This is a genomic window from Vibrio rarus, assembly GCF_024347075.1.
Lineage (GTDB): Bacteria > Pseudomonadota > Gammaproteobacteria > Enterobacterales > Vibrionaceae > Vibrio > Vibrio rarus.
The window spans coordinates 173,014-230,684 of the sequence record NZ_AP024901.1 but is presented as its reverse complement, the minus strand read 5'-3'; the positions used below and the strand labels follow the sequence as shown (position 1 = coordinate 230,684).

Annotated in this window: 49 protein-coding genes, 1 tRNA gene and 5 pseudogenes (1 of these 55 running past the window's edge); 22 read left to right on the top strand and 33 right to left on the bottom strand. The window is 43.6% G+C overall.

Going from position 1 to position 57,671, the window contains the following annotated elements; all coding sequences use genetic code 11:
- From fabV to OCU56_RS14090, 3 genes are all read left to right on the top strand, one after another.
- Positions 1–675: the 3' portion of an enoyl-ACP reductase FabV gene (gene fabV / locus OCU56_RS14100; protein ID WP_261875359.1), read on the top strand. 519 nt of this gene lie to the left of the window's left edge; the window shows 675 of its 1,194 coding nt (coding positions 520–1,194); the start codon falls outside the window, past its left edge; its stop codon occupies positions 673–675.
- A gap of 219 nt (positions 676–894) precedes the next feature.
- On the top strand, positions 895–2,817 hold the full coding sequence (locus OCU56_RS14095; RefSeq protein ID WP_261875358.1) for an EAL domain-containing protein: 1,923 nt from the start codon (positions 895–897) through the stop codon (positions 2,815–2,817).
- 88 nt (positions 2,818–2,905) lie between these two features.
- Positions 2,906–4,564: an ABC-ATPase domain-containing protein gene (locus OCU56_RS14090; protein WP_261875357.1), complete on the top strand. Its 1,659-nt coding sequence runs from the start codon at positions 2,906–2,908 to the stop codon at positions 4,562–4,564.
- A 105-nt stretch (positions 4,565–4,669) separates the two neighbouring features.
- Here OCU56_RS14090 and viaA read toward each other — a convergent pair whose 3' ends face one another.
- On the bottom strand, positions 4,670–6,115 hold the full coding sequence (gene viaA / locus OCU56_RS14085; RefSeq protein WP_261875356.1) for an ATPase RavA stimulator ViaA: 1,446 nt from the start codon (positions 6,113–6,115) through the stop codon (positions 4,670–4,672).
- Between the two features lie 8 nt (positions 6,116–6,123).
- Positions 6,124–7,794: an ATPase RavA domain-containing protein gene (locus OCU56_RS14080; protein ID WP_261875619.1), complete on the bottom strand. Its 1,671-nt coding sequence runs from the start codon at positions 7,792–7,794 to the stop codon at positions 6,124–6,126.
- A gap of 255 nt (positions 7,795–8,049) precedes the next feature.
- Between OCU56_RS14080 and OCU56_RS14075 the strand changes: the two genes are divergently transcribed.
- Both OCU56_RS14075 and ltaE read left to right on the top strand, forming a co-directional pair.
- Positions 8,050–8,568 carry an NUDIX hydrolase gene (locus tag OCU56_RS14075; protein WP_261875355.1) on the top strand — a complete coding sequence of 173 codons (519 nt, stop codon included), beginning with the start codon at positions 8,050–8,052 and terminating at the stop codon, positions 8,566–8,568.
- A 10-nt stretch (positions 8,569–8,578) separates the two neighbouring features.
- A complete protein-coding gene (gene ltaE / locus OCU56_RS14070; RefSeq protein ID WP_261875354.1) occupies positions 8,579–9,583 on the top strand; it encodes a low-specificity L-threonine aldolase in 1,005 nt (334 codons plus the stop codon).
- A gap of 131 nt (positions 9,584–9,714) precedes the next feature.
- Here the strand turns inward: ltaE and OCU56_RS14065 are convergent, their stop codons facing one another.
- The 3 genes from OCU56_RS14065 to OCU56_RS14055 form a co-directional block, all read right to left on the bottom strand.
- Positions 9,715–10,986, bottom strand: a complete 1,272-nt coding sequence (locus tag OCU56_RS14065; protein WP_261875353.1) for a DEAD/DEAH box helicase — start codon at positions 10,984–10,986, stop codon at positions 9,715–9,717.
- Between the two features lie 228 nt (positions 10,987–11,214).
- Positions 11,215–11,799 carry an acyl carrier protein phosphodiesterase gene (locus OCU56_RS14060; protein WP_261875352.1) on the bottom strand — a complete coding sequence of 195 codons (585 nt, stop codon included), beginning with the start codon at positions 11,797–11,799 and terminating at the stop codon, positions 11,215–11,217.
- A gap of 59 nt (positions 11,800–11,858) precedes the next feature.
- Complete coding sequence (locus OCU56_RS14055; RefSeq protein WP_261875351.1) at positions 11,859–12,416, bottom strand: DUF1439 domain-containing protein; 558 nt, start codon at positions 12,414–12,416, stop codon at positions 11,859–11,861.
- A 427-nt stretch (positions 12,417–12,843) separates the two neighbouring features.
- Between OCU56_RS14055 and OCU56_RS14050 the strand changes: the two genes are divergently transcribed.
- Both OCU56_RS14050 and OCU56_RS14045 read left to right on the top strand, forming a co-directional pair.
- The gene (locus tag OCU56_RS14050; RefSeq protein ID WP_390904876.1) at positions 12,844–13,575 is read left to right on the top strand and encodes a phosphatase PAP2 family protein; all 732 of its coding nucleotides are present in this window, start codon (positions 12,844–12,846) and stop codon (positions 13,573–13,575) included.
- A gap of 225 nt (positions 13,576–13,800) precedes the next feature.
- Positions 13,801–15,195, top strand: coding sequence for a DEAD/DEAH box helicase (locus OCU56_RS14045; protein ID WP_261875349.1), 1,395 nt, complete (start codon positions 13,801–13,803; stop codon positions 15,193–15,195).
- 58 nt (positions 15,196–15,253) lie between these two features.
- On the opposite strand, the gene OCU56_RS14040 is transcribed toward OCU56_RS14045, so the two are convergent.
- Together OCU56_RS14040 and OCU56_RS14035 are read right to left on the bottom strand one after the other, a co-directional pair.
- Complete coding sequence (locus OCU56_RS14040) at positions 15,254–15,589, bottom strand: nitrous oxide-stimulated promoter family protein (protein ID WP_261875618.1); 336 nt, start codon at positions 15,587–15,589, stop codon at positions 15,254–15,256.
- 296 nt (positions 15,590–15,885) lie between these two features.
- Positions 15,886–16,656, bottom strand: coding sequence for an ATP-binding protein (locus OCU56_RS14035; RefSeq protein ID WP_261875348.1), 771 nt, complete (start codon positions 16,654–16,656; stop codon positions 15,886–15,888).
- A gap of 52 nt (positions 16,657–16,708) precedes the next feature.
- On the opposite strand from OCU56_RS14035, the gene tnpA reads away from it, so the two are divergent.
- From tnpA to tnpC, 3 genes and pseudogenes are all read left to right on the top strand, one after another.
- Positions 16,709–17,008 (top strand): IS66 family insertion sequence element accessory protein TnpA, encoded by a 300-nt coding sequence (gene tnpA / locus OCU56_RS14030; protein WP_261875347.1) that lies wholly within the window; start codon positions 16,709–16,711, stop codon positions 17,006–17,008.
- Positions 17,005–17,349 carry an IS66 family insertion sequence element accessory protein TnpB gene (gene tnpB, locus OCU56_RS14025; RefSeq protein WP_016785055.1) on the top strand — a complete coding sequence of 115 codons (345 nt, stop codon included), beginning with the start codon at positions 17,005–17,007 and terminating at the stop codon, positions 17,347–17,349. Before tnpA ends, tnpB begins: the two co-directional genes overlap by 4 nt.
- Before the next feature lie 85 nt (positions 17,350–17,434).
- Positions 17,435–18,963: pseudogene (tnpC, locus tag OCU56_RS14020) on the top strand (IS66 family transposase).
- 365 nt (positions 18,964–19,328) lie between these two features.
- Here tnpC and OCU56_RS14015 read toward each other — a convergent pair.
- The 3 genes from OCU56_RS14015 to OCU56_RS14005 form a co-directional block, all read right to left on the bottom strand.
- Complete coding sequence (locus OCU56_RS14015) at positions 19,329–19,649, bottom strand: hypothetical protein (protein ID WP_261875346.1); 321 nt, start codon at positions 19,647–19,649, stop codon at positions 19,329–19,331.
- Between the two features lie 70 nt (positions 19,650–19,719).
- Positions 19,720–19,804: transfer RNA gene (locus OCU56_RS14010), tRNA-Leu, on the bottom strand.
- 454 nt (positions 19,805–20,258) lie between these two features.
- Positions 20,259–20,753: an ATP-binding protein gene (locus OCU56_RS14005; RefSeq protein WP_261875345.1), complete on the bottom strand. Its 495-nt coding sequence runs from the start codon at positions 20,751–20,753 to the stop codon at positions 20,259–20,261.
- A gap of 61 nt (positions 20,754–20,814) precedes the next feature.
- Between OCU56_RS14005 and OCU56_RS14000 the strand changes: the two are divergent.
- A pseudogene (locus OCU56_RS14000) lies at positions 20,815–21,942 on the top strand (IS3 family transposase).
- A 3-nt stretch (positions 21,943–21,945) separates the two neighbouring features.
- Here the strand turns inward: OCU56_RS14000 and OCU56_RS13995 are convergent.
- A complete protein-coding gene (locus OCU56_RS13995; RefSeq protein WP_261875344.1) occupies positions 21,946–22,719 on the bottom strand; it encodes a hypothetical protein in 774 nt (257 codons plus the stop codon).
- A gap of 789 nt (positions 22,720–23,508) precedes the next feature.
- Between OCU56_RS13995 and OCU56_RS13990 the strand changes: the two genes are divergently transcribed.
- Together OCU56_RS13990 and OCU56_RS13985 are read left to right on the top strand one after the other, a co-directional pair.
- Positions 23,509–23,991 (top strand): hypothetical protein, encoded by a 483-nt coding sequence (locus OCU56_RS13990; protein ID WP_261875343.1) that lies wholly within the window; start codon positions 23,509–23,511, stop codon positions 23,989–23,991.
- Between the two features lie 155 nt (positions 23,992–24,146).
- Positions 24,147–24,550 (top strand): annotated as a pseudogene (locus tag OCU56_RS13985) (IS110 family transposase); the annotation flags it as partial.
- An 82-nt stretch (positions 24,551–24,632) separates the two neighbouring features.
- Here the strand turns inward: OCU56_RS13985 and dhiA are convergent.
- From dhiA to OCU56_RS13960, 5 genes and pseudogenes are all read right to left on the bottom strand, one after another.
- A complete protein-coding gene (gene dhiA, locus OCU56_RS13980; RefSeq protein ID WP_261875342.1) occupies positions 24,633–25,157 on the bottom strand; it encodes a type II toxin-antitoxin system antitoxin DhiA in 525 nt (174 codons plus the stop codon).
- A pseudogene (dhiT, locus tag OCU56_RS13975) lies at positions 25,151–25,421 on the bottom strand (type II toxin-antitoxin system toxin DhiT). The gene dhiA and the pseudogene dhiT overlap by 7 nt, the downstream one beginning before the upstream one ends.
- A 387-nt stretch (positions 25,422–25,808) precedes the next feature.
- Entirely contained in the window at positions 25,809–26,558 is a 750-nt protein-coding gene (locus OCU56_RS13970; protein ID WP_261875341.1) for a glutamine amidotransferase-related protein, read from the bottom strand.
- A gap of 7 nt (positions 26,559–26,565) precedes the next feature.
- On the bottom strand, positions 26,566–28,062 hold the full coding sequence (locus tag OCU56_RS13965; protein WP_261875340.1) for a CoA-acylating methylmalonate-semialdehyde dehydrogenase: 1,497 nt from the start codon (positions 28,060–28,062) through the stop codon (positions 26,566–26,568).
- A 4-nt stretch (positions 28,063–28,066) separates the two neighbouring features.
- Positions 28,067–29,413 (bottom strand): aspartate aminotransferase family protein, encoded by a 1,347-nt coding sequence (locus OCU56_RS13960; RefSeq protein WP_261875339.1) that lies wholly within the window; start codon positions 29,411–29,413, stop codon positions 28,067–28,069.
- Positions 29,414–29,670: 257 nt separating this feature from the next.
- Here OCU56_RS13960 and OCU56_RS13955 point away from each other — a divergent pair, with 257 nt between their 5' ends.
- Positions 29,671–30,219, top strand: a complete 549-nt coding sequence (locus OCU56_RS13955) for a cupin domain-containing protein (RefSeq protein ID WP_261875338.1) — start codon at positions 29,671–29,673, stop codon at positions 30,217–30,219.
- 15 nt (positions 30,220–30,234) lie between these two features.
- Positions 30,235–31,722, top strand: coding sequence for an aldehyde dehydrogenase (locus OCU56_RS13950; RefSeq protein WP_261875337.1), 1,488 nt, complete (start codon positions 30,235–30,237; stop codon positions 31,720–31,722).
- A 63-nt stretch (positions 31,723–31,785) separates the two neighbouring features.
- Here OCU56_RS13950 and OCU56_RS13945 read toward each other — a convergent pair whose 3' ends face one another.
- From OCU56_RS13945 to OCU56_RS13915, 7 genes are read right to left on the bottom strand one after another with little or no spacing between them, the layout of a single operon-like run.
- Entirely contained in the window at positions 31,786–32,328 is a 543-nt protein-coding gene (locus tag OCU56_RS13945) for a cupin domain-containing protein (RefSeq protein WP_261875336.1), read from the bottom strand.
- 50 nt (positions 32,329–32,378) lie between these two features.
- A complete protein-coding gene (locus OCU56_RS13940) occupies positions 32,379–33,215 on the bottom strand; it encodes an ABC transporter permease subunit (protein ID WP_261875335.1) in 837 nt (278 codons plus the stop codon).
- Entirely contained in the window at positions 33,212–34,129 is a 918-nt protein-coding gene (gene potH, locus OCU56_RS13935; protein WP_261875334.1) for a putrescine ABC transporter permease PotH, read from the bottom strand. The genes OCU56_RS13940 and potH overlap by 4 nt, the downstream gene beginning before the upstream one ends.
- Positions 34,126–35,268: a putrescine ABC transporter ATP-binding subunit PotG gene (potG, locus tag OCU56_RS13930; RefSeq protein WP_261875333.1), complete on the bottom strand. Its 1,143-nt coding sequence runs from the start codon at positions 35,266–35,268 to the stop codon at positions 34,126–34,128. The genes potH and potG overlap by 4 nt, the downstream gene beginning before the upstream one ends.
- A gap of 55 nt (positions 35,269–35,323) precedes the next feature.
- Positions 35,324–36,433, bottom strand: coding sequence for an extracellular solute-binding protein (locus OCU56_RS13925; RefSeq protein WP_261875332.1), 1,110 nt, complete (start codon positions 36,431–36,433; stop codon positions 35,324–35,326).
- Positions 36,434–36,489: 56 nt separating this feature from the next.
- Positions 36,490–37,854: an aspartate aminotransferase family protein gene (locus OCU56_RS13920; protein WP_261875331.1), complete on the bottom strand. Its 1,365-nt coding sequence runs from the start codon at positions 37,852–37,854 to the stop codon at positions 36,490–36,492.
- A gap of 56 nt (positions 37,855–37,910) precedes the next feature.
- Positions 37,911–39,242 (bottom strand): glutamine synthetase family protein, encoded by a 1,332-nt coding sequence (locus tag OCU56_RS13915; RefSeq protein WP_261875330.1) that lies wholly within the window; start codon positions 39,240–39,242, stop codon positions 37,911–37,913.
- 288 nt (positions 39,243–39,530) lie between these two features.
- Between OCU56_RS13915 and OCU56_RS13910 the strand changes: the two genes are divergently transcribed.
- The 3 genes from OCU56_RS13910 (at position 39,531) to OCU56_RS13900 (ending at position 43,856) form a co-directional block, all read left to right on the top strand.
- The gene (locus tag OCU56_RS13910; protein ID WP_315973194.1) at positions 39,531–40,889 is read left to right on the top strand and encodes a glutamine synthetase family protein; all 1,359 of its coding nucleotides are present in this window, start codon (positions 39,531–39,533) and stop codon (positions 40,887–40,889) included.
- 13 nt (positions 40,890–40,902) lie between these two features.
- Positions 40,903–42,180, top strand: a complete 1,278-nt coding sequence (locus tag OCU56_RS13905) for an NAD(P)/FAD-dependent oxidoreductase (protein ID WP_261875328.1) — start codon at positions 40,903–40,905, stop codon at positions 42,178–42,180.
- A gap of 356 nt (positions 42,181–42,536) precedes the next feature.
- Complete coding sequence (locus OCU56_RS13900) at positions 42,537–43,856, top strand: anaerobic C4-dicarboxylate transporter (RefSeq protein ID WP_261875327.1); 1,320 nt, start codon at positions 42,537–42,539, stop codon at positions 43,854–43,856.
- A 63-nt stretch (positions 43,857–43,919) separates the two neighbouring features.
- On the opposite strand, the gene OCU56_RS13895 is transcribed toward OCU56_RS13900, so the two are convergent.
- Entirely contained in the window at positions 43,920–44,801 is an 882-nt protein-coding gene (locus OCU56_RS13895; RefSeq protein ID WP_261875617.1) for a LysR family transcriptional regulator, read from the bottom strand.
- A gap of 240 nt (positions 44,802–45,041) precedes the next feature.
- On the opposite strand from OCU56_RS13895, the gene OCU56_RS13890 reads away from it, so the two are divergent.
- Positions 45,042–46,238 (top strand): MFS transporter, encoded by a 1,197-nt coding sequence (locus OCU56_RS13890; RefSeq protein ID WP_261875616.1) that lies wholly within the window; start codon positions 45,042–45,044, stop codon positions 46,236–46,238.
- A 266-nt stretch (positions 46,239–46,504) separates the two neighbouring features.
- Here the strand turns inward: OCU56_RS13890 and sigZ are convergent, their stop codons facing one another.
- Positions 46,505–47,062 carry an RNA polymerase sigma factor SigZ gene (gene sigZ, locus OCU56_RS13885; protein ID WP_261875326.1) on the bottom strand — a complete coding sequence of 186 codons (558 nt, stop codon included), beginning with the start codon at positions 47,060–47,062 and terminating at the stop codon, positions 46,505–46,507.
- A gap of 161 nt (positions 47,063–47,223) precedes the next feature.
- On the bottom strand, positions 47,224–48,111 hold the full coding sequence (locus tag OCU56_RS13880) for an AraC family transcriptional regulator (protein WP_261875325.1): 888 nt from the start codon (positions 48,109–48,111) through the stop codon (positions 47,224–47,226).
- Between the two features lie 186 nt (positions 48,112–48,297).
- Between OCU56_RS13880 and OCU56_RS13875 the strand changes: the two genes are divergently transcribed.
- The gene (locus OCU56_RS13875) at positions 48,298–49,248 is read left to right on the top strand and encodes an SDR family NAD(P)-dependent oxidoreductase (RefSeq protein WP_261875324.1); all 951 of its coding nucleotides are present in this window, start codon (positions 48,298–48,300) and stop codon (positions 49,246–49,248) included.
- Positions 49,249–49,463: 215 nt separating this feature from the next.
- Here OCU56_RS13875 and OCU56_RS13870 read toward each other — a convergent pair whose 3' ends face one another.
- The 5 genes and pseudogenes from OCU56_RS13870 to OCU56_RS13850 all read right to left on the bottom strand — a co-directional run bounded on the left by OCU56_RS13870 (position 49,464) and on the right by OCU56_RS13850 (position 53,030).
- Entirely contained in the window at positions 49,464–50,309 is an 846-nt protein-coding gene (locus OCU56_RS13870) for an enoyl-CoA hydratase/isomerase family protein (RefSeq protein ID WP_261875615.1), read from the bottom strand.
- 269 nt (positions 50,310–50,578) lie between these two features.
- Positions 50,579–50,740: pseudogene (locus OCU56_RS13865) on the bottom strand (radical SAM protein); the annotation flags it as partial.
- 173 nt (positions 50,741–50,913) lie between these two features.
- Complete coding sequence (locus OCU56_RS13860; protein ID WP_261875323.1) at positions 50,914–51,732, bottom strand: SDR family NAD(P)-dependent oxidoreductase; 819 nt, start codon at positions 51,730–51,732, stop codon at positions 50,914–50,916.
- 218 nt (positions 51,733–51,950) lie between these two features.
- Positions 51,951–52,259 (bottom strand): DUF1330 domain-containing protein, encoded by a 309-nt coding sequence (locus OCU56_RS13855; RefSeq protein ID WP_261875322.1) that lies wholly within the window; start codon positions 52,257–52,259, stop codon positions 51,951–51,953.
- Between the two features lie 27 nt (positions 52,260–52,286).
- Positions 52,287–53,030, bottom strand: a complete 744-nt coding sequence (locus OCU56_RS13850; protein WP_261875321.1) for a putative quinol monooxygenase — start codon at positions 53,028–53,030, stop codon at positions 52,287–52,289.
- A 271-nt stretch (positions 53,031–53,301) separates the two neighbouring features.
- On the opposite strand from OCU56_RS13850, the gene OCU56_RS13845 reads away from it, so the two are divergent.
- Entirely contained in the window at positions 53,302–53,715 is a 414-nt protein-coding gene (locus tag OCU56_RS13845) for a hypothetical protein (protein ID WP_261875320.1), read from the top strand.
- A 401-nt stretch (positions 53,716–54,116) separates the two neighbouring features.
- Complete coding sequence (locus OCU56_RS13840) at positions 54,117–54,989, top strand: radical SAM protein (RefSeq protein WP_261875319.1); 873 nt, start codon at positions 54,117–54,119, stop codon at positions 54,987–54,989.
- A 75-nt stretch (positions 54,990–55,064) separates the two neighbouring features.
- Here the strand turns inward: OCU56_RS13840 and OCU56_RS13835 are convergent, their stop codons facing one another.
- A complete protein-coding gene (locus tag OCU56_RS13835; RefSeq protein ID WP_261875318.1) occupies positions 55,065–55,976 on the bottom strand; it encodes a LysR family transcriptional regulator in 912 nt (303 codons plus the stop codon).
- Positions 55,977–56,612: 636 nt separating this feature from the next.
- Complete coding sequence (locus OCU56_RS13830) at positions 56,613–57,080, bottom strand: RDD family protein (protein ID WP_261875317.1); 468 nt, start codon at positions 57,078–57,080, stop codon at positions 56,613–56,615.
- Positions 57,081–57,671 lie beyond the last annotated feature (591 nt).

Below are 57,671 nucleotides of genomic sequence, written 5' to 3'. Positions count from 1 at the left end.
CAAGATGACAGCTGGCAAGAAACGGAGTTAACCGCAGCCAGTGACCGTGAGATCCATGACACAGAGAAAGTGATGGGCGGTGAAGATTGGCAGCAGTGGATCGAGCTGCTTATTTTGCACAACGCCATAGCACCGCAATGTCGCACCGTGGCCTTTTCTTATATTGGCCCGCAATACACATACCCTATCTACCATCAAGGGACATTAGGCCGGGCCAAAACGCACCTTCATCACACCAGTGATGAATTAAACCAAAAACTGGCTCCATTCAATGGTGAAGCCTATACCTGTGTCTGTAAGGCACTGGTGACCAAAGCCAGTGTGTTTATTCCTACCTTTTCCCCTTATCTGTTAGCCTTGTATAAAACAATGAAAGAGCAAGGGGTTCATGAAACCTGCATTGAGCAGATGCAACGGCTATTCAACTCTAAGTTTTATCCTCAAGCACAAGTTGATGCGCAGCGCCTGATCCGCATGGACGACTGGGAACTCAGCTCTAGCGTACAAAGCAAAACTCTGCAACGACTACAGCAAATGAATAGCGACAACTTCCGTGAAGTCGGCGACTATCACGGATATAAACAAGAGTTTTTGCAATTAAATGGCTTCGCTTTTGATGATGTGGATTATGAACAGCACTACTGTATTGAACAGCTTCAAGCGCTAACGCCCTAATAACTTGCTGGTCTTTTACCGCGAAGAGGAAATGTACCGCGAGGAGGACACACAAAGCGGTAGAAGACATACCTTGTGCCCAACCAGAGCTATTACGTTATTTGCTACGATGGCTATTAGGTCTATCCTTACTGTTATACGCGCGTGTTGTGGGTGACGGCCCAGCCTTGCTCCACACCACTCGCCCTATCAATAGCCAGCAAGGTAACGGATTACACAATGGCCAGAGTCGATACTCAGCAACTTGAGGTACCCAATAAAATTTACTCTAGCTGGCAAGATATGCTGGAAAACTTAGCACAATTTACCCATGTGCCTGTCAGCATGATTAATCGCTTAAATCAAAATCAGCTCGATGTGTACTGTTGTAACCACAGCATAAAAAACCCTTTCAAAATGGGCGAATCCTTCCCTTTAGGAGGACACCATTTTTGTGAAACAACCTTAAAAAACAATGCCATATTGGTGGTCGCCGATCGTTTTCAAGACCCACAATGGCAACCTATATCAACGTCACTGCCCAACAACATCGTCGCTTATTTAGGGGTGCCCTTGCACTGGCCTAATGGCACTCCGTTTGGCACGTTATCTATTTTAGATTCCAAGACCAACCACTTTAAAATTGTCATTCGCGAGTTGTTAGCCATTTTTAAAGACTCCATAGAAGCACAATTGACGGTTATCTATCAAAATCAAAAGTTAAAGTTGGTGAATAAAGAGCTGCAAACACGTATTCAAAATCGCACCGTAGAGTTGGCCAACCTGAGTTATCAGTTAGATAAAGAGTGCAACAAAAGAAAACAATTGGAACGAGAGATTCACTATCAACTGCATCATGATACGGGTAGTGGATTATTAAACGCTAAGGCATGGGAGATAGAAAGCAACCGCATGGTGAATCAAGCGGATCTGTTTAATCAAGAAGTGGCGGTATTCTATTTAGGTATCAGTAATGGGCAAAGAATACAGATAGATATGGGAGCGGACACCTTAGATAAAATTATCAAACAGCTTAAAGATAAATTAGGCCAACTTAGCCCGCATCGCCAACTGTGTGCCCGTCCTCGCTCCAATGATATTGCTTTCACTCTATTGTCCAACAGCACCAGCAAAAATTACGATACGATAATTCAGCAAATCATGGAGGTGACTTCACAAGATTTTGACGTCAATAATGGTAAAGTTCGACTGCAAGTTTATGTGGGCGTCTCTATCAGTCACCCTCAGCATAATCAACAAAACCTCGCTTTAACGGTACAAGCCTATCAAGCTATGCAACATGCCCGTGAGTCAGGCAAACGCATTGTTTTTTTTGATGACAATCAAGCAGAACACAATACTCGTCTCAATCGCCTAGAAAGTTATTTCATCGAATCCATTAGAGACAAAGCCATCAAGCTGTTTTATCAACCGCAAATTGAATTAGAAAATGGTCAATGCCACAGTGCCAGTACTTCCATTCGCTGGGATCACCCCATTCTTGGCAATGTGTCAGAGCTCTCCATCAGTCAATTATGCGATCAACCAGAAATTGCCGATGCCCTGTGTCACTTTCTGCTGCGCAAATCCATTTATCAAGTCAAGCAATGGCGCAGCATCAAACCTCAGTTTCGCGTGGCCATTAAGCTCAACGCCTGCCAACTGGCATCAAAACATTTAGCTGAGTCTATTCATCAATGGCTTAAAGAGGCCAATTTAGCCGGAGATGCATTAGAGATCGAAGTGTCAGAAAAACAACTTTTTGCCAATGAAGCCACCTTACAGTCTACCCTTGAGCACCTATCAAAACTCTCGGTTGCTCTTACCCTGTGTGACTTTGGCCATGGACATGCCTCGTTTAGCTATCTAAAACACAGTCCGTTCCGACGCATTAAAATTGACAAATCCTTTATTGATAACCTGCAGCACAGCTCAGAAGATCGCAGCTTTTTGCACTCACTCATGCAAATCACCACCAAATTGGGCTTAGATACCGTATTGACCGGAGTTGAAACCAAAGAGCAGGAGCAATGGCTGTTACAGTTTGACGGCCCCTTTGCCGAAGGCAAAAGGTATCACGGACCGATGACACGCAAAGATTTTGCACAGATTTTGCATCAGCAAAGGGATATCAACCAGCCTCATAGCAATCACAGTCAGTGAACATGAATATTTTCACACATCCTTAGCCAAGGGTTGATATAATCCCCCCCATGCTTGACACCTCATGCTTGACATCTAGGGCTCCCAAATGGATCTGCTTACCGCAAAACTAAAAAAACTCGAAAAACAAAACTACCGTGCTTATCAACAGATCAAGGGCAGTTATGACTTTACTGACTTCACTTTGCATATTGACCAAGTACAAGGGGACCCGTATGCATCTGCCTCAAGATTTAGAGCCATTCGACCATGGTCTGTCACCGGTTTAGATTTTATATTACAAACGTCTGCGGCCTATCAATTGGCTGCCCGAGACTTTATTGGCCGAACACTGGCCGAGTATGCCAAACAAGATAACGCCATCTCAGTGGCGACCACAGGACAAGTTGTCCTTGATAATACCGCGGTACTGTTTACCGATGAAGGCATTGAATTACGTTTTCGGATTAACCTTCCTGCCGATGGCCGTGCCATTTTAGCCAAAAAAGCACTGAATATTATCACCTTCTATTTGCCAAAGTATTTACGTAAAGCCACCCTTTGGCGAGAGCTACCCCAGCAACGTTTTACCGAGCATTGTGAAGTGGTGGAAGATCAATATGCACTACAAGAGCAGCTCCATCATCACAACCTAGTGAGCTTTATCGCCAACGGCAGTATGTTGCCCCGAGTGAGCGGTGAAAGCGATATTCCGATGAAAGATGCCCTACCGATGCAGGCACCAAAAGAGCTAGCGGTCACCTTACATGCACCTAATCGCGGTTATATTACCGGTCTTGGGATCAAAAAAGGCATCACCTTAATTGTTGGGGGTGGATTTCATGGTAAATCCACCCTACTCAATGGCATTGAGAAATCCATTTACGCACATATTCCAGGTGATGGCCGAGAGTATTGCGTCACCGATCCACTGAGCATGAAAATTCGCGCAGAAGATGGTCGTTGCGTTCACAACCTCAACATTGCCAATTTTATCAATCATCTGCCCATGCAAAAGTCCACCACCGACTTCTCGACACAAGATGCTTCTGGCTCCACATCCCAAGCGGCTTGGTTACAAGAGTCCATTGAGTCTGGTGCGAAAAGCCTGCTAATTGATGAAGATACGTCGGCAACTAACTTCATGATCCGCGATGAGCGTATGCAAGCCTTAGTGGCCAAAGAAGCGGAACCCATCACCCCACTGGTGGATAGAATCGCCGAGCTACGTGATAGTGAAGATATCAGTTGTGTGATTGTGATGGGGGGTTCAGGGGATTACCTTGATGAAGCAGACAACGTCATACAGATGCACGAATATCAACCGGTGGATGTAACGGCTAAAGCCAAGCAAGTGGTCGCGCAGCACCCTAGCGAACGCTCTCATGAACGAGAGCAACCACTGCAACGCACGTCGCCGCGAGCTTTTCATCGAGCCTGCTTGCAAACACTTCTAGCTGAAGGGAAATTTCGTGTCGGGGCCAAAGGCAATAGCTCTCTGCGCTTTGGCAAAGAGTTTGTTGATATTTCAGCCCTAGAGCAATTACAGACAGCAAATGAAGTCAATGCCATCGGCTGGCTTTGGTTCCAAGTGGCGCAAACCCCGGGCTGGAGTTCCGATCTCAGCAAAGAGTTTCAAACTCAGCTTGATCAAAATCAATGGCACGCATTAATGCCAAATAATGGCGATATGGCTAAGCCGCGGATTCTCGATATTTTTGCCACCCTCAATCGCTTACGTAAAGCGCAGTTTAAACCGGCAAAATAAGAGAATGCTATTTAAGTGAGGCGACATGGGTTAACCCTATGCCGCCTCACTTGTTACCATCAAAGACATGAACTATGTACCGCAAAGCACACAAGCACTGCCCTTCTAGAATTTTTTAACAAAGCGCCCCATCAATCCCGGATGATAACTCCAATGGTGACTAAAAATATCCAACAAACTGGGGTTACCGTATTTCGATAGACTGACTGCGTGAAAGCGATTGTGCCGCGCTTTCAGATCTTCCACTTTATCCACCATATCTTGAGACTGTTTCGGAGCAATGAAGTCCGATAACACCACCATATCTGCATTCAAAAATTTATCTGTGTACATCAAGTCTATGCATTTTTGCAAAACGGGTTCAAAGTCCGTCCCCCCGTGAAAAGTGTAAGAGAGAAAATCACTGGCCTCTCGCAAACCCTCTTTTTTGGTTAACTCATAGGTAATTTGCTCGGTGGAGAACAAGATCACAAAACACTCACGCTGCTCTGATAAGGCAATTTGCATCAAAGCAAATGCAATGGCTTTTGCGCACTGCTCTGGAAAGCCACTCATGGAGCCCGAGGCATCCACGCACACAATAAATGGGCCCTTTTCTAATTCCATTTCACTGGCATTTGGGGTGTGGGCATTAATTTTGCGTAATTTACGAGACTTACCCGTGGTGCGATAATTTAATAATTGTTTATCGACCAAGTGTTTATAGAAAATCATTTCTAATTCTGGGTAGGCCAAAAACATGGTTTCATAGGGCAACATTTTATTCAGATCGTCACTTTCATGAATACCGACAATATCGTCTGTAGCTTGATCCGATTGCTCTTCAACAATGCGTAACTCCGCGGCCGGTTGCTTTCTTAAAGAAGGATCATCCACTTGATTGGCCATTCGTCCCAATGCATTGGCGATCTCTTTTAACCCTTTATTTTTACGCAAAAACGCCGCGTATTTAGCCATAGTGGACACATCGGTACGGCTTAAACGGGCCGCCGCCATATCCCACAGTCGCCCTTGTTGCGCTTCATCACCGGCATCGGCTATTTGACGCATGTTCTTGATGTTTTCCATACGGTTATACAGATCATCAAGAAACTTCTGTTTATCATGCTCTAACTCTTTAAGCTGCATTTTTTCAATGGTATGAAAAAGGGACTGATACCATTGGTCGCAAAAAAAGTGCGCAAACATAGGATTTGGGGCTTCGCTTTGTCGCTCAAGCAAGCGCTTCCCTGTAGCGTAAAAATCACTTCGCCCTTTCAGTTCAGCCACCACCGATTCGATATCCTCGGCAAATTGTCCTTCATCCCAGTGAATGACTTTTTGGTAAAGGGCCAACTCCTCACGCATTTGTTCCGATTCAGAGACTTTACTCATGCGTCTGGACACTGAACCCTTCCATTTGCGTAAATGGCTCTTTACTGACGCTTGCATGCCAGGTTTTTCTGATGACATCAAAACCTGACTACGACCTATTAAATCGTTCATCGCTGTTTCGACCATGCCTGAATCTGCCACTGACATCGCCAGATTTAATGCATCAACACCGAGCATTGAACCTCCTATTCAGCAAAAAACTTAGCTAAAAAACCAATTCTTTGCGCCCTCTTTTTTTGCGTTTGCTGAGCGTCATTCAGTGATTGCGCCAATTGTTGCAAACTGGCCTCCATGGCTGTGGGAAGCTCAGGTTCAATAAAGTTGTGTGGCAAAGCACCATGAAAATCGGAACGCACTTTAGTGAGTAACAATTCCATATTCATTAGGTTATCAACGGCGCTGTTGGCTTTGTTATGCCAAGTTTGATGACCTTCGCCATCTAAACCTGCATAAGTCACTAAGCTCAATAACACAGAGCGATTAGCGATATCTTTGATGACCAAGCGACTGTCACCATCTAACGCAAACTTTAACGACAGCAAGTTAGGATTATGGTTCACATAGCCATACACATTACCGCCACCATGGCTGATCATATTCACTAAATCCGTATGTGCCACAAACACATAGCGGGTATCCCCTTTATCATGCTCTGATACTGATTGGTTACTTTGTAATAAGACTAATTTCACCAAGTTATGGGCATTACCTACACTATGAGGACGCCAATCGTCAAAATTGGCCTTGAAACCTTCTTTCCCTTTACGCAACAATCCCGTTCCCGGTTCAGACTCCACACTCATAACGTAGTCTTGTTCAATTTGTTGCTGAATATCATCTAAAGTCTGACGACTGTCTTCTATGGTTTGAGAGATTTGTTGCTGATTAAACGCATGCTTAAGGGCAAATTCACGCATAACATCGCGAACAATTAATCGTGACTCTGGGCTGTTCCATAAACAATCTTGGATCAACAACAAGTCTAGGGCGTTTATTTTAACTCGGCCATTAAAAAAGGCGCTGGCTTTCAGCAGTTTCACCGCTTTTTTCCAACGACGATCCGACACATACAATTCATCGGCGCTTAAGGTCTGTTTGGCATCATTATGACGCGCCTCTAGCATGGTTTTTAATTGATAAAGTTTATCAAACACCTCATCAGGCAAAGGCATACTGTCTAACTCAGATAGCCATTGCTCATATTCGTGATTAGAGATGGTCAAGTCATCAGGCACGTGCGCTTCTTGAGGCGTTCCTACCGTTAGCATGCTATGAAAATTTTGTTTATCTTGAATACGATTGACAAAAATACGCACCAACATACGGTCGTATAACGCATCTAAACCACTGTCTTGATCCGGTAGTTCATTGGATGCGGAGATCAGAAGGCGCATCGGCACTTTCTCAATGTCACTGCCATTTTTAAACGTTTTCTCGTTCACCACGGTCAATAATGTATTTAAAATGGCCGGTCCCGCTTTCCAAATTTCATCCAAAAACACCACATTGGCGGTAGGTAAATACCCTTTGGTCAGTCGAACATAACGCCCATGATCTTTCAGCTCTTGAATACTCAAAGGCCCAAACACTTCTTCTGGGGTGGAAAAGCGCGTCATTAAATATTCAAAATAACTGCTGCTCTCAAAAGCGGAGATAAGACGTTTTGCGATAAGACTTTTGGCAATTCCAGGGGGGCCGAGTAAGAAAACACTCTCTCCGGCTAACGCGGCGAGTAGACAAAGCTTTATGGTATGTTCACGTTCGTAAACACCTTCCGAAAGCACTTTAACTAATTTATTAATTCGTTCAGACCGCAGTGCTCGTTGTGCGTGAGAAACTCGAGTAGGTTCCATTATTAAAAAGCTCCATGACAGCGTCTATGTATTGTTTTTATATCCAAGTTAATCATTTGTTACAATAACAAATTTACTTATGCAGTTCTTACAAGTTAACGAGATCTACATCACAGGGCAATGTTAGACTGTTACAATGCTATTTAACCCATGTGGTCAATGCATTACTTTGGGTTGTAATAAATATGAAAAGCCACATTCAAACCGTGATCTTGTACGTAATTTATCAATAAATAAAGTTTAAAAGAGTAACAAAGCATGCAAAAAACAGTTCATAGTTGGAAAACCCTCTCTTTAGTTGAAGAAACCATCGCTTTACCCACTGGTGTGGTCACCCATCATACTACCGTCAAACATCCCGGTGCTGTCGTCATTTTAGCCCAAGCACCCTCAGGGAAATTGTTACTACTTAATCAATTTCGACCTTCAATAATGACGTGGTTTCTGGAAATACCCGCGGGAACATTAGAACGGTATGAACTGCCTATCGTAGGGGCTAAGCGCGAACTAGAAGAGGAAACCGGCTATAGCGCCAAAACTTGGACTGAACTGGGAACGCTGACACCCATGGCGGGATTTTGCAATGAAGTACAGCACCTCTATTTTGCCCAAGACCTCAGCCTAACTCAGCGCTTACAAGCGGATAAAGATGAAGTGATTGAGGTGCAAGAAGTGAGTTGCGATGAATTACTGCAGTGGATTCAACAAGACAAAATAACGGACGCTAAAACCATCGCAACCCTGTCGAAGGCGTTGCTTCGTGGTCTTATCAATTAAAGGATGTAGTATGGACTTTCGATCAGATACCGTCACCCAACCGACAAAAGCAATGCGTGAAGCAATGGCTTGCGCCTCTGTAGGCGACGATGTCTATGGTGACGACCCTACCATGAATGAATTTGAGGCTTGGGCGGCCAAGACTCACGGTTTTGCCGCGGCACTCTTTACCACATCGGGTACTCAAGCAAACCTATTAGCGCTTATGGTCCATTGTGAGCGAGGGGATGAGTATTTATGTGGTCAACAAGCGCACAACTATATGTATGAGGCGGGAGGTGCCGCCGTTCTGGGCTCCATACAACCACAACCTATAATGAATGAACCCGATGGCACTCTCTGTTTTAAAAAACTAGCGGCAGCCATTAAACCGGACGATTTTCACTTTGCCCGCACCCGATTACTGAGTTTAGAAAACACCATCAATGGCAAAGTACTGCCGTTAGACTATTTAGCCCAAGCACGCCAATTTGTGGATACGCATCATTTGAAATTACATCTTGATGGCGCTCGTGTGTATAACGCAGCGGTCGCTTTAGATGTGGACATTAAAGAGATAGCACAACATTTTGACACTATGACCGTTTGCTTATCTAAAGGGCTTTGTGCACCGGTTGGCGCTTTGCTTTTAGGTGACAACGTCACTATAAATAAAGCACGTCGTATTCGTAAAATGCTCGGTGGTGGTATGCGCCAAGTAGGATTTCTGGCCGCAGCCGGCAAACTGGCTTTAACCGAACAAGTGCCGCAGCTCAATATAGACCACGCTAATGCAAAACACCTTGCGCGCGGATTAGCCGCCCTACCGGGATTCTCTGTCAATACAAACAGAGTGCAAACCAATATTGTGTTTGCCAAACTCCATGAGCAGATAGATATTCATGCTATCGCCCAGCAACTGCACGGGCAAGGGATCATCATTACCCCAAGCAATCCATTGCGCTTTGTTACCCATCACGACATTACACAAGATGATGTTGATCAGTTATTAACGGCATTAGCGGAGCTATTGTGATTTAAGTGTTTCGCGACTTTGGCTACCATGTGTGACCAAGGCCATCACCGCCTCTAAACCGGTGATGGCTCGTTAAATATTTACCTTTAATCCTAGCTACGATTTGACTGCAAATGGCGCAAGTAAAACATCTAACGACGGCGATTTTTGCCTCTATTTTTGTGTACTCCTAGCTTGGCTTTCATTTTGCGTTTTTCTGCACTGCGACTGCGACGGTGACCACCATTTTCTTCGATGACCTCCGACTCTGGGCTCGGCTCAAAGCCTTCTAACCATTGTTGTGGCAGTTTTTGATCCAGTAAACGCTCAATGGCTTCCAATAAATACACTTCGTTGTGGCTCATTAACGATACGGCATTACCTTTATTTCCGGCGCGTCCACTGCGGCCAATGCGGTGCACATAATCTTCAGCTTTATAGGGCATATCAAAGTTGATGACGTGTTGCAGTTCTTTCACATCAATGCCTCTGGCTGCGACATCTGTTGCCACTAAAGCTCTGACTTTACCGATTTTAAAATCATCTAATGCGCGCTGTCTTGCCCCTTGGCTTTTATCACCATGAATGGACGCTGCTTGAATGCCATCTAACTTCAACTCTTTTGCAACCACCTCAGCCCCCTCTTTAGTGCGAGTGAACACCAGCACTTGTTGCCAGTTTCGTGAACCGATGAGATAAGAGAGCAATTCCCCTTTGCGCTTTTTATCCACCGGGTAGACGATCTGCGAGACACTGTCTGCGGTGGAGTTAGCCGGACTGACCGACACCTCCACTGGATTATTTAAGATTTTATAGGCGAGATTTTTCACATTGGTTTTAAAGGTGGCAGAGAAAAACAAGGTTTGTCGTTCTGGGTTCACCTTTTGCATAATGCGTTTAATATCGGGCATAAAGCCCATATCAAGCATACGGTCAGCTTCATCAAGCACTAAGAATTGCGTATGCTGTAGCGTCAAGTTCTTATTAAATAAGTGATCTAATAAACGCCCTGGGGTCGCAATCAAAATATCGCACCCTTTATTGAGGTTTTTCGCCTGTACCCCAAAACTGGTACCACCATAAGCCACCACGACTTTTAATGCTGTAGGGGCCGCGTATTGGCTAATCGCATCAAACACTTGTTGGGCTAATTCTCGGGTAGGCACTAAAACTAACGCCTTAACCTTACAGGGCGCTTGAGTGTTATGCTCGCTCACATCAACCATCAACTTTTGAATGATAGGTAGGCCAAATGCGGCCGTCTTACCAGTCCCTGTTTGCGCGGCTGCCAATACGTCGCGACCATCAAGCACAGGTCCAATCGCTTCCGATTGCACTGGCGTCGGTATAACAATGTTAAGAGAGTTAAGCTGTTCCACCAGCGTAGCTTCAAGGCCAAGCTCAGTAAATTGTGATGAAGGCATAGGGTTTCCGTGTCTGTCCTGTAAAAATGGCTGTATAAAAGTGATTGCAAATACCGCAGAGACAATGGCCATAACGGTTAGTGAGAGAGCGCCGTTGACATAGCGTCACAATGAACGACATACAATGGCTGTCTTCCCACAATGATGCCGGTATGCCAATGTGAACTGTCGCCAGTCTATGACTAAAATGGGTCTTCTTTTGCGCTAAACGCGATTAATGGCGTGAGTTTACTTCAATTTGGCTTGAGTTACAGCCTCTATCACATCTGGATAGAACTCAATAAAGACTTGATTCAATTCAAGGTAATGTTTTTCTAGTGTCGCAAAGCAGCCCGATAATGGCCCCATTCTTGGGGTGCGCTGAGACATTTTATCTAAAGCAAAACCGATATTGTCCAACTCTTTATATGAAGCGATCCACTGCCTATCCCACATTGAACCTATCACCTGCTGATAGCGAGCAGGCAATTCAATGGTTATGTGCTTAGGATGGGTGGCTTGTTTGGCTTTAGCACAAAAGTTTAGCAAGGAGTCCTGATGAAACCTATCCCAGTGCTGAATAAGACAATGATCCCAAAACACATCTAGAGCTATGGGCGAGAAACGGCGATGAGCGCCAAACAGAGGTTTGATATTCATTATCGCTGGATGAGAATCGGTAAAACTATCCACAAAACGGTGTAGACGAATCCCTTCTGTCACCTTTGTAGCGTACTGCCCGTCAGGGTTGCCCCGTACAAAATCACCGAGCAAATTGCCTAATAAGTCGCTGTTACTGACCTCGGCTAAGTGTAAATGCGCTAAAAAGTTCATATTTTGCTCGCCTCTTTTTTATCCCCATTCACTGAATTATGTACTGCAACATGAGAGATTCAATCAAACAGTTCAATTACCAATTTATGATCTTTTATCCGCAAATCAGGTTGAGCCGATTTTATTAGCGCCTGTTGCAGAGCATTGCTGTCCAACTGATACACGGGGCGGTCTGATAAACCGTAACCTATCATAGCAACGGCAGGTTTGATGAGGCGCTCAATGTCAGGATCAATACGAGTGCCTTCATGAGTGAAGGTTTCTAAGCGAATTTTCTTTAAAAAGACTTCACCTCGCATGGGCTCATATTCAGGGATCGCACTAAATTCTAATTGTAAATGAAGGGTTTGCGCTGCTGAATCTAACACTTGTACCTTAGCTTGCGTGGCGGCATAAATAGAAATTCGCTCAGCGTCTACACGGCCAATTTTAACCTTTAAGTCGTCTACTGATAGGTGTGCATACATGACGTGTTTCATGCCAACAGAATGAGAAAACCCAACATTTTTATGCACATACTGAGTCATATCTTGCTCTGAAATACGATACACTGTACAACCGCTTAATAAGGATAGCAGCACAGCGATACCCACTCTTTGTCCAAATTTTTTGTTCATGACTCTACTTTCTGATTATTTTTCACAACTGACAATGTAACCCTTCCCTATTACAGCTAAGTACCCATGCCACAGGCTGTCAATAATGCACAATGATGACAGGCGTTAACCCGTCACCGCCTCGGGAAATTATCCGCATTTTACGCATTAATACGCACCAACAGCACGCCTTCTGGGATAATAAGGCGAACAGTAACATAGAAAAGGAAAGACAAAATCGATAAAATGCCCAATCCACTGCCTTTTATAGCTAACATTTTGAATATCGCTATCACTCGAAGGTCGTTGGTAACAACTAAAGATGCAAAGACACACGCCCTAACGGCAGATTTTATAAGCCATTAAACGAAATTTTAGTTTCAGTTTTACGAGCCCTGTTATCTGCACGCTACAATACGCCAAAATCTAACCAAGAGTTCTCGCTAAGATGCAATTACAGTTCTGGAAAAACAATATTTGTGGGCTTTTTATCTTATGTGGCTTTCTAATTGTTGTCGCTGTACTAACAACCTTTATGCCCCATATCGATTTATTAAGCCATACCTCAGATTTTATCGGAGGTACGCTAACGTATCTGACTTATTCTGCCGGCTCCAAAGGCTTTTTAATCACATTATCTATTTTGGTGCTTTTTACCACGCTAAAAACCACCAGCAAAAAACAGTGGTTTTTGTTAATGGTACAATTAGGCGTGCTCTTAGTACTTTCTTTTGCCGCTAAAACCTTGCTTAAAGAGGTCACACAAAGCCCTCGCCCTTATACTCAAGCACTGACAGAACTGCATTTAGTTGAGTCTCCGAGTGCATTTTATACCTTAACTGAAACGGCACAGAACTCACTCATAGAGCAAGCATCTGAACACGTTTCTCATTGGCGCACCATACACTGGCAAGGTGAAACTGATTACTCTTTCCCATCGGGTCATACCGTATTTGTTGCCCTATGCCTGTTTTTCTTTGGCGGCCTATTTTGCAAACGCAAACAATATTGCGCCTTGACGATATTACTGCTTTGGGGATTTGGGGTCGCTTATAGTCGCCTTTGGTTAGGCATGCATAGACCAGAAGATCTGCTGGGCTCGGCCATTGTTGTTGCGATCATTGCACTATGTATTCCCTCTGCGAATGCCTCTCACCGCACACAAACCCATCGCCTATAACCCCGTCGCAATTCATCAGGGCAGCCTCTAGGGTTGCCCTAAAACCCAAAAAACAAACACGACCTCGCCTTCAAATGTAGATTCTTATTGATGTATGGCCGGAAAGGACGCAAAATAGCGCTCCTTCCCAAGAAGGTGAGCGTTTTCTATATTATTCAACTACGCTCCTACTAGTTTGTTATTTGCAGGCAAATCCGCCTCCACCACTTCACATCGAGAACATCTATGAGTTTTGACTCCCTTGGTCTATCTGCCCCTATTCTTCGCGCTATTTCCGATCTCGGTTATACAAAAGCGTCGCCGATTCAAGAAAAAGCCATCCCAGCTATCATTGAAGGCAAAGACGTCATGGCTGCGGCGCAAACAGGGACAGGGAAAACCGGTGGCTTTAGCTTACCGTTGCTAGAAAGATTAAGTTCAGGTTCAAAACCAAAAGCCAATCACGTTCGTGCGTTAATCCTCACCCCAACTCGTGAGCTTGCAGCGCAAGTTCATGAAAGCATTGTTCAATACAGTGCCCATTTAGATATCACGTCTACTGTGGTATTTGGTGGGGTTAAAATTAACCCGCAAATGCAAAAACTGCGTCCAGGCTGTGATGTGTTGGTGGCCACTCCTGGCCGATTGTTAGATTTACATAGCCAAAATGCGGTGAAATTTTCACAACTGGAAGTGTTGGTATTAGATGAAGCCGATCGCATGTTAGACATGGGCTTCTTTCGCGACATTAAACGCATTTTAAATGTGCTACCCAAACAACGTCAAAATTTGCTGTTTTCAGCCACCTTCTCCGCTGAAATCCGTGATTTGGCCAGAGGCTTAGTCAATAACCCTGTAGAAGTCTCCGTTAATCCACCTAACTCCACCACCGCACTGGTTGAGCAAAGTATTTATGTGGCTGATAAAAAACAAAAACCGGCCATTCTTGCCAACTTGATTAAACAAGGTAATTGGCAGCAAGTTTTGGTGTTTAGCCGCACAAAACACGGGGCTAACCGCCTAGCTAAATTCCTTGAAGCGCAACAGATTTCAGCCTCACCTATTCATGGTAACAAGAGTCAAGGGGCAAGAACAAAAGCGTTAGCCGAGTTTAAGTCTGGTGAGATTCGTGTGCTGGTTGCCACTGATATTGCCGCGCGCGGTTTAGATATCCCGCAACTGCCTCAAGTGGTTAACTTTGATTTACCTAATGTCTCTGAAGATTATGTGCACCGCATTGGCCGCACGGGTCGTGCTGGGGAAACAGGGAAAGCCTATTCTTTAGTATGCGCCGATGAAACCAAAGAGTTATTTGCCATTGAGCGACTGATTGGCAAAGTATTAGAGCGCCATGAAATGGAAGGCTTTAAACCCGTTAACGACATTCCCGAGTCAAAACTCAATACTCGTCCAATCAAAGCTAAAAAGCCAAAGAAAGCAAAAGTTGACCATCAAGATGGACAACGTTCAGCCAACAATGGCCAAGGGAAAAAACCTGCAAGCAAAAACCAACGCCAATTTAGTAAGCGCTCTTCGGCTCAAGGCAATGATTCTCGTGATGGTGCAGCGCCAAAACCAAGACGCCGTCCGCAACGCAACAGCCATTCTAGCGGCAACAAACCGGCTAATCATCAGCGATAACACCCAGCGCTATGACGCTGTAGCGTTATAGCCTCTGCGCCAGTTTGTAATGATCCCGTTACTTAGAGCGTTTTCTTAGGTGCCGATTCGAAACATTTTGTTTTGGCACTTCAGGGACCGCTCTTTTTTCATGCCTTAAATGTCTAATAGCCAATATGGGGTGCTTTAATAACATTCTCGGCCCGGAAAAACGCATCACTTGTCGCATTTGCTCTTTTGGTTCAGGACGATAACAATGCACAGGGCATGTATTGCAAGTAGGTTTATTTTGACCAAACACACAACGATCTAACTTCACTTTTGCATACTCACTCAACGCCATACACTCAGCGCACAAGCTATGATGCTGTTGCCGTGTTTTTTTATGGTGCTTAGCACAATAAATCACAATCATGGCATGCACAGTGTTGTGCTCTAAGAGCAATTCGCCCCTTAAAATCTCACCCGATGACGGCTTCACTATCCATTCTCACTGCAATTGATCATTTTATGAGTATAAATGACCTGTGACCTAAAGTGACAGCAATTGATGAGATTCTGCAATTAACCTATGCAAAGAAGTAAATATACAAAAAGAAAGTCGATGAGGTTCATTTCAAGCGACGCACCAAAGAGCAATTTACCAATAGAAGACAACTACACGATTGGCTTGTTCAACAGCCAGATAAAGTGTCCCTTGTTTGTTATGTTTCAATCCTCAGAACTTTCTTTACGCCAGCGCTTTATGACGTTGACAAAATTTGGCTCATTCCAGTTTTCGTTCCAAGCCGTGTGAACATCTACACTGGCAGACTTGGGCTCAGGTATAGGTCTAGGTAATTGTACTAGGCTAGGCATTATTGATGCATCACCAACTACAAGCGCTTCACCTTGACCTAAACTAGGAAGCATTTCTGAAGCTGAGCTAGTATTTTCAGGTAAAAGCCCCTTAATATAGTTTTGATCTGCTTTATTTGTTAAACGTAATGCTATGAAATTACTGCATTGAGAAAATATTGTTGGAGAAACTTCAGATGGTCTTTGACTTACAACCATTAGGCTTAGTCCATATTTTCTACCTTCCTTTGCTATTCTCTCAATAGACTTTCTTGAAGCCTTATACATTGCAGAATCTGATGCTGGAACGTAATTATGTGCTTCTTCGCAAACTAAAAGAATTGGGACCTCATTTTCTTCACCTTCAGCATGTTTAAGCTTTGAATTATGAAAAGAGAAATCAAAAATTATTCTAGACAACAAACTAACTGTTACACTTAAAACCTCAAATGGTACTCCGCTCAGGTCAAAAATTGTTACGTTGGACTTATTGTAATACCCAATAAATTGCTGTAATAATAAATTAAAATCATTAGTACAAAACCTCTCACCATCAGGTTTGGTTGGTTTTAAAAGAAACCTTAGCCTATCGTCTGAAAGCCTAGTTTCTAACCTAGATATAAGTAAGCGCGCAATTAACCACACGTTCTAATTCCAGAAAGCCTTTGTCATAGTTTCCTAAACAAACCGAGGAACTATGACTCAATCTGAAAAACACCAACACTGGACGGCCATTGTCTCTAATCAGCAAGAAAGCGGACTTTCTGTTCCGCAGTTTTGCAAAGAGCACGACATCAATTACGCTACTTTTCATTATTGGTTGAAGAAACTCAAACAAACTGATGATGAGCAGGTTGCCCATCAAGTGGTAATGAATGATCGTCTAGCTTTAGGTTCGGAGGCGGTTGTTGTACATCTACCTAATGGACTTAGAGCGGAACTGCCAACCTCATTACCACTGGCACAAATTCAAACTTGGCTTAAGGCGCTGCAATGATCCCAAGTGGCGCGGTCTATCTCGTCTCTGGTATCACCGATATGAGAAAGTCGATTGATGGCCTGTCTCTTATTGTCGCGGATGTGCTAGAAATGGATCCATTGAGCAGCGCATGGTTCATCTTTTGTAATCGTGGCCGAGATAAAATCAAAATTCTCTTTTGGGACACCAACGGGTTCTGGCTCTACTATCGCCGACTAGAAAAAGGCCGCTTTAAGTGGCCCAAACCTACAGCTGTGGGCCATATCCATATTTCAACTCAACAACTTAACTGGCTATTATCTGGGCTAAATCTTGAAAATCCCAAGGCTCATCAACCTCTTTATGGCAGAGAAGTGTGAGCTAGAATACTGATCCCCCAATTGGGCTTGAACGATCCTTTTTCGCTGTCAGACTAAGTGGAATGACAGATAACGAGCCCTTACCATGACCGACCTTCCTGATGATGTAGAACAACTCAAAGCGATGCTGCTTAAGCTTCAGGAGGAGAACAATGTACTCAAAAAAACAGTCGACACTCAAGCTGAGGAAGTCGTTGAGTTAGAAAACAAAATGCAGTTGCTCCTTGAGCAGCTTAACTTGAGTAAATCCAAACGCTTCTCAGCCAAAAGCGAAAAAGAGCCCAAAGGCACGTTCAACGAAGCCGAGCAGCAGAATGCATTACCAAAACCTGCCCCTAAGCATCATAAGAAAGGCCGAAAACCACTACCAGCCGAGCTAGAGCGAGAAGTACATCCACACACACTCAATGCCCCTTACTGTGAATGCTGTAATGAACCACTGCATGAATGCGGCACGGAAGTCTCGGAAGAGCTAAAAATCATTCCTCAGAAAGTCAGCGTTGTGCGCCATGAACGCACGAAATATGCTTGCCGTCAGTGTGAAAAAACACAAACCAGCAGTAAAATTATCACCGCACCTCGACCTGCCAATATGATCCCGAAAAGCATGGGTAGTCCTGAAGCCTTCGCCGCTGTCGTAACCGCAAAATATGTTGATGCGCTGCCGCTTTATCGCCAGGTCGACATTTTAAAACGTTCTGATATCGACGTAAGCCGTGGGACACTTGCCAACTGGTGTGTGCAACTGGGTAATAAGGTAAATGTCATTGTTGAAGCGATGAAAGCCCATTTACTGAATGAGAAGCTCATCTGTGCCGATGAAACCACCGTCCAGGTTTTACGAGAGCAAGACCGAAGTGCTCAGAGTAATCTTACATGTGTGTCTATCGTAGCGGCGAGTTCGTCAAACAGCCTGTGGTCATTTACGACTATCAACCAAGTCGCGCAGGGCAATGTGTTAAAGACTTCTTAGGAAATTACTCTGGCTACCTGCTAACGGATGGTTACCAAGCATACAACGGTCTCGATAATGTAAGCCAAGCTGGTTGTTTAGCGCATGTGAGGCGCAAATTTACTGATGCACAAAAAGCCCAGCCGAAGAAGAAATCAGGCCGAGTAGAAAAGGCCATCAACTTCATCGCCAAGCTTTATGGTATTGAGCAAGAAGCCAAAGGCTTAAGTGCTATCGAAAGGCAGCGGTTACGCCAGCAAAAATCAAAACCTATATTAGACAAGTTCCACGAGTGGTTGCTGGAAAGCCAAGAAAAAGTGCTGCCGAAAAGTCAGCTTGGTGGCGCCATCAATTACACGGTCAACCAATGGCCGAAGTTGCTCACCTATCTAGAAGATGGCGGCATCAGCATTGATAACAATGTGACTGAGCGAGATATCCGCCCGTTTACAACGGGCCGGAAAAACTGGATGTTCTCAACCTCGGTTGAGGGTGCTACAGCGAGTGCCAACTTGTATAGCTTAGTGATGACGTGTCGGGCGAATAATATCAACGCGTATTACTACTTCGCGCACTTGTTCAAAATGCTACCAACGCGATCCCTTCAAGACGATCTCACCGATCTTATGCCTTGGAACATGGAAATCGATGAGGCCGAATAAGGCCTCACTGCTTAATTAGACGCTTACGATAATGTGAAATATATAAAATGCAATAACTTTGATTATCAATACTTAATACTTATCGACACCCCCCCTTTATGCGTCCTATGAAACATAACAAAATACATTTTTTGATTAATTTGTATATTTGTTGCTATATTATTGGTGTTATAAGATGTTGCTCCTTTTGATTTTGCGTAAGATTGAGCAGATTCATAATATATATCTTCGAAGGTTGCACTTTCAACACTCCCATAGATCATTCTCCCAACACGCTTTTCAATTGCCGAATTTCTACGACTTTTTTTACTCGCAAATAACCAGACAAAGAAAACAATGACTACAAAAAAAACAATACCCATATTTTACCTCAATGCAAATTTTAATACGTCCAACATTTCTTGCTCATCGCTATTTTGAGCACAAGCTCCTGCCAGACTTTCAAATCCCTTAAACTTAAAAATCATAAACGTTTTTATCTTCAGACTCGTTACATATCGAGGATCATTCGGACACTTAACCATTACTTTCATGCTCCCCTCAGCAAGCAATTCAATACTCTCATCAAACCAATGCGACTGACCACAAACACATTTAAAATTATCTCTATATATAGACATATTCATCTGTGGACGAATTGCATTACCGAAATCTCTCATAAAAGCATTAACGCTTAAAACTTTCATATATAATTCCTTAATATTTTCAAAAAAAAGATACAAAAAAACCGTCAATAAAGACGGTTCTTTCTAAACTTGGTACAGGTGGTGGGACTTGAACCCACACATCTTTCGATATTGGATTTTGAATCCAACGTGTCTACCGATTCCACCACACCTGCATTATTTATACAACTCTATACAACTTTTCAAATCAAAGAGAAGTCATCTTAACTTGTTGTCTTTTCGGTACTTTATTTCAAACCACTGATATATGCAAGTACTTTTGAAAGCGTCAGCTTCGCTTAGACTTTCTTAGATTAAATACTACACAATCAATTGGTACATTAAAAATAGTGGGATAAAATTAGATCTACTTGCAATCACTATACTGCTAATTGCCCACACAACACACCCATGTACAAGAATTTACTTTTCAAACTCAATTCAGATCTGCAGCCATAAAGGAGAACATTAAATGAAGTAGATAGGTACGAAGTAAGCCTAACTAACTATCTTCCCTCTACCTTGAAGCTAACACATTACAGCATATAAAAGTTAAATGTACATTCAGCCTTGAGTTATTCCTTCGTTTCAAACACAGTGCTCATGCCCATTCCACTTTTTATTTTTAGTTTAGTGACAATGTAATGTATAACCATCTGGAGTTATACCAACAACATTTGGTAGAATTCTAGAAACAGCACAAGACTTTCCAGATCCAGTAGAGCCTACAATCCCAATATGCTTACTAAAGAAACGGTTGCCATGTAGATTGAACTTAACAGTCACATTATTGGTAAGAGTACCTATATTAAAATTAAAAGCACCATCATTTGAAAAAAGGTTATCTAAGGTCGAAGAATCCATAATATATACGGGTTCTGTAGGGACAGGTAAAACAGGGGTTCCTTTTTTAAAGTCATAACCACTTTCATTCGCAATTAATGCGCCTATCGGAGTCGCATCAATTGTAAACACCCAACTATCATCATCATTTTTTCCTGCTATATTTTTGACAATCGCTATTGCAAAATTGTGATTTCCATCTTCAATTTTTATGTATTTCCCTACTTGCAGTTCAGACTTATTTGATTCAAAAACTTCCAAGGAATCTATTTGTAGTGGCATAGTGAATTTGGCCACCTGATTAGAGGTGTTAAGATGCACCTCGTACACAACAGGTGGAACTATGACAAAACGTACAAGAAGAACTTTCAGCCCAGAATTCAAACTTGAAGCAGCGCAGCTAGTTGTTGACCAAGGGTACTCAGTTTATGAGGCAGCTCAAGCAAGAGCGGAAAGGCATTACGCCCAAAGCCTCACCGTTAACGCCAGAACAAATTGAAATCCGTGAGCTAAAAAAACGGATCGCAGAGCTTGAAGAGCACAATGAAATCATAAAAAAGGCTACAGCTCTGTTGATGTCGGACTCACTGAAAAATTCTCGATAATCGAGCGACTCAAACAGAGCTACAGCATTACTACGCTATGTCACGTCTTCGACATTCATCGAAGTAGTTACAAGCATTGGAAGCGACGACCAAAAGCTATCCCTACATTAGAGGTTCAAACTCGAGCGCTTGTGCAAGAAGCTTATAGTGCCAGCAATGGCTCTGCAGGAGCTCGAACGATTGCGGGCATAGTAACTAATGCTGGCGTTAATTTGAGCCGCTATCGCGCAACTAAGGTTATGAAAAAGCTTGGGTTAGTTAGTCGGCAGCTACCGAAGCATAAATATAAGAAACAGCCGCTCGAGCATGTGGAGATCCCGAATCACCTTGACCGACAGTTTGCCGTTACGTCTCCAAATCAGGTATGGGTTGGAGATGTGACCTACGTCTGGACAGGGAATCGCTGGGCTTATCTAGCCGTTGTGCTGGACTTGTTTGCTCGTAAACCAATTGGTTGGGCTATGTCTTTTTCGCCCGATAGTCAGTTGACAAGCAAAGCTTTGAAAATGGCTTATGAAAGCCGTGGTAAGCCTAGAGGAGTGATGTTCCATAGCGATCAGGGCACGCATTACACTAGCCGTAAGTTCCGTCAGACCTTATGGCGTTTTCAAATAAAACAAAGCTTGTCGCGCAGAGGAAACTGTTGGGATAACAGCCCTATGGAGCGCTTCTTCAGAAGCCTAAAAACAGAATGGGTGCCAGCCTGTGGATATCGGAATTTAACAGAGGCCTGGAACAGCATTATTGGCTACATCATTAGATATTACAGCCAAATCAGGCCACATCAGTACAATGGTGGTCTCACGCCAAATGAGTCGGAACGACTCTATTGGCAATCTTATAAAACTGTGGCCAGTTTTACTTGACCACTACACAACAAGCTGATCTTTGGATAGATAAAAACACCTCTCTCGGGAGTTTTGTGACAAATATTGAGAAAGTTGTTTTCTCTTAGACGTTAAAAGTTGTTTTTTTGTATTTAGCGCCAGTGTCCATTTTGAAATCGCAGTACTATTTGAAGTAGATAAGAAGCGCTCAAAATCCAATCTATTTATCTGCCTAGATTCAGGTGTATCACCACATGAAAGTCTCGCAATATGATTTATTGAATTTGGATATAAAATATTATCAACATCTGAATTATTAATTTCTATCTCTGATAATAATCTTTTAATACTAAGCGATAAGTCATCAATGGACTCACCAAATTCAAGTGTCAATTTTGTTAAAAAATCTGCTTTATTGAAAGCAGTGGGTATTCTATTAATTATTGGTTGTAGCTTTGCATTAGCAGATCCCAGTGCTGCGTCAAGCTCATTTTCTGTTACACTCCTAGAACTAATACCTTGATTTTGCACATGTAGGAAAAGCTTATAACTTATATCTTCAGTAGGGTTTACGGCATAGTTTTCTGCCATTTGAAGCATTGGTTTATAAATAAGGCTGGCAGAAAAAGCTTCTACTGATTCATGATATTTACATTGTATAGCCGTGGTGCTCCCATCTAGATGAACAACATCCACATCCTCAACAATTCCCTCCACTGTAACGGTATCGTCATACGAAGATTCAAGGATAGATTTTATTGTTTTTTGGAATTGATACAAAAAACCTTTTATTGTACTTTCTGCCGTCCTGCTCATTATCATCCTTAGGTTATGAGTTGCTGATGAGTCACCAATGAAACTTAACGCCTCACTAAGAGGCAAATAATAGTTGGTTAAAATATGCGACCTAGGAGCAAAAACCAACTGTTATTGGTCCTTTTGAGTGACTTGTTATGTTTACATACTTAAACACGGTGCAGTGTAATTGCCGTTAGTTGCATTTAAATATTGTTTGCCATTTCTAATTATGTAAGTAGTACCAATTACCCTATAAAAATCAGATACAGGGAAAACTATAAACTCTCCAGCATCAGCACCATATAATGGCTTTCCATGAAAAATATAAATATTAACATTGTTACCTGTTTCATGTGTAATGTTTTTTGAATATGTGAGTAGCCCGTGACAGTCTATTCCTGCGCTATCTTTGATAGTAGCATTTCGAGTTTCCGTATCCCAAGCAATAGTTTTAATAGCACCAATTTTTTCTTCAAGTTTACATATTGTTTTACTTGCCCAACTGTATGATGGAAAAATAAGAAAGTAATAATTATTTTAATATTGTGCATATTATTCCTCCGTAAATATAACGCTTCGTTAAGTGGTAAGCAACGCATACCACTACACATAAAGTATTGTTCCGTAATCACTTAAATTGAAGCAAACCAAAAATGCCGAGCGTTGGGAATCCGTCTTAAACACTTTGTTATGTATATTTCTAAACAACTCTATCCCTAGAGAAAATTTTATACGAACAATATTGACATTAACTACGATATAAATAAAATACATATGAAACGTCATACAATAAAACCAAGGAATAACATGCGAAACCTTTCTAATTTTTTAATTTCTAGTTTGCTTCTATTGTCTTCTAGTGCATTTGCAAATATAAACTCATGGAGTTCTGAGCAAGTAGTAGATGATTTTACTGATGCAACTAAAACTTTTGCCACTGTTTATTCTGAAACAGGGATTAAGGGCGGATTCATTACTATGGGGTGCTACCCAGGAAAAAGCTTTGAGCTCAAAGTTAGCACAGGAAAATATATTGGCGACAAAGCAATTAATAAAAACGTTAAATACCGCGTTGATAAAGATACTCCAGTTCAAATGACTATGAAAGCAACATCAAAGCGTTTCGTCTATATTAACGATATGGATTCTCAGTTTATCAAGGGGCTAATGAACGGGAAATCAACAGTTTTGGTTCAACTTACTAGCTACGACTACGATACGTCTAAAGCAAAATTTTCTCTAAAAGGCTCTACAGCAGCAATTCAAAAAGTTATTGACGCTTGTAAGTAGTTCACTGCAAGGAGAGAGCTTATTCCAACTTTCTCCTTAGTCGGATATTATACATAGACATAATGCCCCCACGAGGTGCTAGCCTCCAATTGTGTAGGTTAGCTAAAAGCCAGTGCCATAATTAGTGTGTTCAAACAACTAAGCTGGAGACTAATATGAATAACAATAACATAATTTTCACTGACTTAGATATACAAGTCTTTTATCCAAGTCGCTATTTTACAAGACTATCGAGGGGCTAACCCTCAAGATCTAGGGCGGATAAAGTCAAATAAATCCGCGTTAATAACTTTTATCAATTTAATTACAAACAATTGCAGTCTAAATATCAAAAAGCCACGCTCCATTTCATTTATAAACCTGGGCCGTGCGGTTATTGGTCCTATCGATTGCTAACGAGTTTGGGACATTGTTGTTATGCCATCGTCCCATCACTCATACCTAAAAAACCAGGTGACCATGTTAAATCGACAAACGAGATGCAGCAGAACTTGCCAAGCTTTTTAAGGCAGAAGAGTTTACTCCGATTTATGTTCCTGAATCTGAAGAGGAAGCCATTTGAGATTTTTCTGGAGCCAGAGAAACGAGAAACACCCGACAACCTAAGATGCCGAGTGTAGTAAATCGTGTTGATGCATTTGTTACATACGACTCATAGAATGAGAAGATACTCTATCTTTAGCCAACTCAATTACGGCATGACCTAATTGAACCAAAGTACCAAAACTTGGTGTCGTTTCAGGTTTTAATGAACGATAAGCACTGGTTCTACTTTTAATTCCTGCACGCTCAATTACAACACTGTGACCAAATTGTTCAACATAAGAACGAATGGCCGCTTGCAAAATGTCAGCTCGACCTTCTTGCATTGAATCCCATGAAGCCTGCTTGATTACCATTTCCATTTCTTTAACGTCAAAAGGCGTTAAATTAGATTCAGTATAGCTACCAACTGTAATTTCTTTTAACGTTGCAGCTGATAATTCAGCACCACTCCAATCAAGAGAGCCGTCAGCCGTTAATGCAAATTTTTGAAAATGAGTCACGTGACTAAATGCTTCTTTTTGGAAATACTCGACTAAATTTGCTTCACCGGTATAACCGTCACTAAAAGTAAGCTCAAGTGTAAAATCAGCTACCAAATCAACATCAATTACTTTCAACATACGTCACCTATAATTTACCCGGATTAATACCAGCAACGGCTTGTTTCCACATTGCCATAAATTTAACTCGATTACTTTCAATGTGAGCTTCTGCTCGTTTTCGTTGCTTATTTGGTAAATAACCCTCTAAGCACTCACCTGTTTCAATGGCTATGATTAGCTCATAGCTACCATATTTGACATGAATATGAGGCAATTTATGCTGCTTGTTGTCGAAAAAATACAGAAAAATGAAAGCCCAAGCAATGCATCTATCTCTGGCATAGCAGACTCTAATTATCAAATCTGGTTAAACTATAGCGCTGTATCTCAAAAGAGACAATTTCAGAATGTAACGTCTTGCTAAGGTGCAGTTAACTACCACGAAACCTAAGCAAAGCCACCGTAATCACTAAACCCGACCAAACTGAAAATACCAACGGTTAGCCGTTACTCTTTAGCAATTTGTTATGTCACGATGCTTGTTAGTTATGAGATGTTACCATTGACGCTGTACGAATATGGATACCCTCGCCTACCTTTCGATTAAACAAGTGATTGAGAGTGTTAGTAAAATGAAAAAAGGAACCTTTATAAGGGTTCCTTTGAATTTCAGCACCGCCAAACCGCAATACCTAGCATGTGGCTTGCCTTTTTTAACCCATGAGTGGTTTATGATATTTCGATTTGACTGCTACTTCGCTCAATATCGGTATTGTCTTGGGCCATAACAAAGAAACTGTCTATCCAATGTAATATCAATGCAGAGTCTTGTGGCGTGGCCAGATCGATAAAAGCCTGTTGATAGTGCAAAGGCGTAATTAAGTGCTTACGTTTCTCCACTAATTTGCTTGTAAAATCCACTGCAAACTCAGGATGCCCCTGCACCGTCAATATATGATTATCTTTTGCCAACATAAAGTTAGGGCAGAAATCATTACTGGCGATCACTTTAACGCCCTTTGGCACTGTGGTCACCTGATCTTGATGACTCACCAGCAGTCGCACGCGTTCAACAGATAGGTTCATCCATCTTTTTTGAGCCGTAATTTGCACCTCATAGCTGCCCAAACCCCAGCCTTTATCAGACTTTTGCACCATACCCCCTAAAGCGCGCGCAATTAATTGATGGCCAAAGCATATGCCAACAAGCGGACGCCGACGAACTTCACAGCTTACGATCCACTGCATAAGCTGCAAAATCCAAGGATGATTATCGTACGCATTATTGACGCTGCCTGTGATAATAAACCCATGACATTCGTCCAGATCAGGTAATTCTCCTAAGGTGGCGTCATAGTTGTGAAACGTGAATCCATTGTTGACCTCAAAAAGCGTCCCTTCAATCATGTCAGCGTACTGCCCATAACCATCAGACAATGGCGCATCAACATGACCGCACGTTAATATCCCTATCTTCATTTTTCACCTACTTCATTGTTGGCATCACAAATTCACTTTCTCGTTGCCCTTTTGGCCAGCGAGCGGTGACCGTCTTCATACGAGTATAGAAACGCACGCCATCATTGCCATGTACATTTAGCGGGCCAAAGATAGAACGCTTCCAACCACCAAAACTGTGGAATGCCATCGGTACGGGAATTGGAACATTGACCCCTACCATACCAATTTCAACTTTTTCCGAGAAATCACGGGCGGTATCCCCATCACGAGTATAGATGGCTGTGCCGTTGCCAAATTCATGGTCATTAATTAATTGCAGCGCCTGTTGATAATCTTTGGCGCGCACAACGCACAATACCGGACCAAAAATTTCCTCTTGATAAATGGTCATATCAGAGGTGACATTGTCAAACAGTGTTCCTCCAACAAAGTACCCCGGCCCACTGGCATGCGCCTCTCGTCCATCAACAACCAACGTTGCCCCTTGCTCCACACCGCTTTGAATATATTGTTTCACTTTATTCATGTGAACTTCACTCACCAGTGGCCCCATTTCATTTTCAGGAGACACCCCAAGCCCTGGACCAACACGTAACCCCTTTACTTTTCTTTGCAAAGACTCAATCAAGCGGTCAGCGGTTTCATCGCCAACAGCGACCGCCACTGAGATGGCCATACAGCGTTCACCTGCAGCCCCGTAAGCTGCGCCCATAAGTGCATTAGTCGCCCCTTCAAGATCCGCATCGGGCATCACCACCAAGTGATTTTTTGCGCCCCCAAGAGCCTGTACTCGTTTACCATTAGCACTGCCTTTGCTGTAAATCGCCTGCGCAATTGGCGTAGAACCGACAAAACTCACGGCAACGACATCTGGTGCCTCTAAAAGTGCATCCACCACTTCTTTATCACCTTGTATGACGTTAAACACCCCATCAGGTAAACCGGCTTGCTGTAAGAGATCCGCCAGAGCCAAAGAGACACTCGGGTCTTTCTCCGACGGTTTTAAAATAAAGCTGTTACCACAGGCCAAAGCGACAGGGATCATCCACAGAGGCACCATCACAGGGAAGTTAAATGGCGTAATGCCGACACAGACCCCCACCGGTTGCATTAGGGAGTAACTGTCAATCTCTCGTCCAACATTCAAAGAGTGTTCCCCTTTCAACAGATGAGGGATCCCACAAGCAAACTCCACCACTTCTAAGCCACGGGTCAGTTCGCCCAATGCATCACTGTGCACTTTACCGTGTTCTATGGAAATTAAGGTGGCCAGTTCATCGGCCTTTTCTTCAAGCAAGGCTTTAAAGCGAAACATCACTCGCGCTCGTTGTAATGGTGGCGTATTTTGCCATGCCAATTGTGCCTGTTTGGCCACCTCTACCGCGCGCAACGCCTCTTCGGCACTGGACAACTGCACCTGCCCTCTATGTTCGCCATTGGCGGGGTTGAACAGGTCAGCCGAGCGTCCACTGTTGCTGGCCACGATTTGACCGTTAATAAAGTTAGATACCAAAACTGACATAGTCTTATTCCTTGTAATCAATATTTTGTAAAACGTCTGCAAGCAGAGTAAATAAATCGTCGATATGGTGTTTTTCGATAATCAGTGGCGGTGAAAGGGCAATAATGTCCCCCGTCACCCGAATGAGCGCCCCTTTCTCAAAGCACTGAGTGAACACTTGAAACGCTCTCGAGCCCGGTTTCCCTGCGATCCCTTCCAGTTCAATACCCGCAATCAAACCGTAGTTACGCAGATCTTTTACATACGGCAGACCTTTTAAGCTGTGTACCGCTTGCTCCCAGTAGTGGGAAAGATCTGAGGCTCGGCTGTATAAATTTTCATTTCTATAGATATTTAACGTGGCTAATCCTGCCGCCGCTGCCACGGGATGCCCAGAATAGGTATAACCGTGAAACAGCTCTATAGCTTGACTGTCTGGGGCAACCATTGCCTGATAAATCTCATCACTGACAAATACCGCCCCCATAGGTATCGCGCCATTGGTCAAGCCTTTAGCGGAGGTGATCATATCGGGCTTCACCTCAAATTCTTGCGCCGCAAAAGGGCTACCAATGCGACCAAAGCCAGTAATCACCTCATCAAAGATCAGTAAAATTCCGTGTTGGGTGCAAATTTCTCTAAGACGTTTTAGATAGCCTTTAGGGGGAATAATAACCCCTGTTGATCCGGCAATAGGCTCTACGATAACCGCAGCAATATTGCTGGCATCATGCAAGGTCACAATATTGTTGAGGCTTTCAGCCCAGCCAGGATCGTAATCAGGTAAGCCTTTACTAAAGGCGCTGTTCTCTATACTTAAGGTATGTGGCAGGTGATCTACGCCAGTTAACAAACTGCCAAATGCCTTACGGTTATTCACGATACCCCCAACCGAAATCCCCCCAAACCCCACACCATGGTAACCACGTTCGCGGCCAATAAGACGAGTACGAGTACCTTGTCCTATGCACCTCTGATACGCCAATGCAATTTTTAATGCACTATCCACTGATTCCGAGCCAGAGTTAGTAAAAAAAACTTTAGACAGACCAGAAGGCGCAATTTCCGCTAGCGCTTCAGCAAACTGGAAAGGTACGGGATGGCCCATTTGGAAGGTTGGTGCAAAATCAAGGTGATGAATTTGCTTGGCCACGGCCTCACTAATTTCCCGACGACCATGACCCGCATTACAGCACCACAGCCCAGCCGTACCATCAAGGATCTGTCGTTTATCTTCAGATGTGTAGTACATCCCCTCCGCAGACACTAACATTCTAGGGGCAGACTTAAACTGTGAATTGGCGGTAAACGGCATCCAAAACGCATCCATATTTGCTGAACTACTGCTATCTTGCTTGTTTATCCCTTGCATCGTACGCTCCAACTAAGCATGTTGAATTAACATCGTCTCTTTTACTAAACACCCATAGACATTTAAAACTTCAAATGTAAACGCAATGTTATTAAATAATGAACAAAAATGACTATAGGACGTTTTATTTGCCACTTCAATGATTAAATTATAAACACTTACTGGTTTTTTACGTTTAGTGAGCTAGGATTGTGTTTAGTTTATTAACCAAATGTTTACACAATAGAATGGGCAGTGTTGTGTTGGAGATGGACCCCATGGATACGCATATAGGATCGCGCTTTAAAGCCTTAAGAGAGCAAGCGGGTTTATCGCAACGTGAACTGGCCAAAAGAGCGGGTGTTACCAACGGTTTTATCTCGCAAATAGAAAGTAATGCAGTCAGCCCCTCGGTGGCCTCACTGAGCAAGTTACTCAGCAAAATCCCCTCTTCTATGGCCGCATTTTTTGCCATCGATGAACCCAGACCTGAGCAATTTTTTACCCGCAAAAGCGAGCAACCCGAAATCGGAACCGGACAGATCAGTTATCGCCAAATTGGCCATTACCATGAAGGTCGGCACATTGGCATGTTAAGAGAAACACTCGCCCCCGGCGCAGATACCGGAGAAGAAATGTTAAATCATGAAGGACAAGAGTGCGGTGTTATCGTAGAAGGAGAGATCGAGCTTACCGTTGATAATGAGGTCGTCACTCTTGGTAAGGGAGACAGTTACTACTTTGATAGTCAGCGCGCCCATCGATTTAGAAATACCACCCAATGCAATTGCGTTATCGTCAGCGCAAATTCACCCGCCAGTTTTTAAGAAAAAAGGACATTTATGGATACTATGACTTGGCATGATAAAGCCGCCGCTCTGAGTTTTCGTACTCAAGCATTCATTAACGGACATTTTGTGAACTCCGTTTCTGGCGATACCTTTGACATCATTAACCCCGCTACAGGGCAACACTTAGCCCATGTTGCTCGTTGTGATGAGGCGGATGTTAACCTTGCTGTCACGGCAGCACGTAATGCCTTTGAAAGCCGTGTTTGGAGCGGTTTAGCCCCCGCAGATCGCAAAACAATTCTGCTTAATTACGCCAAACTCATTGATGATCACAAGGAAGAATTTGCCTTGCTGGAGTCTTTAGATATGGGTAAACCCATCTCCGATGCCATGGGCTATGATGCTCCCGCCACGGCTCGATGCATTCAATGGAATGCGGAAGCCATTGATAAGGTCTACGACGAAGTGGCTCCTGTGACCGAAGGGGCGTTGGCGTTAGTGACACGAGAATCTTTAGGGGTGGTGGCCGCCATTGTGCCTTGGAATTTTCCTACCGTTATGGCGGCATGGAAAATTGGCCCAGCGCTTGCGACTGGCAACTCTGTGATAGTCAAACCGTCTGAAAAATCCCCTCTGACTGCCATTTTATTGGCCGATTTAGCGCAACAGGCCGGTATCCCCAATGGAGTATTTCAAGTGCTTCCTGGGTTTGGCCATGAAGCGGGGCAAGCCCTTGCTTTGCACAACGATGTGGACTGCATTACCTTTACCGGATCTACCGCTGTAGGTAAAAAATTACTGAGTTTCGCCGGTGAATCCAACCTAAAACGGGCATTCATGGAGTGCGGAGGAAAAAGCCCGCATATTGTTCATCATGATGTCAAAGACATACAAAAAGCCGCCGCAACAGCCGCCTCTGCCATTTGCTACAACCAAGGTGAAGTGTGTACCGCAGGCTCTCGCTTGCTGGTTCACTCTTCCATTAAAGAACAATTTATTGAACTACTTAAAGAAAGCATGGCTAACTGGCAACCCGCCGACCCATTGCACAGCGACACCCGCGTTGGCGCTATGGTGGATGCCACTCAGTACGAACGCGTATTAAACTACATTAGCATTGGTCAGTCAGAAGGCGCGACATTGGCCTTTGGTGGCAACAAGGTAATGAGTCACACCGATGGTTTCTTTATTCAACCGGCCTTATTTACCGATGTCACCCCCGATATGCGCATCTATAAAGAGGAAATTTTTGGCCCTGTATTATGTGTCACCAGTTTCGATACTATCGAACAAGCCATCGCCCTTGCTAATGACAGCGAGTACGGCTTGGCCGCAGGAATTTGGACATCAGATATGTCTACCGCCATCAAGTGCTCACGCGCATTAAGGGCCGGAACCGTCTTTGTTAACAATTGGGATGGCGGTGATATGACAATGCCTTTTGGCGGCTATAAACAAAGTGGCAATGGCCGCGATAAGTCATTGCATGCCTTGCACAAATACACGGAAGTTAAATCCACTTGGATAGAGTTGGATTAACCTCTCATACGCATAAAGGCCTAGCGCAAGCTAGGCCTTTTCGTTCACTGCATAAAAAACGCTTTAGAAGGTTGGTGGCGTCGCCGCACTAATGAGCTCACACTCCACTTTTGCTCGATTGCGAAAACGGTGCGGTTTACGGGTTTCAAAGTAGTAAGAATCCCCCGCTTTCAGCACTCGAGTATGACTGCCTACGGTAATTTCAATTTCACCACGAATGATCACTCCGCCCTCTTCGCCATCATGCTCGATAAAGTCAGTCCCCGTATCTGAGCCCGGAGGATAAATCTCCCTTAGCACGGCCAATTGACGTCCTTCGCGTTTCGCTCCCACCAGCAACATTTTTATTTTGCCATCCCCAAGATCCGACATCTGCTCTGCGGTAAAGAAAATATCGTCTTTGGGCTCAACGTCTAAAGTAAAAAACTCACCCATAGAGATAGGGATCGCATCGAGGATCTTTTTCAATGATCCCACAGAAGGGTTGACTAAATTTTGCTCTATTTGAGAAATCATGGAGTTGGTAACACCACTTCGCTTGGCCAGTTCGCGCTGGGACAAGCCGCGCATCGTGCGAATTGTTTTTAGTTGTTTGCCTACATCCATGTTTTTCTCCAAAAAGAACAGAGTCATGACGACTTTCAGTGTGCTGGTTATTACTGGCTCATTTTCATCTCAAGTAGCCGACGTTTCTCCGCTCTGGCCATCAGCCACCACGCGATAAAGGTGGCTGCTGCGACCGCTAAAATAGTTAACGTTGCTAAGGCGTTGATTTTAGGACTCACCCCTAAACGCACACTTGAGAACACCACCATAGGCAATGTTGTGGCACTGGGGCCTGATACAAAGCTGGCAATCACTAAATCATCCAAAGACAAAGTAAAAGCGAGCAACCAACCGGCCAAAATTGCCGGAGAAATGGATGGTAAGGTAATTTGGAAGAACACCTTCCATGGGGGCGCGCCCAAATCCATTGCGGCCTCTTCTACAGATCTATCCACTTCTTGCAACCGAGAGCTCACCACCACAGTGACATAGGCGGTACAGAAGGTGACATGGGCAATCCAAATGGTCATCATGCCTCGTTGACTAAATAGATCAAACACTTGGCCCATAGAGATAAACAGAAGCAACAAAGAAAGGCCGGTAATCACCTCTGGCATCACTAAGGGAGCGGTGATCATAAAGGCAAAACCCGTCTCTCCTCTAAACTTACCAAAACGACTCACCACAAAAGCGGCAATGGTGCCAAGAACCACAGCAGCACTGGCCGATAAGAAGCCTATTATTAAGCTCAGTTTCACCCCGCCCATGAGTAGATCGTCTTCCAGTAGCTCAAAATACCATTTGAAAGAGAATCCCGACCAAACCGTTACCAAACGGTTCTCATTAAATGAGTAGATGATCAAAATAAAAATAGGCAAATATAAGAAGGTGAAGCCTGCTGCAAGAATGGCCCACTTTAGTTTGCTGTTGTACACAGGAATGTTCATCCTTGCGCCTCCAGTTCACGTTTTTGATAGCGATGGAACCATAAAATCGGCAACATCAAAATAACCAGCATCACAATAGCCACGGCAGACGCCACAGGCCAATCCCGATTATTGAAAAACTCTTGCCACAGCACTTTACCAATTAATACGGTATCGGGTCCGCCGAGCAATTCAGGAATCACAAATTCCCCCACCGCAGGGATGAACACCAACATCGAACCGGCAATAATGCCCGCTTTAGTCAGTGGCACCAGTATGGTGAATAAAGTGGTAATGGGTTTAGCCCCCAAATCGCTGGCCGCTTCTAATAGTGAATAATCCACTCGCATTAAGGCGGTATAGAGGGGCAACACCATAAATGGCAGATAAGTATAAATTATGCCGATATACACGGCGGTATCGGTATGCAGTATTTTCAATGGCTCATCGATAACCCCTACTGATAGCAGAACATTATTCAATAGCCCATTATTTTTAAGTATGCCGATCCACGCGTACACCCGAATTAAAAAACTGGTCCAAGATGGCAAAATAATCAGCATCAAGAGCACGTTTCGTGTGGAGGGGGTGGAATGGACTATTGCCCACGCAATTGGAAATCCAATCAGCAAACACAATACCGTGGACACCAACGCAATTCTAATTGACTGTAAATACGAAGACACATACAGATCATCTTCAATAAGATATTGGTAGCTACCTACATTGAGCAACAACTGTAATTGTTGTTCGGCGTAACTGATGAGCTCTGAATACGGGGGAATGGAGATCTGAGCTTCTGCAAAGCTTATTTTAAAAACAATTAAAAACGGCAACAAAAAGAACAGCAGCAACCAGCCATAAGGCACTGCAAGAAGTAAGCATTTAGGCGTTGGTATAATACGCCAAAGATTAAGTTTGGCTTGTTTGTTCATAGTTTAAGTACCACGCAACTGTCCATATCCCAGCATAAGTTGACTCGTTGTTCCCATGTGGGCATGCCTTTTCTCACCCGACTGGTGTTTTGCAGTGTGGCTGTCACCATTTTTCCCGAGTCTAATCGCACATGATAAATAGACTGATTGCCCATATAAGCAATGTCTTTCACCACACCACTGCAAGTATTACTCCCTTGATACGTGTGCTCACAAAGGGTCATTTTTTCAGGTCGCACCGCTATCATCACAGGAATGCCAGGTGCACCAGAGATGCCGTGATTTATCGTAATAACGTTGGGAAGATCTGGGGTTCTAACTGTGGATTTATCACTCAAGTTGGTGTCTAAAATCCCTTCGAAGATATTCACGGAACCAATAAATTTAGCGGAGAATTTGGAGTTTGGATGTTCATAAATCGCCTCAGGGGAGCCAATTTGGACAAACTGCCCTTTATTCATGATGGCAATGCGGCTGGCCATTGTCATCGCTTCTTCTTGATCGTGGGTCACCATGACACAGGTCACGCCGACACTTTCTAAAATGTCCACCACTTCAAGTTGCATTTTTTCACGTAGGCTCTTATCTAGCGCTCCCATGGGCTCATCTAATAACAACAGTTTTGGTTTTTTTGCTAGGCTTCGCGCTAACGCAACGCGCTGTTTCTGACCACCGGAGAGTTGATGAGGTTTGCGCTTGGCAAAGTCACTCATACGCACCAATTCCAGCATATGCTTGACCGTTTCAGCTCTTTGTTTGCTCGGCATGCGGTCTTGCTCTAAGCCGTAAGCAATATTCCTTTCCACTGTCATGTGTGGAAACAGAGCATACGATTGAAACATCATATTGACTGGACGTTTATAGGGAGGGATCTCCGCTAAGTCTTGCCCATCCAAAATGATCTGTCCGGCACTGGGCTGTTCAAATCCTGCCAGCATTCTCAATAAAGTCGATTTTCCGCAACCCGATGCACCAAGTAACGCAAACAGCTCCCCTTGATTAATGGTTAAATCAATATTATCCACCGCAGGATGACCATCAAACTCCTTGGTTAAACCACGGATTTCTAATAGCGGTTTTGGAAGAGCGGGTGCACTGTGTTCGTGGTTGAGCTTTGTCTCGATTGACGTCACTGTCATTGTAGTCTCCAAGTAAATTGGCGACTCAAACAGAGTCGCCAATATCAGTGTTGCTTTAGTTCTTCAAAAAATCTGTCCAAGCGCGAGTCATAGCGCGAGATGTTTTATGAGGTAACATCTTTGAGCTATACAGTTTGGCTTGCGCCTCTTGTGTTGGATAAATGCCGGGATCATTTAAGATGTCAGCATCTACAAACTCACGTGATGGCAGGTTTGGATTGGCATACCACACGTAATTACTCACCTCTGCAATCACTTCTGGACGAAGCAGGTAATCAATAAACAAGTGGGCATTTTGTGGGTGTTTGGCCCCTTTTGGTATGGCCATTAGATCAAACCACGCCAGTGCGCCTTCTTTAGGAATCGAATACGCCACCTCGACACCATTGTCCGCTTCTGCGGCGCGGTCGGCTGCTTGTAATACATCCCCAGACCAACCAATGGCGACACAAATATCACCATTAGCAAGATCGTTAATGTATTGAGATGAATGGAAATACGTAACATAAGGGCGCACTTGTTTTAGTAACGCCAACGCATCTTTTTTGTAGTCGTCAGGATTAGTACTGTTAGGATCTTTACCTATGTAGTTCAATGCGGCAGCCATAACTTCTGTTGGCGCGTTTAAGAAACCCACCCCACATTTGGATAGCTTCTCCATATTCTCGGGCTTAAACACCAAATCCCAACTGTCCACTGGCGCATCCGCACCCAGTGCTGCGGTGACTTTTTCAACGTTGTAACCTATTCCGGTGGTTCCCCATAAATAAGGCACAGAGTAGGCATTGTCTGGATCAACGGTTTCCGCAAGAATGCCCATCAGTTTCGGATCTAAATTTTTGTAATTGGTCAGTTTAGACTTATCCAACTTTTGGAAAGCTCCGGCTTTCGCTTGACGCCCTAAAAAGTCATTACTTGGCACCACTAAATCAAAGCCAGTGTTTCCGGATAGAATTTTTGCTTCCAACACTTCGTTTGAATCGAACACATCGTAAACCACCTTGATGCCCGTCTCTTGTTCAAACTTTTTAATCGTATCTTCTGCAATGTAATCAGACCAATTATAAATATTGAGTACTTTTTCCTCTGCGGCATGGGATGTCATAGCGCTAAGCCCTATCGTCATCCCTAACGCAACGCTAAAGCATGTTTTCATCTTATCCATTTGGATCTCCGTTCCAGTTGCTCTTGGTTAATACCTTGGGGTATAAGTCTCGTCGGCTAATGCGCAATGTCGGCGAGTGTGTGATCTAAGGCAATTTTGGTTTTTTCAATAAATTCATCAATTTGTTCGCGAGTAATGATCAAAGGTGGCGAACAAATCATGGTGTCGCCCACCGCACGCAACACCACACCCGCAGCAAAACAGTGCTCACGACACTGAGTGCCTACATCAAGCTGTTTGTCATAACGGGCATTCGTCGTCTTATCTTTGACCAATTCAATGGCACCGACCAAGCCTTTTGTCCTCGCTTGCGCGACCATAGGATGGGCCAATAATTCGCTCCAACGAGAAGCAAAATAAGGGGCAATATCTTGTCGAACACGGCTTACAATGTTGTGTTTTTGCATCTCTTTGATGTTGGCAATGGCGACGGCACACGCCGCAGGATGACCGGAATAAGTAAAGCCGTGGGCAAATTCGGTATCCGCTTCTGTGAGCACTTGCGCTACATGGTCTTTGACCATCACGCCCCCGAGGGGTAAATAACCGGAGGTAATGCCTTTAGCCATACACATTAAATCGGGCTTGATGTTGAAAGTTTGACTGGCAAACCATTCTCCCGTGCGGCCAAAGCCACAAATCACCTCATCCACCACCAGTAAAATGGCATATTTATCACAGATGCGCTGAATCTCTGGCCAGTAGCTATCCGGAGGAATAATCACCCCACCCGCACCTTGGATAGGCTCAGCAATAAAAGCGGCGACATTGTCTTCACCTAATTGCAAAATTGTGGCTTCCAACTGCTGGGCGCGCTGTAAACCAAATTCATTAGCATCCATACCTTGCCCTTCAGCAAAATGGTATGGCTGGTCAATATGCACGATATTGGGCAGTGGTAGCCCCCCTTGGGCATGCATAAATTCCATCCCCCCAAGGCTAGCACCGGCCATCGTGCTGCCGTGATAGGCATTTTTGCGACTGATAATGGTCTGTTTGTTTGGCTGACCTAAGCTGGACCAATAATGACGAACCATGCGTACTACAGTGTCATTGCACTCCGAACCTGAACCGGTATAAAAGACATGGTTCATCCCCTCAGGTGCAATTTCAGCAAGCAAAGTGGACAACTCCACCGCTGGTGGATGGGTGGTTTGGAAAAACAAGTTGTAATACGGCAACTCTTGCATTTGCTTTGTTGCCGCATCAATCAATGGCTGACAACTGTATCCCATGTTGACGCACCACAATCCCGCCATACCATCGAGGATTTTGTTACCTTCGCTATCATAAATATAGATACCTTCCGCTCGGGTAATCACGCGCGAGCCTTTATCATTAAGTGCTTTAAAGTTGGTAAATGGATGCAAGCAGTGAGCACTGTCTTGTGCTACCCACTCCGACTCTGTTTGCTGTGACATAACTTAATTCCATTTCTCATTATTAACCACTGACAACCCCTATAGCGTTGCCAGTATTAAACGTTTAGTAATAAAAATTCTCTTTCCCAAGAACTGATCACTTGGAAATAGGTTCGGTACTCTTTACGCTTAATGGCCACATAAGCAGACACGAATCGGTCACCTAATATCTCTCTTAATTGGTCACTGTTTTCTAGTAACACTAGGGCATCTTCGAGGTTACGCGGCAATGAGTACGGTTCAGTGGTCATGTCGCCGGTACTTTTGGCGGTGGGGGTCAGTTTTTCCTTCATGCCTAAATACCCACAAGCAAGGGTTAACGCCATGGCTAAATAGGGATTGGCATCTGCTCCAGGATAGCGATTTTCTACACGTTTGGCGTTTTTATCGGAATTGGGAACACGTATGCCAACCGTGCGGTTATCTTCTCCCCAAGCCACGTTTGTTGGTGCAGATTCTCCAAAAACTAAACGGCGATAAGAGTTCACATTAGGGGCAAAAAAGGCGATGGCAGCGGGGGTATATTTTTGCATTCCAGCAATATAATTGAGGAACAGTTCACTGTTTGTTCCATCTTCGTTAGCAAATAAATTGTCCCCGTTTTTATCCACTAAACTTTGATGGATATGCATGGAACTGCCCGGCTCATCTTCCATAGGTTTTGCCATAAAAGTGGCATACACATCATGGCTTAACGCCGCTTCACGCACGGTACGTTTAAACAAAAACACCTGATCGGCAAGGTTAAGTGGTTCACCATGATCAAAGTTCAGTTCCATTTGCGCTGCGCCAGATTCGTGAACCAATGTATCCACATCCAACTGCTGCGCTTCGCAGTAGTCGTACATGTCCTCAAAGATAGGGTCAAACTCGTTGACGGCATCAATACTAAACGACTGACGGGCGGTTTCGGGGCGACCATTACGGCCAATAGGTGGTTCCAATGGATAATCCCAATCGAGGTTTTTCTTCACTAAAAAGAACTCTAATTCTGGGGCGACAACCGGCTTCCAGCCTTCTTTTTCATACAGCTCTAACACTCTGCGCAATACGGCACGAGGAGAGACATCAACGGAGTCGCCGTCAACGGTATAACAGTCATGAATCACTTGCGCCGTAGGCTCTTTGGTCCAGGGTACAAAGCGGATAGAATTAGGGTCCGGCTCTAAAATCATGTCTTTTTCTGTCAGATCAATCATGCTTTCATCATCGGGCCAATCTCCGGTTACGGTCTGGAAAAAAACCACTTCGGGTAGACGCATGCCCCCTTCTCGAAGGAATTTTTTTGCGGGCATGATTTTGCCTCGAGCATTGCCTGTAATATCTGGGATCAAACACTCAACTTCAGTAATACGGTTCTTCTTTATCCATTCCCTAATCGTTTCCATAAATCCTTCTTTTGGTTGTTTTCTTAGCGAATATATCAATAAGCTCCATTTAGAATTGGCACCAAACTGTACAATTGTCAAACAAGTATGTTAATTATTATGATGCTCACATGGCTAAATTTAACATTTTATATGCATTACTGTTGTCTTTTACTGAACATTACGTCTATGGTTGTAAAGCATCCAACAGTACAAAAAAACAGCGCAATGCTAGCCAATTAAGGATATGTTGGAAAAAGTGGAGGAACCACAGTGGGAACAAGTCAAGGATCAAACAGCACTGACGACATCGCTCAAATACCCGTTAGCTACGACACGCTAGCCATTGAACGATTCGTTGAACAGCACCCAGAGGTCACAACATTAGATTTGATCCTGTTTGATATGAATGGTGTCGTCAGAGGAAAACGTATTCCCCTTTCTCAGCTCAATAAAGTTCTGCAGCAAGGTATCTGCTTACCGGCTTCGGTGTTTGCACTGGATATTTGCGGAGAAACGGTAGAGGAAACAGGCCTTGGTTTTGAAAAGGGTGACGGTGACAGAATATGTCGTCTGGTGACCAGTTCACTCACCACCACGCCATGGCAAGAAAATAGCGCACAGGCTATCGTTACCATGTTTGAACCTAGCACAAATCAACCATTTTTTGCCGACCCCCGCCATGTACTAGAAGTGCAACTAGATAAGCTTGCGGCCAAACACTTAACCCCTTGTATCGCCGTTGAACTGGAGTTTTATCTGCAAGACCTTGAGACGGACGAAGGGGGAAACCCTCAACCGCCTTTGATGCCCATTAGTGGCGAAAGAATGACTCAAACACAAGTTTATTCCCTAGAAGAGCTCGATGAATTTAAAGCTTTTCTCGATGAAGTGATCAGCTGTTGCAATGAACAAAACATTCCTGCGGAGAACATTACCGCCGAATACGCCCCAGGACAGTTCGAAGTTAATCTAAAGCACACTAATGACGTTTTATTGGCTTGCGACCAAGCAATGCTGCTAAAAAGAGTGGTTAGAGCCGTAGCTAAAAAACACGGCTTTTATGCCAACTTTATGGCCAAGCCTTATACCGAATATGCAGGCAATGGCTGTCATGTACACATCAGTTTGCAAGACAAACAAGGTAACAATATTTTTGGGGATAATGAGGACGTATTGCTCAATGCCATTGCGGGCGTCCTTGCGCACCTTGAAGATAGCATGGCCATTTTCGCTCCTAACGCTAACTCATACCGTCGGCTTCAACCCAATATGTTTGTGCCCCTTCATGCCACATGGGGGTGGGACAATCGCACCGTCGCCGTACGCGTGCCTGCCAGTGGCAAAGCCGACAAACGTATCGAACACCGCCTGTCAGGGGCCGACGTCAATCCTTATTTAACCGTGGCCGTGTTGCTTGCGTCCATACTCGATGGCATAGACAACAAGTTAATCCCCCCTGCCCCCATTGAGGGAGACGCCTCTTTATTGGAGTTACCTATGCTGCCCATTTCTTGGGATATGTCATTGCATGAATTTGCTCATAGTCAATTTATGCAACGCAGCTTTGGCGATGAATTTTGCAAAGTGTATTTAGCCAATAAGCAACATGAACAAGCGCGGTTTTCAGCGCAAGTCTCGCCGTTAGAATACCAGTGGTATAAATAAGTAAGGATACTCAATGAAAGAGAAACACACAGACTCCTATTACGCTGCTTCAAAAAACCAGCAATTTGATTTCCCACAACTCACGGGAGAACACATTGCCGACGTTTGTGTGATTGGTTCTGGAATAACTGGCGCTACCGCGGCTTTAGAACTTGCCAACAAAGGCTTTAAAGTCATTGTATTAGAAGCAAACCGCGTCGGTTGGGGAGCATCTGGTCGTAGTGGTGGTCAAGCGATTTTTGGTTGGGCCTCTGAGCAAGATACCCTTGAGAAACTGGTGGGTAAATCCGATGCTAGAAAGTTGTGGGATGTGTCTGTTGAAGCGTTAGCCTTAACCAAGTCTAACATTAATAAATACAATATCGATTGTGATTGGCGCGATGGAATGGCCCATCTGGCAATGAAACCTCGTCACGATAAAGAGCTGCAATCTTGGTACGACGATCTTACTGAAAACTACGGCTATGAATCATTAACCCTGTGGGATCAGGACCAAGTGCGCAGTCGCATTGCCAGTGATAAATATACCTCAGGTATGTTCGATAGCAACAGTGGTCATCTGCACCCTCTCAATTATACATTAGGCCTTGTCAATGCAGCTAAATTGGCAGGGGCCGAATTTTATGAAGACAGTTCCGTACACCAAATTGAGCACGGCGATCCCGCTACCCTTTTCACCAAGAACGGCAAAGTAAAGGCCAATCATGTCATTCTAGCTTGTAATGCTTATATGAAGGGCCTTGAGTCAAAACTTGAAAATAAAGTCATGCCCGTAGGCACTTATATCTGCGCCACTGAACCTTTAGGGGAGGAGGTAACAGGGGCGCTTATGCAAGACCATATCGCCGCTTGTGATATTAATTTTGTGCTCGATTACTATCGCTGCTCTGGAGACCATCGCATGTTATTTGGCGGGCGAGTCAGTTACTCTGGTATGGCTCCAGTCAATTTAGAAAAAGCGATGCAAGGACGAATGCTCGATATTTTCCCGCAATTAAAAGATACCAAAATCGACTACGCATGGGGAGGCAATGTCGCCATCACCATGAACCGCGCTCCTCACTTTGGCCGTTTAAAGCCCAATGTCTATTTCGCACAAGGATTTTCCGGACACGGCATTGCCGCAACGGGTATGGCAGGTACGCTCATGGCTGAGTGTGTCGCGACAACCGCAGAGCGCTTTGCCATCTTTGATAAAATTCCGCATATGCCCTTCCCCGGCGGACGTATGCTAAGAACGCCAGCACTGATATTAGCCATGTCTTATTTTAGAGTTCGCGATCTTTTATAACGCACTGTCAACACGAGACGAATCTATGGTTAGTTGAATAATCACAAGATTACGCAAATGAATCATGGATCGTCTCGTTTTGTGGCAAAGAATGCCCTAGATGATAGGCAAGCCTATCTCCCCCTATTCACATTGAAGCAGAATACCGTACTGACTCACGCTCTGTTGTGATGAAATAAATTAAACCGCTACTTCCCCACATAAATAATAACCATTCACCTTATTCATTTAGTTAGGTTATCGTGTTATTTAGACATATTTCATAACAATTAGGGCAAATACAATCTATGCCATAAAGCGTAAAATAACGTTGTAATTTAAACAGTTATGTAATTTAAAAAATTATGAGGTGAAAAATGTTTGGTATTCATTTTTTGTTATTGCTTGTAGTGATTTTTATTGGCATCCGTCATGGAGGTATCGCATTCGGCCTTCTTGGTGGCTTGGGTATATCCATTTTAGCTTTTGTTTTCGGTATAGCCCCTGGTAGTCCACCTATCAGCGTTATGTTGATCATTTTAGCGGTTGTTTCCGCATCGGCCACGCTGGAAGTGACTGGTGGTCTTAAGTTACTGGTGACTTATGCGGAAAAGTTATTAAGAAAGCACCCCGAGCATGTCGTCTTCCTTGGACCTATGTGTACTTATACCTTAACGGTACTGGTTGGCACTGGGCACTCCGTTTATCCACTGTTACCCGTGATTTATGATGTTTCCTATAAAAAAGGCATCAGGCCTGAACGGCCAATGGCTATGAGCACTGTCGCCTCGCAAATGGGGATCACCGCAAGTCCTATTGCAGCTGCGGCTGCCGTCGTTATGGCAACGGCATTTGATAACAACCTTGATATATCACTTATTGATGTTTTATTGGTTACCATTCCAGCTACGTTTATAGGGCTTTTAGCAGGGTGTTTTTACAGTCTTCACCGTGGTAAGGACTTAGATAAAGATGATTCATTTGCCAAGCGTTGCTGTGATCCTGAGTTTAAGAACTCACTTATTGATGAGTCTATGGGACAAGCTTCGCCTAAAGAAGATGCTGTCGCCAAGAGAGGGCTATTGGTGTTCTTGACTGGTATTGCCACCGTGGTATTTGTCGCTCTATTGGGCAAGCCTTTAGCGTTATTACCAGATGGAGTGGGAATGTCCACTGCCATCCAATTTTTAATGCTTTCCGTAGGCGCGATTATTCTATTAACCACTAAAATTAATCCTAAGAAAATAGCCACCAGCTCTGTTTTTTCTGCTGGTATGTCCGCTGTGATCATCATCTTCGGTATTGCGTGGTTAAGCGATACAATTATTGGCCATCATAAACCCATGATTATTGAAAATATTAGCGGTATTGTTGGTCACTACCCTTGGATGTTTGCATTTGCAATGTTTGGAGCTTCGGTATTCTTAAAGTCACAAGCGGCTGTGCTTACCATCATGTTCCCTCTGGGCTTCACTCTGGGTATCGACCCTATTGTGTTAGTTGGCTGTATTCCTGCCTGTTATGGGTATTACGTACTGCCATTTTACCCAAGCGATTTGGCCGCCATTGAGTTTGATCGTTCAGGGACCACCAAAATTGGCAAATACATATTAAATCATAGCTTCATGTTACCTGGATTAATCGGTGTGTCCGTGGCTACTATTTCAGGTTATTTTATTGCTATCTCCACAATGTAATCGTCAAATCGATACCTATATACAAGGCGCACGTTTGTGCGCCACTTTCACCTTTATAAGGGGTTAGAGATCCAACTTGCCATGAATAAAGTCGATAAACGCGGAGATCCGCTTAGCCACAGATGAGGATTTATAATAAACGGCGTTCACTTGCTCTCTGGCTGGATGGCGGGTTTTTTCACCTTCTAGCAATGAGATTAACCTTCCTTGGGCAAGATCTTCCTTTACCATAAAACCAGATAAACAGGCGATACCATTTCCCATCAAAGTCAGTTGTCTCACCGTTTCTCCGTTACTTGAGGTCATTTTTGCGGCCTGACGGGTAAATCCTTTTAATGGCCAGTCATTGAGTGTCTTAGGCGTTGAAAATCCGATGATGTCATGTTCACTTAAGTCGCTTGTGGTACTCGGTACTCCTCGTCTTGCTAAATAATCCGGTGAGGCCACGATGTACAGTGCGCTTTTTCCTAGTGAGCGAGCATGTAATGTCGAGTCAGTTAACGCACCAATGCGAATGGCAATGTCGGTTTTCTTTTCCAGTAAATCCACAAAACCTTCATTAGACGTTAGCTCTAGCTCAATGTGCGGATAAGCTTGATTAAACGGCTGAACTAAGGGAACTAACTGGTGAAAAATAAATGGACTGGCGGCGTCAACGCGTAACCGCCCTTTCGGTAACTCTCCACCAGATATGATCTCTTCTTCTGCCTGCTGTAATTGCATTAAACCCACTCTCACTGAGTCGAGAAATTGCCGCCCTTCATCGGTTAATTCAATGCGTCTTGTGGTTCGGTTTAATATGGTCACCCCAAGTTGGCTTTCTACTTTGCTCACCGCTCTTGATACTCGCGCCACCTGTATATCAAGGCTCGAGGCCGCCGCGCTAAACCCTCCCGTATCCACAACTGCAAGCAAAATTTCTAAATCCGCTGACTTGGTTCGCATCATCGATCTCCGTTTATCGCCATTTTTCCGTGTTCAATATAATCACTCACTGTGAGTGATAAACACAGTTAACGCTAGCTATTATTGCATTTATTACAAATATCATTTGTTAAATAACCTATTTTTTGCAATGAACTTTCCGTGCAGAATCCTCCTTATCGAATCAAGGCGCAGCATACTGAATCATCCTCTTGGTTACTGCGCTTTCGTTTTACAACCCAATTAAAGAGAGTAAATGATATGCCCTTAGCACTATTTGCATTGACGCTCAGCGCCTTTGCTATTGGAACAACAGAATTTGTTATCGTTGGGCTGATCCCAACGATGGCTACAGACTTACAGGTTTCCTTACCCTCTGCTGGGCTATTAGTGAGTCTTTATGCCCTTGGTGTTGCCATTGGCGCACCGGTTTTAACCGCATTAACAGGAAAATGGAATCGTAAGCACGTACTGCTTACTCTCATGTCACTGTTTGTGATTGGCAACCTACTTGCATGGCAAGCCCCTAACTATCACACCCTGATCATCGCACGCATTTTAACCGGCTTAGCCCATGGTGTGTTTTTCTCTATCGGCTCGACGATTGCAACAGGATTGGTAGCAAAAGACAAAGCGGCCAGTGCCATTGCGCTTATGTTTACGGGATTAACTGTCGCTTTAGTGACTGGGGTGCCACTTGGCACTTACATAGGTCAAACCTTTGGTTGGCAATCTACGTTTCTTATTGTGGCTCTGTTAGGGATTATTGCTGTAATTGGTAGCGCTTGCTTAGTGCCTAATAACTTAACACAGCCTGTCGCTACCAAACTGTCATCACAATTGAAGGTATTAACTCACCCAAGGTTGCTGCTAGTGTATGCCATCACAGCCCTTGGATACGGCGGTACGTTTACCGCATTCACTTTTCTTGCGCCCATTTTGCAACAAGAAGCAGGATTTAGCGCCAATGCCATCAGTGTCATTATGTTGGTCTACGGCGCATCAGTGGCTATTGGCAATATTTGGGGAGGCAAAATGGCCGATAAAATGGGGCCAATAAAAGCATTGACCATTATTTTTTCTGGGCTTGCCACCATCTTAGTCCTATTTAACTTTACCGCCTTTAACCCCATCCTTGCGGTGGCCACCATTTTACTTTGGGGAGCGTTTGCTTTTGGAAATGTGCCGGGCCTACAAGTTTATGTGGTAAAACTGGCAGAAAAACATACCCCTGACGCGGTAGACGTTGCCTCTGGTTTAAACATTGCTGCCTTTAACGTTGGTATTGCTGTTGGCTCTTGGGGTGGTGGTTTAGTTGTCTCTGAAATGGGGTTAATGCATACCCCTTGGATTGGAGCGGTGATCGTGCTCATGGCATTGGCACTGACTCGGTTAAGCGGTCGTCTTGATAAAAGTGCACAGCCATCATCTTGCTCTGCCCCTTTATTACAGCAGTAAATCACATAAACAATGAGCTTAGTACACAAGTTCATTGTTTCACCTTCGTTATGAGGCAATACCGGCGTTTAAAGCACGACACACTTTAAACGCCGATGCACAACCTAGATTCAGGAGTACGAATAGGGTGTCACTACTTGGTTATAGTCAACATTTCGCCGTTGTACACCCCCGTATTTAATACCAATCAGTAATTAAGTAGTCAGAAATAGTGCTGGAAAAACACCTCATTTAAGATGATTATCCGTGCTAATTCATGATGACACTCATTCATCGCACTGTTTGTTTTTGGCGAAGTTTGCACACTTCGGTTTAGGGTGAAAATCGACGATCCCTTCACCGCCAACCTCTATGTTGCAGCAATCGGTTAAAATATCTTTTAGTTTTGCACGACCACGCTGAATTCGACTCTTTGTTGCGGATAGGGACAAGCCTAATTGGTCAGCCACAGCCTGCTGCGGCAATCCATCCAATTCGGCAAGAATCATCACTTGTCGGTATTTCTCAGGCAGGCAATCCAACATCGGACGTAAACACTGCCCCATCTCTTGCAAGTTCATTAACTCTGAGGAGACGTGCTCTGCAACTAGATTGTCCACCAACTCTTCAGAGGGTTGCTGATCACGATAACTGTCCATAATCGTATTGTGCGTTATGCGATACAGCCAATTCTGCAGCTTATCTCTTGTTTCTAGCTGTTCAATTTTTTGACTAGCCTTAATGTAAACCTCCTGCAAAATATCATCGGCTAAGTCGAGATCCCCCGTTTTTTTCACTATGTAACTTCTTAGTTGGTCTTTGTGTTTCATCCACTCAGCTAACATAGCTTTTCCTTAATTATCGTTACGTGCTTACTATATTTCGATAGTGTTGGAATTATAAGAAAATGTAAAGCGCCAAGATCATACGGTTCAGTCTATCATTGCCTAAAACCCCCCCTGAAACTTCTTACTCAGTAGCAAAACCCCACTCAAGACCCTGCCCCTTAGTTGCCCCCAATTTCACAGGCTTGGCTCCACTGTTTTGGAGACTGACCAAACATGCGTTTGAACTCTCGACTAAACTGAGAAGAACTTGCATATCCTACTTCTAAGGCCGCTTGGCTCACATTGCTCCCTTCCGTCAATTTCATCGCCGCACTATTTAATTTCAATGACTTCATAAACTGTATCGGCGACATCATGGTGGCTTGCTTAAACTTTCTATGTAATACCGCGCGGCTCATTCCTATTTGTGAGGCCATGTCGTCAATGGACACCGTTTGTTTGATATTGGCCGATAAATACTCTATCGCACGGGCAATTTCGTTTCCTATGCCAAAGGCGCGCAAAGCGGACTCACCCGCCCCTCCCGTTAAAACGGCGTAGTACAACTCAGTGAGGCGAACACTTCCTAGCACGGCACGTCCCGTAGGATCATCACTAAGCTGTAAAAGTCGCCATAATGCGTCACTAAAACTGTCATTCCAAGGAGATAAGGCCAAACCTTGAGGCGTCTGATCTTTGCCACTTTTGGCACGCGTAGTCCTTGTACTTTCAATGTTTATAGCAAGTTCAGTAATGGCTTTAACATTTAACGAAATGTATACCCCTAGTAGCGGGTTATCCACGGATGCTTTAGGCGAACCTGCCTCAACAGGCAGCGACATTGAGCAACACATATATTGTGAACGGTCATATTGGTATTTTTTACCCTCCAATATCGCCTCTTTTGAACCACTTAAAATCGCAATGATCGCCGGTTCATAAATGACTGGCGTGCAATGGATGCTGCGATCTTCACGAAACAGCTTCACCCCAGGGATCTCAGTATCAAAGATGCCGTTCTCGGTCACTTTCTGTAGGATAAATTGCTTTATTTTCTCTTGGCTCATGTGCGGTATCTACTTATAAAGGTATGCAATAAAAGTAGCATCGAAAAACAAGCCACTCAATAGATTGATACAAATAGGCAAGTTTTAGAGACGATATCGCCTAGTTTAATTATTGCTCAATCATTAAAGTAGCACTCACAAAACGGCTACCTAGCCAACTCAATTAACCACCAGCAGAGAAAAACGATGAGTGATACAAGATTTGGTCCTAAAGGGTGGACACCCGCAACAATTGGCTCTCTTAAAGGCAAAACCTACGTTATTACTGGCGCAACAAGTGGTACGGGGTTTGAGGCCACAAAAATACTACTAACCAAAGGCGCTAAAGTGGTGATGCTCAATCGCAATCCGAGCAAATCTCATACCACGATAGAGCGACTGCACTCTGAGCTTGGCCATAATATTGATCTCAGTTTTGTGCAAATTGATTTAGGTCGTTTATCTTCTGTCAGACACGCTGCACACGAGCTGCTGCAGAGCGTATCGCAAATTGATGCACTTATTTGTAACGGAGCCATCGCTCAAGTGCCGAAACAAGTTCTCACCGAAGACGGTTTTGAAAGTCAACTGGGTGTTAACTACTATGGTCACTTCTTGTTGCAAGGCTTGCTGTTACCTATGCTTGAGCAGTCTAATGGGCGTATCGTCACTGTAGGGAGTGAAGGTTATAAAATGGGCATTAAAACCATTCAATTTGACGATATGAATTGGGACAACAACTACACGGCAAATAAGGCGTATAGCCAAAGTAAATTGGCGCAAATCATGTCCGTCTACGAGCTTCAGCGTCGTTTAAATGCCGCAGATAAAACCAATGTAAAGGTTTACGCTTGCCATCCTGGCTCATCAAGAACGTCACTCATAACCACCAGCGGCAATTTCATAACGCGATTTCTGTTTGGTTTAATGACAAAAACCCCATTGACACAATCAGCACAACAAGGGGCTTATCCTGAACTCATGTGCGCGCTTGAAGAGGATCTCGATGAAAAAGGGTTTTACGGCCCAACCGGATTTAACTATTTTACCGGCCCTGTAGGGGAATGTCAGTTAGCCCAACACGCGCTAGATACTTCCGTTTCTAGCCAACTTTGGGATAGGTCAGAAAAAGCGGTTAATTTCAGCTGGGGAATTTAGCCCGACAGACGTTTATATTTACCCGCAATGCTTGATTTACCTGCAACGCTTAATGCGCGTTGCAGGGTCTAAATATCCATTAATCCAAATACGAACAGCAATAATCCGTTATGCTTTATCTAAGTAAGTCTTCTGGTCGTAACAAGGTTTCGACTGCCAAATAATCATAAAAAGCTCCTGACTAACAGGAGCTTTCTATAAAGCATATCTGGCGATTAGTTGATGTCTTGAACTTTCATCACTAGGTCTTCCCAGTTACGTTGGTTCTCCATATCGTGTTCTAACCCTTGATCATCTGCGATTTGGAAGCGCTTAACTGCTGCGGTTTTACTTGTTGCTTGGTATAGCCAGTAAGCTTCTGCTTTTAGTGCTTCATCAATTGGTTTGTCGATTGATTCGTATACCATCTGCTTACATACATTGATGGATTCCGCTGGGAATTTAGAGATACGTTGTGCAAGTGCATCGACATAAGGGCCGATCTCATCTGGCTCTAGTGCTTTGTTGATGGTACCGTACGCTTCTGCTTCATCTGCGTCAAAATCACGAGCACTTAAGACAATTTCTAAGGCACGCCCAAGACCAACCTGACGAGCCATGCGTGATGCACCGCCACCACAAGGCAGAATACCCATGCCGACTTCCATCTGCATAAACTTAAACTTACCACGGGCAGCGAAACGCATATCTAGAGCCAGTGCTAATTCATGTCCACCCCCACGAGCGAAGCCCTCTAGCTTAGCGATGGTTGCCTGTGGTACTTTACTGATCCGCTCACATACTGCTTGCAAGTCGAGCAGTTGCGCTTCCTCGCGCGATACTGCTTCAGTAGACATATCTTTTAGCAGTTCAGTGTCGTAGTGACATACCCATACCTCTGGGTTTGCCGATTGGAAGACAACGACCTTAGTTTCACGGTCACGCTCAAGTCTCATCGCCAGACTGTTTAAGTCTGCGAGCATTTCTTGTCCCTGAACATTTACTGTACCAAAATCAAAAGTAACGGTAAGGATTCCGTCTTTCTGTTCTGTGGTAAATGTTTGAAAACCAGTATATTTCATCATATATCTCCATAAATACTATGAGTGCTTAGACCGATTGGTCGTGACAGTGATGAGTCTATGACAGTGAATCAAACCAAACAATTAACAATAAACACAAACAGTGTTAACATGAGATATATTGTTTTTTCTCAAATTTGCACTAAGTACATTATGTGTCGTTTCTATATCCATCACACAGAAGCGACATATATCGTTGTATTTATGGTGCTTTTAATTTTTTACCAAGCATAAGTCTCAATGACGTTCTTTTTCGTCATCGGGTTATGATTGATATGTTTGTTAATGTTTTCTAAATCGCGTACTTTGAATCGCTTATCATCAAACATGGTACAAAAAGTACATTGGTTATTGCTGCAACCAAGTGTTGTCTGGATCAATACGCTCTCTGCTTCCATCCAAGGACGATAAATTTTACCTTCGTAATGCATGTTAAGCTCCTCAGCTCTACGAAATTTCAATGCAGAAAGCTTAAAACTAAAATATTTTGTTTATAATACTTTTGAAATTAAAATCAGTATTTAGACTTTGTTAATAGTGAAGTAAAAAAGAGCTTGGTCAGTCCAAGCTCTTTTCGTTAATAATGAGGGCCGTGTTCGGAAAACTAAATCGCTAACTTGTCTGTCAAGAGTGACTCTATTACAGCCACCACTTTTTCATTTTTCGCTTTGTTCATCGCATCGGAATGAGGTGAGGTGAATACTCCCTCATCGTTATCAAAATATTTACCTGTTGCATTGGCAAACTCATCAGAGAGTGCGGCACGATAAAGAATATCAGCACCGATGCCCAGATCATTACCCTCCATACCATAAGCCTCTTTCACCAGTTTACTGCCAAGGAACGATGCAGGGTTGACCGCAACCACTAAAGGTCCATTACCTTTCAACCGCTCAGCCAGATGAACAGACCACATGGTAATCGCAAGCTTTGTCTGTGCATACACAGATCCATCATCAGATTTTGCATCTGGGCTTATCAAAGCACTAAGGTTAACTGGTGCTTGAGCACGGGAAGAGAGATTTACAATGCGCCCAGACTCATTAAACAAACTAAGCAGACGCTGTGTAAGAAGATATGGCGCAATGGTGTTAACCACAAAGCGAACATCTAGGTTATCTTTGGTTGTCACTGTAGGAACGTTATAAACACCTGCGTTATTGATTAGCACATCCAAACGAGCATGATCACTTTTCACTGCGGCTGCAAATGCCTCTACATCAGCAAGGCTTGATAAGTCTGCAACATAACCCTCGACGTTACTCCCCCCTGGAGAGAGTGCCTTTAATGCCTCTTTTACTTTCTCAAGCTTTTGTGGGTTGCGTCCATGTATTAAAACATGATGCCCCTCTGCGATGAGTTTCTTCGCCGTTTCGAAGCCGATACCATCTGTTGAGCCCGTGATAAGGATAGTTTTCTTCATACTTGTTCTCCGTTTGCGCGATATTTTATTCCATGCATGAGCACGCCCAATCCTGGCGATTATTTAGAATAAGCTAAATACTGATTCTATATCTAAGCTAATTATTAATTCAAAAATCAATTTATACTAACACTCTAGATATACACGATAGAGTCGAACCTCAATGAAAGCTGATGTGACCCCATAAAGTTGGACTGGTGTTTTAATCATCGAATCATTTAAGCAAAGTCATCTTTAGCTTCAATTAGAGCGTGGTGGCTTACTGATCCCGCCGTACGTGCCTTTAGGTGTGGGACGTAACCAGGGTCATTCATAAAATCAACGGCTGCTTGACGAAAAGGCCATTCTATTACGATGCGAAGTGCTGGCTGGTCGCGATCACCCTCTAAGCGCTCATGGCTATTAGTTCGTGCTAGGTATTTACCACCATATTGCGCCACTAACTTGTTTGCTGGACCAATGTACGCTGGGATCCAATCATCATTTGTTAGTGTCACTTCAAGAACTGAGTAAAATTTGTTAGACATAATCATGCTCCCTTTTTGTTCATTGGCTTATTTAGCAAAACCACCAAATGGCTTCAAAAGTAGTGGAGACAAGGCCGCGTGTTTTTCTCGTAACTCTTGTGGTAAATCGCCTAGATGTACCATACGTGTTGGTGTTGCTGCAGCAATCCAACGCTCTGCATGATCATTCCAGTTTTCAATATGGATGTGTGATGCCTCAAGATCTTTAAAACGCTCATACACTAGGATGTCGCCTTCATCAGACATATAGTACTGGTAGTTCAGTGTGCCTTCTTCTGTTTTTGCGCGCTCTACTTGAGATGTCATGACTTCTTTGAACGCCTCTAGATGCCCTTCCTTCAATTTTGCTTCAACAATCCAACCAAAGTTTTCAAACGTTGTTGAGCCATCTTCACGTTTTATCTCGCTGCCTTCAGCCTCTTTTCGAGCGAAGCCACCTAAAGGTTTTAACCATGTTGGCGATAGGACTGCATGACGCTCACGAACATCATCAGGTAAGTCACCTAGGTGTAGCATACGAGTTGGGGCTGCGGCGGCAATCCAACGTTCAGCGTGATCATCCCAATTTTCAATATGTTCGTGTGACGCATCTGGATCGGCAAAGCGTTCATATACCAAGATGTCACCTTCATCAGACATGTAGTATTGGTAATTCAGTGTCCCATTCTCTGTCAAAGCCCGTTTGATCTGTGAGTTCATCACTTTTTTGAAGTTTTCTAACTCACCTTCATTTAACTTTGCTTCAACGATCCAACCATTATTTACAAACATAATATTTCTCCAGCTTTCTTAGCGAGCACATTTGTGCTCATTTATCGACATTGAACGATCACTCATTTAACCACTCACAATTTATTGTGCTTGAGAGCTGTGTCCTCACCAGTGATGAACAAAATTTAGTTGATGAACTGAACCATAACAACAGCTGCAATTGTATAAACACTATATTTATTTTGTTTACAATGGCGCTTTAAGAATGGCTTTTTTTAGTGTTCGCTGAAGGTGTTTAATGGTTATGTGCATACACAAGTAAGGAGAGAGAGTGGCTAAGTTTGTTCTAGTTAAAGGGGGGTTAACTGCAAACCCTCGATGCAATCGACTCAAACAAGAGGTGTACATGATAAAGTTTTCACCACTAGCATTAGCCGCTGCAATCATCCTGCCGCTCACGACGCTAGCGGCAGAACAATCTCAGTTACTGATTAGCATGCCTGATAACTTTAACTCTCCCGCGAGCGCCGATATTGACACTTTGGGCAATGTGTATTTTTCATCGCCAAACTTCCATAACGAGACGTTGATGAAAGCAGGTGATATCGATACGCCAAAAATGGCCGCGATCGGTAAGTTAGCCACCGAAAACCAAGTGGCAACTTGGTACGCTTTCAGTGAAGCCGATTTGCATCCATCGATGTCGACGCGGTTGCAACCGGTTTACTTTTCACTAATGCGTTAGTGTGGCAAGACAGTGACCTGTTTATTTCTGACACTGTGCTGAAAACAGAAAATAACAAACATCTAAGTGGCGTTTATAGATTGTTCGCGGTAAGGATGTAATCGTGACGAACTTCGATGCTGTATTTGATAGTCCTGAAATGGTCAATACATCGGCAGATCGCCCACATAGGCTGTCAATAATTAAGCTTGAGTAAATGAGAGCCCCCCACAATACAATGAAACAGGCATTGTTGGAGACATCCATCAGTGCTTTTTTCATTTAAACGCTAAAATTATTTACAAAATGCATAAAGTGATTATTAAATGGTGGGTATTATCAATTTAATCCCACTCCATTAAACTCACATCATCAACAAAGTTAATAAAGCACAGTCACGTGCACTCGCTGGAGATACCATTATGCGTTACGAAGGTAAAGTCTATCGCCCTTGGACAGAGGCTCGCAGTATTTTAATCCAAACTACACTTGGTTGTAGTATCAATACTTGCACATTTTGTAGCATGTTTGACGATAAGCGTTTTAAAGTGCGAGATATCGAAGACGTATTTAAAGATATAAAACAAGCTCGTATCATTTATCCTTTTGTAGAGTCGGTTTTTTTAATTGATGGCAATGTAATGGCCGCTCGTACTGACTATCTATTGAAGGTTTTAGATAAATTGAAGAGCACGTTTCCAGAGGCAACTAAAATTTCAATGTACAGTGGTCTCAACGACTTCCGCCGTAAAACGGTAAATGAACTAAAAGAAATTAAGGATGCCGGTCTTGATATGTGTTACTCAGGATTAGAGTCTGGTGATCCTATTGTTCTTGAGCGCATAAAAAAACGTATGACTGCAGAGCATGCCATTGAGGGGATGGCGATGGCGAAAGAAGCTGGGATTCAGACTTTATTATCATTCATTTTTGGACTAGGTGGCCGTGAACGCTCTGATGAGCATATTGAAGCAACGACAGAAATTTTAAATATTACTCAACCGGAAGAGATTGCCCCTATGGCACTCGCCGTACAGCCCGGGACGGTGATGGAGCAACAGGTTCAGCGGGGTGAGTTTATCATGCCCACACAAATGCAGGTACTGCGAGAAGAAAAGTACCTATTAGAAAACCTGAATATCGATACATTTTACTGGGGTGATCACGGTAATAACTTAGTACCGCAAAAAGGTTTTTTGCTAGATCAAAAAGCGCAATTCTTAACAAATTTAAACGCTGCGATTACTTCCAACCCGATGGCACAAGAAAATGTGATTCAAACTTTCGCTTGGTAAATTTCAATAAAGTACAGGCCCGAATCTGAGATCTGTACTTTATCTGGGATCTTTTCATTAACTGCGACACTTACCTTATTTATTTTCTAAAAAAAGCTTGTCCCAGTATGGGGTCTCACCAAAATAGTCTTTAAAGAAATCGATGAAGGCTCTAACTTTGGGGGCAAGCAATCTTGAACTCGGGTAAACCGCCCAAATTGCTGATTCGGATACGATTGGAAAATCCGCTAATACCTGAACTAATTCACCACGCTGTAAGTAGTCGTGACAACACCAGGTTGAGCTCACAGCTAGGCCTAATCCATGTGCGCAGGCATCACGTACAGCCTCACCATTATCCGCTTTAAAAACACCTTGGGTTTTCACGGTTAATGGACCATTTGGGGTTTCGAAGATCCATTGCTCAAAGCCACTGAGATTCACAAACTGATGCTTAACAATTTGAGATGGATGAATAGGCGCACCATGTTGCTCAATATAGGCCGGTGATGCCAGTACAATACGAGTGTCCATTGCCAACTTACGAGCAACCAGCGTGGAGTCTTTGAGTTCTGCATTTCGGATCGCAATATCAAAACCACCTTCAACCAAATCGATGATTGAGTCTGACAGTCGAAAATCAACTTTTAGTCCAGGATGCGCCTCCATAAACGCTTGCATCGCAGGGATCATATGCATGCGACCAAATGAGGCTGGAGCAGAGACTCTTAGCACACCACTTGGTAAATGATTACCAACACCAACCGAGGTTTTTGCGGCTTCTACCGCATCGATCACCACTTCGGCATGAGGCAAAAAGGCCAAACCCTCTTCTGTTAGTGCAACCTTTCGAGTCGTTCGATGCACCAAGCGCACGCCTAATGCTATTTCAAGCTTGTTAATATACGAACTTGCCACTGCGGGTGACAAGCCTAACTCTTGCCCAGCACCGCTGATATTGTGCGTAGCAGCAAGACGAACAAACAGTTTTACATGCTCGATATTCATAGTTTCAACATCGTTAGTTAATAATCCAATATAACAACAATGATTATTTACAATATGTATATAAAGAGCAAGGTATCACAGAAATTTAAAACGAATCGGCGAATGGTTATCAATGCTATATCTCACATAACACCCGAAATGAGCAAACACATAACTGTACATTAAAAATCAATGATGAGGCTGTTATGCGTCTCTGTTTCGCCTTCTCAACCTTATTGATAAAGTTCTCTGAATTGGAATGGTCGAGTAGACGACACTTGTTACCAAGTGCCGCCCGTGCAACTTTCACTGCATACGGATCAAGCCTCTACTAAGGCATCATTGATACCCAGCAACTTATAACGCAGTCGGGACAGGCTCTTTCCAAGAGTTACGAGCTAGCCTTTTGGCCACAGCGTATAAACCACTTCCGCGGCTTCCACAGTAACGCACCTTGCACAGATTCACTTGTGTTCGTCATACTGACTACCTAGCACTCACCCGACTTTATGTGGTTGTCAGGAGAATCAACCTCTCACGATTTAGATCCTGATTGGTCTGTGACTAATCTTCGTTACATTGTCAGAGCCGCTACTTTATTCGGGCTTGTTCAACACCCGGATAAAGTGTTGGGAGCGCGACACGTATCCTTATTTGTTAGCTTGAGATTACTCGCGTCTTCGCCACCCTATCATGCAGTGCTCGTTTCTGTTTACCGAAAATCATTACAAGGTTGATTAGGCTTAATATCCCACCAACTATTGGGACATATGAAATAAACACCATAAATGCATAGCGTTTGAATACAAGATCTTGAACCTTAGCTTGGCTTCCATCTAAGTTCACGACCTTAATTTTCATGGCTTTTTTACCTACAGTTTGACCAGATTGTCCCAACAGTTTCCAGTTAACTACGCAGTAAAGACTAAAACCCAATAGTGCCATGATTAGCTGATAACTAAACGAAGGCTCTACTGGAGGAGATTCTGCAAGACCGTCAAAGCCACCTGTAAAATACGCCAAAGGTAGCATAACAATGCCTAGTACAACTGAATCAATTATTGCCGCCCCAACTCTAGACCAACGTGAAGCCAGTAAGTATGGGTTATCTTGTATTTCTTCCATGCTTATCTCTTTGTGATGAATTCCATTCGTAAGCTAACATTGTTAATAACAGGTCAGGTCGTTTTTCTGCTTGCCTAACGTTCATTAAAGCTACCATAACTCACTGAAATATAATTCATTCACTTCACATTTCGCATTCTGTCTTTACATAAAAACGAGCGTGCGTGTTATCACTTTTTGACAATGCGCGTTATCTTAGGAAGATAAACACTAATCCTATGATTAACAACCACTTATTAGATCTTGTGTCGGAAAAACGAGACTGGGCTCTTGGGGCAAAACAAGCCATTTTTCATACTTAAACCGAGTTCGACCCCAATAAACTGTATAAATTCACAAGAGTTGGATTCTAGAGCGCCGAGCAAACTTGGCCATATAGTTGGATGGTTTGGCATAAGGAAAAGTAAGTCAAATGCCAAGTAGAATGTTGTGCAGAAAAACTAACTTAAAACATAAAGGGGCACAAACAAGTTAGATAGACGTGTATTAGCGCCCGCATTTGCGGCTGGTTTGAATCGCAGCGGAAAACCAGTCCGATTTGAGAACTGACAGGTTGAGTCTAAATTAAAGCACTTGTTATTTTTACATTAG

What these genes read in the sequence shown, in the direction of transcription:
- OCU56_RS13850 (WP_261875321.1), bottom strand. Translation starts at nt 53,030, where the DNA reads ATGTTTGTAAATAATGGTTGGATCGTTGAAGCAAAGTTAAATGAAGGT.
- OCU56_RS13970 (WP_261875341.1), bottom strand. Translation starts at nt 26,558, where the DNA reads ATGAAGATAGGGATATTAACGTGCGGTCATGTTGATGCGCCATTGTCT.
- OCU56_RS13965 (WP_261875340.1), bottom strand. Translation starts at nt 28,062, where the DNA reads ATGTCAGTTTTGGTATCTAACTTTATTAACGGTCAAATCGTGGCCAGC.
- tnpA (WP_261875347.1), top strand. Translation starts at nt 16,709, where the DNA reads ATGACTCAATCTGAAAAACACCAACACTGGACGGCCATTGTCTCTAAT.
- OCU56_RS13940 (WP_261875335.1), bottom strand. Translation starts at nt 33,215, where the DNA reads ATGAACATTCCTGTGTACAACAGCAAACTAAAGTGGGCCATTCTTGCA.
- OCU56_RS14050 (WP_390904876.1), top strand. Translation starts at nt 12,844, where the DNA reads ATGCAATTACAGTTCTGGAAAAACAATATTTGTGGGCTTTTTATCTTA.
- OCU56_RS13880 (WP_261875325.1), bottom strand. Translation starts at nt 48,111, where the DNA reads ATGAGCCAAGAGAAAATAAAGCAATTTATCCTACAGAAAGTGACCGAG.
- OCU56_RS13900 (WP_261875327.1), top strand. Translation starts at nt 42,537, where the DNA reads ATGTTTGGTATTCATTTTTTGTTATTGCTTGTAGTGATTTTTATTGGC.
- OCU56_RS13960 (WP_261875339.1), bottom strand. Translation starts at nt 29,413, where the DNA reads ATGCAAGGGATAAACAAGCAAGATAGCAGTAGTTCAGCAAATATGGAT.
- OCU56_RS13995 (WP_261875344.1), bottom strand. Translation starts at nt 22,719, where the DNA reads ATGAGCAGGACGGCAGAAAGTACAATAAAAGGTTTTTTGTATCAATTC.
- potG (WP_261875333.1), bottom strand. Translation starts at nt 35,268, where the DNA reads ATGACAGTGACGTCAATCGAGACAAAGCTCAACCACGAACACAGTGCA.
- OCU56_RS13905 (WP_261875328.1), top strand. Translation starts at nt 40,903, where the DNA reads ATGAAAGAGAAACACACAGACTCCTATTACGCTGCTTCAAAAAACCAG.
- OCU56_RS13950 (WP_261875337.1), top strand. Translation starts at nt 30,235, where the DNA reads ATGGATACTATGACTTGGCATGATAAAGCCGCCGCTCTGAGTTTTCGT.
- sigZ (WP_261875326.1), bottom strand. Translation starts at nt 47,062, where the DNA reads ATGTTAGCTGAGTGGATGAAACACAAAGACCAACTAAGAAGTTACATA.
- OCU56_RS14075 (WP_261875355.1), top strand. Translation starts at nt 8,050, where the DNA reads ATGCAAAAAACAGTTCATAGTTGGAAAACCCTCTCTTTAGTTGAAGAA.
- OCU56_RS13945 (WP_261875336.1), bottom strand. Translation starts at nt 32,328, where the DNA reads ATGGATGTAGGCAAACAACTAAAAACAATTCGCACGATGCGCGGCTTG.
- OCU56_RS14065 (WP_261875353.1), bottom strand. Translation starts at nt 10,986, where the DNA reads ATGCCTTCATCACAATTTACTGAGCTTGGCCTTGAAGCTACGCTGGTG.
- ltaE (WP_261875354.1), top strand. Translation starts at nt 8,579, where the DNA reads ATGGACTTTCGATCAGATACCGTCACCCAACCGACAAAAGCAATGCGT.
- OCU56_RS13870 (WP_261875615.1), bottom strand. Translation starts at nt 50,309, where the DNA reads ATGAAATATACTGGTTTTCAAACATTTACCACAGAACAGAAAGACGGA.
- OCU56_RS13830 (WP_261875317.1), bottom strand. Translation starts at nt 57,080, where the DNA reads ATGGAAGAAATACAAGATAACCCATACTTACTGGCTTCACGTTGGTCT.
- dhiA (WP_261875342.1), bottom strand. Translation starts at nt 25,157, where the DNA reads ATGTTGAAAGTAATTGATGTTGATTTGGTAGCTGATTTTACACTTGAG.
- OCU56_RS13840 (WP_261875319.1), top strand. Translation starts at nt 54,117, where the DNA reads ATGCGTTACGAAGGTAAAGTCTATCGCCCTTGGACAGAGGCTCGCAGT.
- OCU56_RS13855 (WP_261875322.1), bottom strand. Translation starts at nt 52,259, where the DNA reads ATGTCTAACAAATTTTACTCAGTTCTTGAAGTGACACTAACAAATGAT.
- OCU56_RS13955 (WP_261875338.1), top strand. Translation starts at nt 29,671, where the DNA reads ATGGATACGCATATAGGATCGCGCTTTAAAGCCTTAAGAGAGCAAGCG.
- OCU56_RS13920 (WP_261875331.1), bottom strand. Translation starts at nt 37,854, where the DNA reads ATGTCACAGCAAACAGAGTCGGAGTGGGTAGCACAAGACAGTGCTCAC.
- OCU56_RS13925 (WP_261875332.1), bottom strand. Translation starts at nt 36,433, where the DNA reads ATGGATAAGATGAAAACATGCTTTAGCGTTGCGTTAGGGATGACGATA.
- OCU56_RS13890 (WP_261875616.1), top strand. Translation starts at nt 45,042, where the DNA reads ATGCCCTTAGCACTATTTGCATTGACGCTCAGCGCCTTTGCTATTGGA.
- OCU56_RS14055 (WP_261875351.1), bottom strand. Translation starts at nt 12,416, where the DNA reads ATGAACAAAAAATTTGGACAAAGAGTGGGTATCGCTGTGCTGCTATCC.
- OCU56_RS14090 (WP_261875357.1), top strand. Translation starts at nt 2,906, where the DNA reads ATGGATCTGCTTACCGCAAAACTAAAAAAACTCGAAAAACAAAACTAC.
- OCU56_RS13860 (WP_261875323.1), bottom strand. Translation starts at nt 51,732, where the DNA reads ATGAAGAAAACTATCCTTATCACGGGCTCAACAGATGGTATCGGCTTC.
- OCU56_RS13895 (WP_261875617.1), bottom strand. Translation starts at nt 44,801, where the DNA reads ATGCGAACCAAGTCAGCGGATTTAGAAATTTTGCTTGCAGTTGTGGAT.
- OCU56_RS14095 (WP_261875358.1), top strand. Translation starts at nt 895, where the DNA reads ATGGCCAGAGTCGATACTCAGCAACTTGAGGTACCCAATAAAATTTAC.
- potH (WP_261875334.1), bottom strand. Translation starts at nt 34,129, where the DNA reads ATGAACAAACAAGCCAAACTTAATCTTTGGCGTATTATACCAACGCCT.
- tnpB (WP_016785055.1), top strand. Translation starts at nt 17,005, where the DNA reads ATGATCCCAAGTGGCGCGGTCTATCTCGTCTCTGGTATCACCGATATG.
- OCU56_RS13990 (WP_261875343.1), top strand. Translation starts at nt 23,509, where the DNA reads ATGCGAAACCTTTCTAATTTTTTAATTTCTAGTTTGCTTCTATTGTCT.
- OCU56_RS14040 (WP_261875618.1), bottom strand. Translation starts at nt 15,589, where the DNA reads ATGATTGTGATTTATTGTGCTAAGCACCATAAAAAAACACGGCAACAG.
- OCU56_RS14045 (WP_261875349.1), top strand. Translation starts at nt 13,801, where the DNA reads ATGAGTTTTGACTCCCTTGGTCTATCTGCCCCTATTCTTCGCGCTATT.
- OCU56_RS14015 (WP_261875346.1), bottom strand. Translation starts at nt 19,649, where the DNA reads ATGAAAGTTTTAAGCGTTAATGCTTTTATGAGAGATTTCGGTAATGCA.
- OCU56_RS13835 (WP_261875318.1), bottom strand. Translation starts at nt 55,976, where the DNA reads ATGAATATCGAGCATGTAAAACTGTTTGTTCGTCTTGCTGCTACGCAC.
- OCU56_RS14060 (WP_261875352.1), bottom strand. Translation starts at nt 11,799, where the DNA reads ATGAACTTTTTAGCGCATTTACACTTAGCCGAGGTCAGTAACAGCGAC.
- OCU56_RS14005 (WP_261875345.1), bottom strand. Translation starts at nt 20,753, where the DNA reads ATGCCACTACAAATAGATTCCTTGGAAGTTTTTGAATCAAATAAGTCT.
- OCU56_RS13875 (WP_261875324.1), top strand. Translation starts at nt 48,298, where the DNA reads ATGAGTGATACAAGATTTGGTCCTAAAGGGTGGACACCCGCAACAATT.
- viaA (WP_261875356.1), bottom strand. Translation starts at nt 6,115, where the DNA reads ATGCTCGGTGTTGATGCATTAAATCTGGCGATGTCAGTGGCAGATTCA.
- OCU56_RS13915 (WP_261875330.1), bottom strand. Translation starts at nt 39,242, where the DNA reads ATGGAAACGATTAGGGAATGGATAAAGAAGAACCGTATTACTGAAGTT.